General features: G+C 71.4%; 44 protein-coding genes. 19 read left to right on the forward strand and 25 right to left on the reverse strand.

Going from position 1 to position 49,331, the window contains the following annotated elements; genetic code table 11:
* The 5 genes from HF577_RS13675 to HF577_RS13695 all read left to right on the forward strand — a co-directional run.
* Positions 1 to 2,734, forward strand: a 2,734-nt coding sequence (locus HF577_RS13675) for an ATP-binding protein (protein ID WP_312859122.1), incomplete at its 5' end; no start/stop codon positions are given.
* Positions 2,735 to 3,348: 614 nt separating this feature from the next.
* A complete protein-coding gene (locus tag HF577_RS13680) occupies positions 3,349 to 4,896 on the forward strand; it encodes a long-chain-fatty-acid--CoA ligase (RefSeq protein ID WP_169396207.1) in 1,548 nt (515 codons plus the stop codon).
* A gap of 45 nt (positions 4,897 to 4,941) precedes the next feature.
* Positions 4,942 to 5,958, forward strand: a complete 1,017-nt coding sequence (locus tag HF577_RS13685) for an LLM class flavin-dependent oxidoreductase (protein WP_169396208.1) — start codon at positions 4,942 to 4,944, stop codon at positions 5,956 to 5,958.
* Positions 5,959 to 6,182: 224 nt separating this feature from the next.
* Positions 6,183 to 6,755, forward strand: a complete 573-nt coding sequence (locus HF577_RS13690) for a TetR/AcrR family transcriptional regulator (protein WP_211174235.1) — start codon at positions 6,183 to 6,185, stop codon at positions 6,753 to 6,755.
* Between the two features lie 136 nt (positions 6,756 to 6,891).
* Entirely contained in the window at positions 6,892 to 7,317 is a 426-nt protein-coding gene (locus HF577_RS13695) for a pyridoxamine 5'-phosphate oxidase family protein (protein ID WP_246266335.1), read from the forward strand.
* Between the two features lie 33 nt (positions 7,318 to 7,350).
* On the opposite strand, the gene HF577_RS13700 is transcribed toward HF577_RS13695, so the two are convergent.
* The 3 genes from HF577_RS13700 to HF577_RS13710 all read right to left on the reverse strand — a co-directional run bounded on the left by HF577_RS13700 (position 7,351) and on the right by HF577_RS13710 (position 9,387).
* Positions 7,351 to 8,061 (reverse strand): sulfite exporter TauE/SafE family protein, encoded by a 711-nt coding sequence (locus HF577_RS13700; protein WP_169396210.1) that lies wholly within the window; start codon positions 8,059 to 8,061, stop codon positions 7,351 to 7,353.
* A 372-nt stretch (positions 8,062 to 8,433) separates the two neighbouring features.
* The gene (locus HF577_RS13705) at positions 8,434 to 8,751 is read right to left on the reverse strand and encodes a S1 domain-containing protein (protein WP_169396211.1); all 318 of its coding nucleotides are present in this window, start codon (positions 8,749 to 8,751) and stop codon (positions 8,434 to 8,436) included.
* Between the two features lie 39 nt (positions 8,752 to 8,790).
* The gene (locus HF577_RS13710) at positions 8,791 to 9,387 is read right to left on the reverse strand and encodes a cadmium resistance transporter (protein WP_246266336.1); all 597 of its coding nucleotides are present in this window, start codon (positions 9,385 to 9,387) and stop codon (positions 8,791 to 8,793) included.
* A 148-nt stretch (positions 9,388 to 9,535) separates the two neighbouring features.
* On the opposite strand from HF577_RS13710, the gene HF577_RS13715 reads away from it, so the two are divergent.
* On the forward strand, positions 9,536 to 10,525 hold the full coding sequence (locus HF577_RS13715; protein ID WP_169396213.1) for a quinone oxidoreductase family protein: 990 nt from the start codon (positions 9,536 to 9,538) through the stop codon (positions 10,523 to 10,525).
* 75 nt (positions 10,526 to 10,600) lie between these two features.
* Positions 10,601 to 11,221, forward strand: a complete 621-nt coding sequence (locus tag HF577_RS13720) for a CGNR zinc finger domain-containing protein (RefSeq protein WP_169396214.1) — start codon at positions 10,601 to 10,603, stop codon at positions 11,219 to 11,221.
* Here HF577_RS13720 and HF577_RS13725 read toward each other — a convergent pair.
* Both HF577_RS13725 and HF577_RS13730 read right to left on the reverse strand, forming a co-directional pair.
* Positions 11,211 to 12,317, reverse strand: a complete 1,107-nt coding sequence (locus tag HF577_RS13725) for a zinc-binding dehydrogenase (RefSeq protein WP_211174237.1) — start codon at positions 12,315 to 12,317, stop codon at positions 11,211 to 11,213. The two genes, HF577_RS13720 and HF577_RS13725, sit on opposite strands and share 11 nt — an antisense overlap.
* 120 nt (positions 12,318 to 12,437) lie before the next feature.
* The gene (locus HF577_RS13730; protein WP_169396215.1) at positions 12,438 to 12,983 is read right to left on the reverse strand and encodes a sigma-70 family RNA polymerase sigma factor; all 546 of its coding nucleotides are present in this window, start codon (positions 12,981 to 12,983) and stop codon (positions 12,438 to 12,440) included.
* A gap of 839 nt (positions 12,984 to 13,822) precedes the next feature.
* On the opposite strand from HF577_RS13730, the gene abc-f reads away from it, so the two are divergent.
* The 3 genes from abc-f (at position 13,823) to HF577_RS13745 (ending at position 17,627) form a co-directional block, all read left to right on the forward strand.
* Positions 13,823 to 15,451: a ribosomal protection-like ABC-F family protein gene (gene abc-f, locus HF577_RS13735; RefSeq protein ID WP_169396216.1), complete on the forward strand. Its 1,629-nt coding sequence runs from the start codon at positions 13,823 to 13,825 to the stop codon at positions 15,449 to 15,451.
* A 72-nt stretch (positions 15,452 to 15,523) separates the two neighbouring features.
* Positions 15,524 to 16,558, forward strand: coding sequence for a helix-turn-helix domain-containing protein (locus HF577_RS39720; RefSeq protein WP_169396217.1), 1,035 nt, complete (start codon positions 15,524 to 15,526; stop codon positions 16,556 to 16,558).
* 97 nt (positions 16,559 to 16,655) lie between these two features.
* Positions 16,656 to 17,627, forward strand: a complete 972-nt coding sequence (locus tag HF577_RS13745) for an alpha/beta hydrolase (RefSeq protein WP_169396218.1) — start codon at positions 16,656 to 16,658, stop codon at positions 17,625 to 17,627.
* A 7-nt stretch (positions 17,628 to 17,634) separates the two neighbouring features.
* Here the strand turns inward: HF577_RS13745 and HF577_RS13750 are convergent, their stop codons facing one another.
* On the reverse strand, positions 17,635 to 19,008 hold the full coding sequence (locus HF577_RS13750) for an FAD-binding oxidoreductase (protein WP_169396219.1): 1,374 nt from the start codon (positions 19,006 to 19,008) through the stop codon (positions 17,635 to 17,637).
* 129 nt (positions 19,009 to 19,137) lie between these two features.
* Here HF577_RS13750 and HF577_RS13755 point away from each other — a divergent pair, with 129 nt between their 5' ends.
* Positions 19,138 to 19,782, forward strand: coding sequence for a TetR/AcrR family transcriptional regulator (locus HF577_RS13755; RefSeq protein WP_312859123.1), 645 nt, complete (start codon positions 19,138 to 19,140; stop codon positions 19,780 to 19,782).
* A 34-nt stretch (positions 19,783 to 19,816) separates the two neighbouring features.
* Here the strand turns inward: HF577_RS13755 and HF577_RS13760 are convergent, their stop codons facing one another.
* Positions 19,817 to 21,016, reverse strand: a complete 1,200-nt coding sequence (locus HF577_RS13760) for a saccharopine dehydrogenase family protein (protein ID WP_211174238.1) — start codon at positions 21,014 to 21,016, stop codon at positions 19,817 to 19,819.
* Between the two features lie 226 nt (positions 21,017 to 21,242).
* Between HF577_RS13760 and HF577_RS13765 the strand changes: the two genes are divergently transcribed.
* On the forward strand, positions 21,243 to 22,397 hold the full coding sequence (locus HF577_RS13765; RefSeq protein WP_169396220.1) for an MFS transporter: 1,155 nt from the start codon (positions 21,243 to 21,245) through the stop codon (positions 22,395 to 22,397).
* Positions 22,398 to 22,671: 274 nt separating this feature from the next.
* On the opposite strand, the gene HF577_RS13770 is transcribed toward HF577_RS13765, so the two are convergent.
* From HF577_RS13770 to HF577_RS13790, 5 genes are all read right to left on the reverse strand, one after another.
* The gene (locus HF577_RS13770) at positions 22,672 to 22,968 is read right to left on the reverse strand and encodes an AAA family ATPase (protein ID WP_169396221.1); all 297 of its coding nucleotides are present in this window, start codon (positions 22,966 to 22,968) and stop codon (positions 22,672 to 22,674) included.
* Between the two features lie 100 nt (positions 22,969 to 23,068).
* Positions 23,069 to 24,565 carry a CoA-acylating methylmalonate-semialdehyde dehydrogenase gene (locus tag HF577_RS13775; protein ID WP_169396222.1) on the reverse strand — a complete coding sequence of 499 codons (1,497 nt, stop codon included), beginning with the start codon at positions 24,563 to 24,565 and terminating at the stop codon, positions 23,069 to 23,071.
* Positions 24,562 to 25,941: an MFS transporter gene (locus tag HF577_RS13780; RefSeq protein ID WP_169396223.1), complete on the reverse strand. Its 1,380-nt coding sequence runs from the start codon at positions 25,939 to 25,941 to the stop codon at positions 24,562 to 24,564. The genes HF577_RS13775 and HF577_RS13780 overlap by 4 nt, the downstream gene beginning before the upstream one ends.
* Positions 25,942 to 25,968: 27 nt before the next feature.
* Positions 25,969 to 26,691: an enoyl-CoA hydratase/isomerase family protein gene (locus HF577_RS13785; RefSeq protein WP_211174239.1), complete on the reverse strand. Its 723-nt coding sequence runs from the start codon at positions 26,689 to 26,691 to the stop codon at positions 25,969 to 25,971.
* A complete protein-coding gene (locus HF577_RS13790; protein WP_169396224.1) occupies positions 26,691 to 28,226 on the reverse strand; it encodes an aldehyde dehydrogenase in 1,536 nt (511 codons plus the stop codon). The genes HF577_RS13785 and HF577_RS13790 overlap by 1 nt, the downstream gene beginning before the upstream one ends.
* Positions 28,227 to 28,381: 155 nt before the next feature.
* Here HF577_RS13790 and HF577_RS13795 point away from each other — a divergent pair, with 155 nt between their 5' ends.
* The gene (locus tag HF577_RS13795) at positions 28,382 to 29,044 is read left to right on the forward strand and encodes a GntR family transcriptional regulator (RefSeq protein ID WP_169396225.1); all 663 of its coding nucleotides are present in this window, start codon (positions 28,382 to 28,384) and stop codon (positions 29,042 to 29,044) included.
* Positions 29,045 to 29,086: 42 nt separating this feature from the next.
* On the opposite strand, the gene HF577_RS13800 is transcribed toward HF577_RS13795, so the two are convergent.
* The 8 genes from HF577_RS13800 to HF577_RS13835 form a co-directional block, all read right to left on the reverse strand.
* Positions 29,087 to 30,523, reverse strand: coding sequence for an FAD-dependent oxidoreductase (locus tag HF577_RS13800; protein WP_169396226.1), 1,437 nt, complete (start codon positions 30,521 to 30,523; stop codon positions 29,087 to 29,089).
* A gap of 113 nt (positions 30,524 to 30,636) precedes the next feature.
* On the reverse strand, positions 30,637 to 32,013 hold the full coding sequence (locus HF577_RS13805) for an APC family permease (RefSeq protein ID WP_169396227.1): 1,377 nt from the start codon (positions 32,011 to 32,013) through the stop codon (positions 30,637 to 30,639).
* Between the two features lie 48 nt (positions 32,014 to 32,061).
* Complete coding sequence (locus HF577_RS13810) at positions 32,062 to 32,946, reverse strand: carbon-nitrogen hydrolase family protein (RefSeq protein ID WP_169396228.1); 885 nt, start codon at positions 32,944 to 32,946, stop codon at positions 32,062 to 32,064.
* A 69-nt stretch (positions 32,947 to 33,015) separates the two neighbouring features.
* A complete protein-coding gene (locus HF577_RS13815) occupies positions 33,016 to 34,038 on the reverse strand; it encodes a zinc-dependent alcohol dehydrogenase family protein (protein ID WP_169396229.1) in 1,023 nt (340 codons plus the stop codon).
* Positions 34,039 to 34,067: 29 nt separating this feature from the next.
* A complete protein-coding gene (locus tag HF577_RS13820; protein WP_169396230.1) occupies positions 34,068 to 34,241 on the reverse strand; it encodes a hypothetical protein in 174 nt (57 codons plus the stop codon).
* Positions 34,242 to 34,407: 166 nt separating this feature from the next.
* A complete protein-coding gene (locus HF577_RS13825; RefSeq protein ID WP_169396231.1) occupies positions 34,408 to 35,157 on the reverse strand; it encodes an acetate uptake transporter in 750 nt (249 codons plus the stop codon).
* A gap of 491 nt (positions 35,158 to 35,648) precedes the next feature.
* Positions 35,649 to 35,819: a hypothetical protein gene (locus HF577_RS13830; protein WP_169396232.1), complete on the reverse strand. Its 171-nt coding sequence runs from the start codon at positions 35,817 to 35,819 to the stop codon at positions 35,649 to 35,651.
* A gap of 94 nt (positions 35,820 to 35,913) precedes the next feature.
* Complete coding sequence (locus tag HF577_RS13835; protein WP_312859124.1) at positions 35,914 to 37,977, reverse strand: ATP-dependent Clp protease ATP-binding subunit; 2,064 nt, start codon at positions 37,975 to 37,977, stop codon at positions 35,914 to 35,916.
* A gap of 107 nt (positions 37,978 to 38,084) precedes the next feature.
* On the opposite strand from HF577_RS13835, the gene HF577_RS13840 reads away from it, so the two are divergent.
* On the forward strand, positions 38,085 to 39,086 hold the full coding sequence (locus HF577_RS13840; protein WP_169396233.1) for an SDR family oxidoreductase: 1,002 nt from the start codon (positions 38,085 to 38,087) through the stop codon (positions 39,084 to 39,086).
* Between the two features lie 10 nt (positions 39,087 to 39,096).
* Here the strand turns inward: HF577_RS13840 and glgX are convergent, their stop codons facing one another.
* Positions 39,097 to 41,214, reverse strand: a complete 2,118-nt coding sequence (gene glgX, locus HF577_RS13845) for a glycogen debranching protein GlgX (RefSeq protein ID WP_169396234.1) — start codon at positions 41,212 to 41,214, stop codon at positions 39,097 to 39,099.
* Positions 41,215 to 41,279: 65 nt separating this feature from the next.
* Complete coding sequence (locus HF577_RS13850; protein ID WP_169396235.1) at positions 41,280 to 41,612, reverse strand: hypothetical protein; 333 nt, start codon at positions 41,610 to 41,612, stop codon at positions 41,280 to 41,282.
* 222 nt (positions 41,613 to 41,834) lie between these two features.
* Between HF577_RS13850 and HF577_RS13855 the strand changes: the two genes are divergently transcribed.
* Both HF577_RS13855 and HF577_RS13860 read left to right on the forward strand, forming a co-directional pair.
* On the forward strand, positions 41,835 to 43,067 hold the full coding sequence (locus HF577_RS13855) for a phosphodiester glycosidase family protein (RefSeq protein ID WP_211174241.1): 1,233 nt from the start codon (positions 41,835 to 41,837) through the stop codon (positions 43,065 to 43,067).
* A gap of 80 nt (positions 43,068 to 43,147) precedes the next feature.
* The gene (locus HF577_RS13860) at positions 43,148 to 43,672 is read left to right on the forward strand and encodes a mycothiol transferase (RefSeq protein ID WP_169396236.1); all 525 of its coding nucleotides are present in this window, start codon (positions 43,148 to 43,150) and stop codon (positions 43,670 to 43,672) included.
* A 28-nt stretch (positions 43,673 to 43,700) separates the two neighbouring features.
* Here HF577_RS13860 and HF577_RS13865 read toward each other — a convergent pair whose 3' ends face one another.
* On the reverse strand, positions 43,701 to 43,880 hold the full coding sequence (locus tag HF577_RS13865; protein WP_169396237.1) for a hypothetical protein: 180 nt from the start codon (positions 43,878 to 43,880) through the stop codon (positions 43,701 to 43,703).
* Between the two features lie 317 nt (positions 43,881 to 44,197).
* On the opposite strand from HF577_RS13865, the gene HF577_RS13870 reads away from it, so the two are divergent.
* The 3 genes from HF577_RS13870 (at position 44,198) to HF577_RS13880 (ending at position 45,747) form a co-directional block, all read left to right on the forward strand.
* Positions 44,198 to 44,758: an NADPH-dependent FMN reductase gene (locus tag HF577_RS13870; protein WP_169396238.1), complete on the forward strand. Its 561-nt coding sequence runs from the start codon at positions 44,198 to 44,200 to the stop codon at positions 44,756 to 44,758.
* Between the two features lie 111 nt (positions 44,759 to 44,869).
* Positions 44,870 to 45,334: a MarR family winged helix-turn-helix transcriptional regulator gene (locus HF577_RS13875; protein ID WP_169396239.1), complete on the forward strand. Its 465-nt coding sequence runs from the start codon at positions 44,870 to 44,872 to the stop codon at positions 45,332 to 45,334.
* A gap of 53 nt (positions 45,335 to 45,387) precedes the next feature.
* On the forward strand, positions 45,388 to 45,747 hold the full coding sequence (locus HF577_RS13880; RefSeq protein ID WP_169396240.1) for a tetratricopeptide repeat protein: 360 nt from the start codon (positions 45,388 to 45,390) through the stop codon (positions 45,745 to 45,747).
* Between the two features lie 3 nt (positions 45,748 to 45,750).
* Here HF577_RS13880 and paaK read toward each other — a convergent pair whose 3' ends face one another.
* Positions 45,751 to 47,088 carry a phenylacetate--CoA ligase PaaK gene (paaK, locus tag HF577_RS13885; RefSeq protein WP_169396241.1) on the reverse strand — a complete coding sequence of 446 codons (1,338 nt, stop codon included), beginning with the start codon at positions 47,086 to 47,088 and terminating at the stop codon, positions 45,751 to 45,753.
* Positions 47,088 to 49,130, reverse strand: a complete 2,043-nt coding sequence (gene paaZ / locus HF577_RS13890) for a phenylacetic acid degradation bifunctional protein PaaZ (RefSeq protein WP_169396242.1) — start codon at positions 49,128 to 49,130, stop codon at positions 47,088 to 47,090. Before paaZ ends, paaK begins: the two co-directional genes overlap by 1 nt.
* Positions 49,131 to 49,331 lie beyond the last annotated feature (201 nt).

Raw genomic sequence — 49,331 nt, forward strand, 5'->3', positions numbered from 1 at the left:
GGTGGGTGGTGTGAGCCTGATCGGCCGCGAGGAGGAGCTTCGCCGGCTCGGGGGGCTCCTGGAGGGGGTCGGCATCGGCGGCGGCGCCGTGCTGCTCCGGGGTGAGGCGGGCATCGGAAAGTCGGCGCTGCTCGCCGAGCTGGCCGAACGAGCATCCGACATGGGCCTGCGGGTGTTGACGACCGTCGGCATCGAGTCGGAGGCGCACCTGCACTTCGCCGGCCTCCACCAGTTGCTGCGGCCCGTCCGCCGGGACATCGACCTGCTCCCGCCGCGCCAGCGTGACGCGCTGCGCGCCGCACTCGGCCTCGACGAGGGCACCGTCGTGGACGTTTTCCTCGTCGCACTGGCCGCACTGGACCTGCTCTCCGAGATTGCCACCCGGAAACCGGTGCTCGTGATCGCCGAGGACGCTCACTGGCTCGACAGCTGCAGCGCAGACGTGATCGCCTTCCTCGGCCGCAGGCTGGCCTCCGAGCCGATCGTGCTGGCTGCGGCGGTGCGCGAGGACGTGCCGTCCCGATTCGACGACGCCGGGCTGCCGGAGCTCGTCGTCCCGCCGCTCTCGCGCGAGCACGCCGAGACCCTGCTGGACGCGCGCGCCGCCGGGCTCTCCGAGAGCCTGCGGCGACGAGTGCTCGGCGATGCGGCCGGCAACCCGCTCGCGCTGATCGAGCTCCCCGTCGCCGCGCAGGGGACCGACAGGAACGCCGCCCTGACCGAGCACTGGCTCCCGCTGACCGAACGGCTCGAACGGGCCTTCACCGCGCGCGTCGCATCGTTGCCCGAGCTGACCGCGACGGCGCTGCTGGTCGCCGCGCTCGACGATGGCGGCAGCGTGGCCGAGACCGCCCGCGCCGCCCAGGTGCTGACCGGACGAAAGACCGGTCGTGCGGACCTCGCACCTGCCGTCGTCGCGCGGTTGATCGAGATCGACGGCGACTCGCTCCGGTTCCGCCATCCGCTGATGCGCTCGGCGATTCACCAGCTCGCGACTGCTGAGCGGCGGCAGGCAGCGCACGCCGCCCTCGCCGAGGTCCTCGCCGACGCACCGGAGCGCAGCGTCTGGCACCGGGCCGCCGCCACGGACCCGCCGGACGAGGAGGTGGCCACCGAGCTCGAGACCGTCGCGCAGGAATCGCTGCGCCGCGGAGCCGTCACCGGCGCCGTCACCGCCCTCGAGCACGCCGCCCGGCTCAGCGCCGTCCCCGACCTCCGCGCGGACCGGCTGCTCCGCGCGGCAGACCTGGCGGTCGAACTCGGCAGTCAGAACCTCGTGGACCGGCTGCTGGGCGCCGCCTCCCGGCTGGACCTCTCGCCCCAACAGCGCGCCCGCCTGGCCTGGACGCGGGCCAGCCTGGAGGACGGTCTCCGCGACGGCACCACCGACGCACTCGCCCTCGTCCGGTTGGCCGAGTCCATGGTGACCGACGGCCACGTCGACACGGCAATCCGGATCCTGTGGAGCGCGGCGCTGCGCTGCTTCTGGACCGAGCCGGACAGCGAGGCCCGCGACCGCATTGTCGCCGTGGCCGAGCGGCTCCCCATCGACGAGCTCGATCCCCGGATCCTGGCGATCCTGGCTTACGCGGCGCCGATCGAGCGAGGCACGGTGGTCATCGACCGGTCTCGCCGCCTCGCCGCTGGGTCGATGCTCGACGCCCAGGCCGAACGCCTGCTCGGCAGCGCCGCGGTGCTGGTCGGCGCCTTCGACTTTGCGCAGGGCCGGTCCGCCGCCTCGGTCGCGGGCCTGCGCGCGGAAGGACGGCTGCAGCTGCTCGCCCGTGCACTCGCGGCCCAGGCCTGGAGCGCCGCGCACCTCGTCGACCTGAACACCGCGATTCCAGCTGCGGAGGAGGCGGGAGAGCTGGCCCGGGAGACGGGCCAGCCGTACCTGCACGCGCTCGTCCAGGCCACGCAGGCCAAGATCGCCGCTCTCCGAGGCGACGGGGACTCCGCGGAAGAGTTGGCGGCCGCCGCCGTCAGGACGGGGATCTCGGTCGGCGCCCGCCCGGTGCTGGCCACGGCGCAGAACGCCCGTGCGCTGGCAGCTCTGGCCGCTGGGGAGTTCAGTGAGGCCTTCGCCCGGTTCTCCCGCTTGTACGACGTCGCCGACCCCTCGTTTCAGCTCGCGCTGCGATGCTGCACCGTGGTCGAGCTCGCCGACGCAGCGGTGCGAAGCGGCGAGCAGGACGCCGCAGCCGGGATCGTGGCCGGTCTCGAACACGCGGCGACGGTGACCACCGCGCCGTCGCTGCATGCGGGACTGCGCCTGGCACGTGCACTGCTGGCCGATGGCGAGCAGGCCGAGTCCCGGTTCGCTCAGGCCCTCCAGGCGGTCCACGCCCAGCCATTCCTCCGCGCGTACACGGAACTCACGTTCGGCGAGTGGCTGCGCCGTCGACGCCGGGTGGCGGAGTCGCGGCCACCGCTGCGCTCGGCGCGTGACGCGTTCGACGCGCTGGGCGCCGTGCCGTGGGGCGAGCGGGCGCGACGCGAGCTGCGGGCCGCGGGCGAGCAGAGTGGAACACGCCGGAGCTCGGCGGTCGACCGGCTCACTCCGCAAGAGCTGCAGATCGCCCAGCTCGCCGCCACGGGGCTGACGAACCGGGAGATCGGGCAGCGGCTGTACGTCTCGCATCGAACCGTCGGTGCGCACCTCTCGCAGGTGTTCCCGAAGCTTCAGATCACCTCGCGGGCCCAGCTGCGCGGCATCCCCGGGCTCGTGGTCTGAGGCCGTCGGTCGGCTGACCCGTCGGCCGCCGTTACGGCAGGTATGCCCGATCTTCGTGGCCATACCTAGGTCGGTTGACCGATGGCGGCGACCGGGGCCCGCAATCAAGCTCTCCAGACGGCCCCAGCGACGGGTTTCGTGATTCGTCTGCGGAAGGAGGTGATGGTGGGGTGCAGGAGGATGCGGTGCCCACATGATCGACCCGGGACGGGAGATGTCTTCGCGGGCAGTCGCACGCTGTCGGAGGGGTCAGCGGTCAGTTGCCTGTGCTCAGTGAAGTTCGGTGTCAGGTCGTGGCGGGGCCGCGCTCCGCACCCGCAGGACGCCGTCGGCGATGTGTGGTCGACGGCCGGCATGCCGGCCGGTGCCGGGATCCCGGACGTGCCGGTGGTGACCGCACTTCCGGGACCTCGCCACCACCGCGCCCTCGACCGTGGAGGCGTCCGGTCCACTCGCCGCGGCTGCTCGCGCTCCCGCTGGACTCCGGCCGGCTCCGCGTGAGATGCACCACCCGTCGCCAGCGATCTTTAGATGTGGAAGATAATCTAAACTTGGGCCGCCTGAGGCGTCCACGAGCGTGCGCGCGCTTTCCGGGAACACATCGAGGGAGAGCCATGTATTTGACGCAAGGTCTTCACCGCGCTGTCCAACGGACTCCAGGGCGGCCGGCGACGATCTTCGGCGATCGGGTGCGGACCTGGGCCGAGTCGGGGGAGCGGGTGGCTCGTCTCGCTGCGGCACTCAAAGCCGTCGGAGTGCAGACCGATGACCGAGTGGGAATCCTCGCCCACAACTCGGACATCTACCATGAGTACTTACTGGCAGTGCCCTGGGCGGACGCGATCATGAACCCGGTGAACACCAGGTGGAGCGTGGCGGAGATCGGCTATTCGCTGCGTGACTGCGACACTCAGGTACTGCTGGTGGACGACGCGTTCACCTCGATCGTCCCTCAGCTCCACGACGTCGTACCGCTGCTGCGGACGGTCATCCACATCGGTTCCGGGCCGGTGCCCGAGGGCGCGTTGAGCATGGAAGCGCTCATCGCGAAGTACGATCCTGTTCCTGATGCGCGTCGTGGTGGCAATGCGTTGGCTGGAATCTTCTACACCGGCGGCACCACCGGACGTTCGAAAGGCGTGATGCTCAGTCACGCCAACATCCTCACGTCGGCATTCGGGATGGAGGCGACCCGGCAGCGGGTGCCGGGCGGCTCACTTTCCGGCGGGCGCGTCTTGCATGTCGCTCCGATGTTCCATATCGCCGGGTGCGCACCCTGGACGGAATCCATGACGTTGGGCCGGACACACGTGTACGTGCCCCGCTTCACTCCTGCCGGGGTGGCGAAAGCAATCGAACAGTACGATGTCACCGACACGCTGCTGGTGCCGACCATGATACAGCTGCTGGTTGATTCCGAGGCCGCCGCGGATGCGGACCTGTCGAGCTTGCAGAGACTGACCTACAGCGCGTCGCCGATATCCGAGTCGGTCCTGCAGCGGGCCATGGATCGGATGCCCACCACGGAGTTCACCCAGGTTTACGCGATGACCGAACTGGGGCCGGTGATCACGGTCCTCTCCCATGAGGACCATGCGGATGCCCGCCTGCGCCGTTCGGTCGGCCGGGCGGCACCCCATTGTGAGGTGCTCGTGGTCGACGAGCAGGACCGGGAACTGCCGCGAGGTGGTATCGGTCAGATCATCTGCCGTGGCGCAAGCGTGATGCGGGGATACTGGGACCTCCTCGCCATGACCGCCGATGTGCTGCGAAATGACTGGATGCACACCGGCGACGCCGGTTACATGGACGAGGAAGGATACGTGTTCATCGTCGACCGGATCAAGGACATGATAATTTCCGGAGGCGAGAACATCTACTCCGCAGAGGTGGAGAACGCGCTCAGCTCACACCCGGCGGTGAAGTCCTGCGCGGTGGTGGGCCTGCCCGACGAGGACTGGGGTGAGCGCGTGCACGCGGTTATCGTGCCGGCTGGTGATGATCGGCCCGATGTCGAGGTACTGCGCGAACACGTCAAGCAGTTCATCGCCGGCTACAAGGCGCCCCGCACTGTGGCATTCGTCGACACGCTGCCCCTGTCCGGCGCCGGCAAGGTCCTCAAGAACGAGCTGCGCGCGCGATACTCGCCACGGGAATCGTAGGAGCCCCCGGGACCCATCTTCCTGCTCTCGAAGTGGAGTTGTCCAGTGAAGCTCGGCACGTCTCTGCGTTTCCTCTTCCCCGTATCCTCGACCACCTTCGCCACATTCCGGGAGATGCTGGATGCGCTGCCTCCGGGCGGCTTCATCGAGCGGCCCATGGGGGCGATCTCGACCGAGACGCAGGCCGCCAACCTGGTCGATGTCGCTGCCGCTGTCCGCGACGCAGATCTCGATATGTTGATCGTCGGGGATCACCATGCCGTGCCACCGACCTATGCGAATTCCTTCTCGCCGATCCCGACCCTGGGACGTCTGATGGCGACGACGGGCTCGATGCCGCTGGGTGCGGTGTTCCTCGCCCCCTTTTATCACCCGATAGTGCTGGCCGAGCAGATCGGGACCTTGGCGGCCTTCGCCCAAGGACCATTGGTCGCGACGTTGGCGCTCGGTGAGAACGAGCGCCAGTTCGCGGCGTTCGGTATGGAAGAGCGCAGCCGTATTGTCCGCCTGGAGGAGACGGTGCGCGCTCTGCGTGGACTGCTTGCCGGGGAGACCACGACGATCGAGGGGCGCTACTGCCAGTTGGACGGCGTCCAGACCGGCCCCTCTCCTCGCGTACCGGTTTCGATCTGGCTGGCGGGTACCGTGCGCGCGGCTGCCGAGCGGGCCGGGCGGCTCGGGGACGGCTGGCTGACGGGACAGAACGTGACCCGCGGCGAGCTCGTGGAACAACTCGATACCTACCGGGAAGCGGCGGCCCGCCACGGTCGCCCGGCTCTCCCGGTTCTGCGCCGTGACATCTATGTGGGCGAATCCGATCGCGAGGCAGAGCGGGTGGTCTCCGAGATTCTTTCCGAAGGTTACCGTGGCGGCAGTCGGGACCAGCTGTTGGTGGGTTCTGCGAGTACGGTCACGGAACAGCTCGAGGACTATCGAGCACTCGGCTTCGACGACGTACTGGTGCGCCACATAGTCGGCGACCATGAGCAGATGATTCAGTCGTTCAAGCGCATCGGTGAGATGATCATGCCTCGTCTTCGCGCTCTCGCGCCTCTTGCGTGATCCTCGAGACTTCCCAGCCGTGCCGGACCAGTCGGGGACGGCGCCCCGGGTCTCGGGCCCACCGCCTGCCTGTGGCGCGGTGACGGCCGGGCGAATCGTGCATCTGGCTGATCCGGACGAGTATCGCCTGCGCCACACGATCACGACAGCGGACCAGGTAGATGATAATCATGATGTATAGCGACGCGAGGAGAGGGGTTCTGATGGGTCGGGTGTCACGGGCCGTGGCGGATCAGCACCGCGAGCAGGTGGTGGCGGCTGCCGCTCGACTGCTCAGGGAACGTGGGCTCGAAGGGGTGAGCGTTGCTGAGATCATGGCTGAGGTGGGACTGACGACTGGCGGCTTCTACCGTCAGTTCGATTCGAAGGACGCCCTGGCCGCCGAAGCCATCGGCGAGGCTTTCAACGAGACGCTGGGAACCATGGCCGGGTTCGTTGATCAGCATCGCGATGATCGCGAGCGTGCTCGCCAGGAGCTCGCCGATTTCTACCTATCGGCCGAGTCTCGGGATTTTCCCGGCTCGAGCTGCCCCTCCACCGCGTTCGGCAGTGATGTGGCCCGGGAGGAACCGACGAGCCCGCTGCGGGCGGCCTACGTGGAAGGGGTACGCCGGTTCATCGAGGTGCTCGCCGGGTTCGATGACGACAACGACGCCGCTGCCGCGCGCCGTGATCACATTCTGACGCTGTGCACTCTCGTCGGGGCCCTCCATCTGGCTCGCGGCACCGCGGGTGACCCGCTGTCCGACGAGATCCTGGACAGTGCACGCGCCTACCTGCTGCGGGCAGGACACTGACGGTCCGGGACGCCGTCGACCCACCCGCATGAGTCACGGCCGCCGCGGGCAGGTCGCCGGGCCAGCGGAATGAGCCGGACGCTGTGGACGTTGCCCCTGGGGTATTTGTCCTCCGAGTCCTGTTCGAGGGGTAGCGATGTCGTTCGCCATGACCGCCCAGGAGCGCCAGGAGTTCCTGGCCGGAGTGCACGTCGGCGTGGTGGCGGTGAACCGCCCCGAGCGGGCCCCGCTCGCCGTGCCGGTCTGGTACGACTACGAACCCGGCGGTGACCTGCTGATCTGGATCGATCGCGGATCGGTGAAGGAACGCCTGTTCCGGGAGGCGGGCCGCTTCAGCATCTGCGCCCAGGTCGAAACGCCGCCCTACAAGTACGTCACGGCCGAGGGTCCGATCGTCGCGCTCGACCAGGCCCCCACCGAGGAGCAGGCTCTCGGCATCGCGAGCCGCTACCTGCCCGGGGACGAGGCTGTGCGCTGGGTGAAGGACAACCTCGGCGCGAGTTCGCTGCTCGTCCGGATGCGCCCCGAGAAGTGGCTGAGCACGGACTACGGCAAGGCCTGAGCGCCACTCGCGCGCCGAAGGTCGATCGAGAGGTCAGCCCGTCACGAGCAAGAGGATGCCGGAGATGATCGCGAACCCGAGCACGAGCGTGCGCATGAGCGGCCCGTCGACACGGCGGTGAACGGTGCGGCTGAGCAGGGCGCCGACGGCGAGGGCGGGCAGGAGCAGGAGCGCCGTTCGGATCTGGTGTGCGTTCACCTTGCTGGTGGCGGCGAGCAGCCCGAGCGAGAGGACTTCGCCGATGACGAAGCAGACCGCGACGGTGGACCGCAGTACCGGCGCCGGCCGGTGCTGATGGACCAGCGCCAGCGGCGGCCCGCCGACACCGGTGGCCGTCTCGGTCACGCCGGTGACCGCACCCACGGCGACCAGCGCCCCCCGGCCCGGCACGAACGACGGAGCGAGTAGCGACACCAGCGCGGCGAGCACGGTGGACCCGCCGATGAGCAGGCTCAGGCCGCCGGTCGACACCGCCGCCAGGACCCACAGGCCGACCGCCGTCCCGGCGACGCGTCCCGCGGTGATCCACCCCGCGCCGCGGAAGTCGATGGCGTGCCGTTCGCGGCAGGCGACGTACACGTTGAGCGGGATCATGAGAACGAGGAGCACCACCGGGAGCAGGTGCGGCTCGATCAGGCCGATCACCGGCGCGACGATCAGCGCGAAACCGAACCCGGTGGCGCCCTGGACGAAGGCGGCGAGGACGACCAGGAACGCCGTGGCCACGAGAAGGTTCGTGGTCACCCGGCGCCCCTCGCTCGGTGTGGCGCACGGCGGCGCCGGCCGGTCGTCATGACGGTGATCCGGACCGGCCGGTGAGGTGGACCGGCTCCCACGCGGGATCCCACGGCGGCACAGGCACACCGACCAGTATGGCTCCGACGTCACCCAGCAGGCACGATGCCGCGATCCCGCCCACCGACCCGTCCCCGCGAGTCGCCCACTTCCCCCGCGCGAGTCGCCCGTTTTGCGTGGCCGAGTCGCCCGCCTGGGTCTCGTGACTGCCGCGAGATCCGGGTTTCGGCCCTTCGCAGGGCGAAGAACCGGATCTCACAACGATCACCGGCTCCGCCTGCGCGGTGTCGTCGGCCGCCGTCGCCTGAGCGCGGGTCGGTGTCAGTCGGGCGGATGCCCGTCCGGCGTGATGGTCACGGCGCTTCGGTAGGCGCTCCCGTCATCCGCGGTGCTGTGGTCAGCGGGAGGTTCGTCGGGCTGTCGGCCCCGCGGGCGGACGCGGACGGCACGGAAGGCGTAGCCGTCCTGCTGCGCGGGCTCCCATTCCAGATCGACGAGCTGCCCCGGCTCGAGGTTGCGGAACCCCGGGACAGCGATGTGGCTGAAATGCGTCCAACACCCGCCGGGGGTCGAAGCGGAGTCGACGATCCCCCACCCCGCCCCGGTGTCCCAGGCCCGGACCGTCCCTTCGGTCGCCATGCCCGTCATCATGGGTGAGCTCCGACTCCTCCCGGAAGCTCAGAGCCCGAACGCCCCGCCCTCGACGAGGATCACGAGTCCGATCCCGATCAGGACGACGGGGAGCAGGATGTGCCCCCACCTGCTCAGGGCGCGAGCGACGAGCGGCCGGGTCGCGAAGAACCGGCCCAGGGCGCACCAGACCGCCACCAGGACGAGGAAGACGACGCCGTAGACGACGAGGCCGCCGTTGCCGGTGGCGGTGAGGACGGGGACGTAGACCCCCATGTTGTCGCCGCCGTTCGCCAGCGTGACCGCGGCGACGGTGAGGATCGACGGGCCGCCCGTGCCGTCGGATGCCGGTTCGTCCTCGGGGTCGTCGCGGTGCCGCCAGGCCTGCCAGGCGGCGCGCATGCCGAACAGGAGTGGCAGCAGACCCAGGTAGGGGATGACCGCGTCCGGAAGCAGGCCGGCCCCGAGGGCTCCCACGATCGACACCGCCAGGATCGCGGCGAAACCGAGGTACTGGCCGATCACCACACGGGTCGCACCCCCGCGGTGGCCTGCGGCGCGCCCGAAGAAGAGCGCCAGGACGAGGACGTCGTCGATGTTGGTGACCGCGAACATCCCTGCTGCCTGGCCGACCAGACCCAGCATCACGCGCTCCTCCGGCTCCTGACGACCCTGCGCACGGTAGCTGCGGGGGTGAGACGTGATGAGTAGCATGCTGGCAGACAGAGATAAAAGCGATACGGTTCTGTCGAATCGATCGCGTGAGCCACCGATGAACGAAGGAGACCAGACGATGCGTGCCGTCCAGTACGACCGTTTCGGTAGCTACGACGTCCTCGAACTCGTGGAGGTGCCTGAGCCGGTCGCCTCCCCCGGGCGGGTGGTCGTCCGCATGACCGTCGCGGGGGTCAACCCGCTGGACGAGACCGTGCGGTCGGGCAAGCTGGCCCCGGCCCTGCACAAGCCGCTGCCGATCCGGCCAGGCGGCTTCGGGGTGGGGGTCGTGCAGGAGCCGGGCGTCGCCGGGCTCGCCGCGGGGACCCGGGTGGTGCTGAGCGGTGGCCGTTACGGCGTGAGCGACGACGGCACCTGGGCCGACCTCGTCGCCGTCGACCCGGCCCACCTGGTCACGGTCCCGGATGCGATCGACGACGTGACGGCCGCGGCGCTCACCACCGGCGCCGGCTATCTCACCGCCTACCTGGCCCTGACCGAGCTGGCCGGTTTCCGGGCGGGCCGGAGCGTCCTCGCTCCCGGGGTGGGAGGCGCGGTCGGCCAGGGTGGGGTCGAGGTCGCCCGCGAACTCGGCGCCTCGCTCGCCATCACCACCGCCACCAGCACGGAGAAGGCCGAACAGGGGCGGGCCGCGGGGTACGAGGTCATCGACCTCACCCGGGAGTCGCTGCGCGACGGCGTCGCCCGGCTCACCGGCGGCACGGGTGTGGACGTGGTCCTGGACGGTGTCGGGGGAGCGGTCACCGGGGAGGCTCTGGGCTCACTGGCCGTCGGCGGCACACTGATCAGCATCGGCTACGCCGGCGGCATGCAGGCCACCGTGAACGTCACCGACCTGATCTGGAAGAACGCCCACATCCACGGGTTCCGCTTCGCCCTCTTCACTGCCGAGCAGGTCACCGCGGCCGACACCACGCTGCTCGACATGCTCGCCCGGGGCGCTCTCCACCCGGTGGTCGCGCGCGTCTTCCCGCTGGAGGAGGCGGCCGCGGCGCAGCGCGACCTTGCCGAAGGCGGACCGTTCGGCCGGGTCCTGCTCGCACTCTGACGCCCCGAATCGGAGAAGAGTCATAATGGTTATGGCTCTGTTCTGGTCTGGCATCGATCTACGAGGGGTGTCCGCATGACGTGGTCGGCAACGGACCGCTACGGGATGGACGCGGCGCCCGGCGGCCTGGCGTTCGTCCAGGACCTGCTCAACACGTTCTCCGCAGGAAAACCGCGGAAGCCGGACTGGCTGGAGGACCTCGGTGCCGCCCAGGTGTGGCTGGACGCCGCACTGTCCGGATGGAGTCGGGCCACCGGGCGACGAGCGCCGGTGGTGGAACTGGACGACCGGGACCGCGAGTCGCTGCACGACTTCCGCGGGAGCCTGCGCCGCATGCTCGCCAGGCAGGGCGACGGAGCATCACCCGGCCCGGGATCGCCGGCGTTCCCCTCCATGGCCGCGTCCATGCGGGTCGACGAGAGCGGCACGATCACCACCGAGGCGGCCGGCACGGGCTGGAGGCGGGTGGCCTCGCTGGCCTTGATCGAGTGCTTCGAGGCGCAGCAGACCGACGCCCTGCGGCGTCTGAAGATCTGCCGCAACGAACGCTGCGCGTGCGCCTTCTTCGACCGTTCCCGCAACAAGACCGGCGTCTGGCACGACGTGCGGGTCTGCGGCAACGCGACGAACCTCCGCGCCTATCGTGCTCGGCAGCGGGCGCAGACCGCCGACCGGCCCGCGCCGGTCACGGAATGATGAGCGCCTTCACCACGCGCTGTGCGGCGACGTCCTCGAGCGCGGTCTGGGCGTCGTCGAGGGCGTACTCCCGGCTGATGAGCTCGGTCCAGGGGAACTGCTGCGCGTAGCGCGCCATCACCCGAACCGCGCGATGGACGTGCCCCACATCGCTGCCCCAGCATCCGCGGATGTCCAGGTGCTTCTGGTTGAGGTCCAGGTGGGGGTTGAAGCCGGCGTCACCGGCGTCGGTGTACTGCCCGACGACGACGTAGCGTCCGGCGTCGCGGGTGAGCCGCATCCCTTCGGGCACCGCCGTCGGCGCTCCCGTCGCCTCGATCGTGACATCCGCTCCGCGTCCCCCGGTCATCTCCCGGATCGTCGCGAGCCGCTCCTGCGGGGTGGTCGAGCCGATGTCGATCACGGCGTCGGCTCCGAATCGGGTCGCCGCGTCCAACCTGAGCTCGGGACCTCCGACGACGATCACCGACCCGGCGCCCCGAAGTTGGGCGAGGACGGCGGCGCACAGACCGACGGGTCCGGCGCCCTGGACGACGACGGTGTCACCGAACGCGATCTCGCCGAGAGTCACCGCGTGCAGCGCGGTGGGCATTCCGCAGCCACCTGCCAGGAAAGCGCGCCAGTGCAACTCGGCAGGCAGGGGGACCACATGCACGCCAGGCCGCAGGTAGATGTACTCCGACCAGCCCCCGAGCAGGCCGTCGTCCGCGGAGAGGGTCACGCCGTAGACCTTCCTTGCCGGGCACCGCGTCGTGGCGTGCCCGACGGTGCAGTACCAGCACCGGCCGCACGTGCCGTACACGTCGAGGAACGTCACGATCTGGCCCACCACCAGCGGCGCCCCTGACACGTCCGTCGGGGGCGGCGCCGATGCGTCCGCCGGACCGATCTCGGCGATCTGACCGACACTGACGTGCCCCGGGATGATCGGGTACGGCACACCGGCGAGCTGGCCCTTCCACAGGTGCGCATCCGTTCCGCAGACCTCGCTGCCGAGCGTCCTCAGCAGTACCCCGCCCGGTTCGGGATCGGGCCGGTCGAACTCACGCAACTCGAGCGGCGCCCCGGGTCCGGGCATCACGACTGCGGAGATCACGATGGTTCCTCTTCACGTCAGGCCCGGCGCCGGGGATATCGGGGTCGCTTCATGCTAGGTCGAGGATCTCGGCGTGCTCGGGATCGGCCCGCCCCGCGGCGTCCAACCAGCCGTGCCGCGTCACGCCACCTTCGCGTCCTGCAGTACGAGCCGTAGGGCGCGGAGCGCGTGGTGGGTACGTGATTTCACGGTGCCGGGGGGAACGCCGAGCCGTCGCGCGGTCTCGGCGATCGAACTGTCCTGGTAGTAGATCGCCACGAGTACGTCGCGGTGTTTGCTGGTGAGTCTGTTGAGGGCGTCGAGCAGCACCCAGCGCTGCAGGATCTGTTCGATCTCGTCGTCCGCGGGGATCGCCTGTAGTACGTGGTCGTTGGATGTGAGCACTGGGCGGCTGGCGTAGGCGCGCCAGGTGTCCGTGACGATGTTGCGGGCGACCGTGAACAGCCAGGCACGCAGGTTGTCCGGGCCGAGATCGATGCGGTCGGCTCGGCGCCAGGCGCGTACCAGTGTTTCTTGCACGACGTCCTCGGCGAGCGCGTGGTCTCGGGTCAGGCGCAGGACGAACGTGAACAAGGGGCCGGCCACGCAGTCGTAGAGCGCTCGGGCGAAGACATCCGCCTCCTTCGGGCCGAGCACTGGTTGTGCCGGGTCCTGGTCGCGACTCATGTTGCGGTGCTCTCCCTTGGTGGTGGTCGAGGTTCGGCCGCGAGGCGAGGCGGTATCGCGGTCCGAGCTCGTCGGATTGCGGATGTGTCGGCGCATGCGTGCGCGGCCGGCTGGACGAGGCCGTTCCGCGGTTGCCCGGAGCAGCGAGTCGGGTCGGGCGGGCGACCCGGTTGCCGGCTCAGGCTCGCCCGGCGGGACTATCGGCGGTATTCGCCTGCTCGTTCGGATTGTGAGCCCCGGATGGTTTCACGGCCCCGGTTCCTCGAGAGCAGATCTGCCCCTTGTGACCGTGGAGCCGTTATTTCCATATGGGCATCGTACGATTCGGATCGTATGGTGCAAAGGTGGTGCTGCCGCTAGTAGTAGCGCTGCCAGGAGACCTTGCACCCGCGACTGCAACACTGCCGCGGAGAAGTGAATTGCGCACCTTCGCCTCCCCCTTCGGTCAGGACCGCCTTCTACTGTCGGCGGGACTGCTCCAGTTCGAAGAGAACGGCGCCCGCGATATCGAACGCAACTGTGCGAGTCCGGGTAGCGCTGATCCCCGGCGGCCTGGGACTCGCTCCTGTGGCACACGTCCGACCGCGCACTGCACCCGGCCTGGTAGCCTCCGGGCAGGTTCAGGTGGACCTGTGCATCGGGCCACACATGATCGTGAAGCGGAGTTCGGCATGACAGGCGGAGAAGGCGACGACATCTCCGGGTGAGCCCGGAGTGTGAGGCCATCGGCACCCGCGCACTGCGCTGTTGGTGTCGGCGGCTTGCCCCTTTTGTCGAGCCTTCCTGCCCGCCGCCAGGTGTGCCTTCTGCGTACCTGCGCCGAACCCGAAAGTCTTTTCATGTCCGACGTCATCGTCTGTTCGAACGTCACCTTCTCCTGGCCTGACGACACCCCGGTCTTCGACAACCTCTCCTTCAGTGTGGGCAGTGGCCGCACCGGTCTGGTCGCACCCAACGGTGCGGGCAAGAGCACGCTGCTCAAGCTGATCGCCGGCGAATACCGGCCCCTCGGCGGATCCGTCTCCGTCGAGGGCGTGCTCGGTTACCTTCCGCAGACGCTTCCGCTGACCGGCGACCTCAGCGTGGCCGAGGTGCTGGGCATCGCCCCGGTGCTGGACGCCCTGCGCGCGATCGAGTCCGGCGACGCCGCCGAGGAGCACTTCACCACTGTCGGCGCCGACTGGGACATCGAGGAACGTGCTCTCGCCGAACTCGACCGGCTCGGTCTCGGCCATGTGGTGCTCGACCGCCGCCTGCGGACGCTCAGCGGCGGGCAGGCCATGTCCCTCGGCCTGGCGGCGCAACTGCTCCACCGGCCCGACGTCCTGCTCCTCGACGAGCCCACGAACAACCTCGACCTCGACGCGCGCCGCAAGCTCTACGGCGTCCTCGAGGACTGGAAAGGCCTGCTGTTCCTGGTCAGCCACGACCGCGCGCTGCTGGACCGGATGGACCGCATCGCCGAGCTCGACCGGGGGGAGATCCGTTTCCACGGCGGGAACTACACCGACTACGAGGAGGCGGTGCGCTCCGCCCGGGAGGTCGCGGAGAGGAACATCCGCACCGCCGAACAGGGTCTGAAGCGGGAGAAGCGGGAGCTGCAGACCGCGCGCGAACGTGCCGCCCGGCGGGCCGGCAACGCGTCGCGCACCATCAAGTCCGCCGGCCTCGCCCGGATCCACGCCGGGAACCACCAGCGCCGGGCGCAGGAGTCGGCCGGAAAGGCCAACGACCTGCACTCGCAGCGGGTCAGCGACGCGAGGGCGAAGCTCGACGAGGCGGGCCTCGCCCTGCGCGACGAGCAGAAGATCGCGCTGGCACTGCCCGGCACCCGGGTTCCCGCCGGGCGGACGGTGTTCGAGGGCAGGGGGATGGAGGTCCGCTACGGCGACCGGGCGATCTTCACGGGGGCCGACCTGACGATCCGGGGCCCGGAGCGGATCGGGCTGCTCGGTCCGAACGGCTCCGGCAAGTCCACGCTGCTCCGTGTCGTCGGCGGTGACCTGGAGCCGGAGAGCGGTGCCGTGCGGCGTGCGGAGGGGCGGGTCGCCCACCTGTCGCAACGGCTGGACCTGCTCGACCCCGACCGCACGGTGGCGGAGAACCTGCGCGCCTTCGCGCCGGAGATGCCGGACGCGGAGCTGATGCACCTGCTGGCCCGGTTCCTGTTCCGGGGATCGCGGATCCGCCTCCCGGCCCGGGTCCTCTCCGGTGGCGAGCGGCTGCGGGCGACGCTCGCCTGCATCCTCTACTCCGAGCCCGCGCCACAACTGCTGCTGCTGGACGAGCCGACCAACAACCTCGACCTGCTCAGCGTGGGACAGTTGGAGAGCGCGCTTGACGGCTACGAGGGCGCACTCGTGGTGGTCAGCCACGACGAACGGTTCCTCTCGCAGATCAGGGTCGACCGCTGGCTCCGGCTGTCCGGGGGGCGGTTGGCCGAGACCGGCGCCCCCGCAGGCGAGTGAGCCGGGCGAGCACCGAGGCCGCACCGGCCGGTGGCCGACCGGCCCGGTGCAGATGTGACGGGAGGAGCCGGAGTGCGTGAGCTCGCCGGGCGGTTGCGTTCCGTGGATCCCGACGCCGGGGCAGCGCTCCAGGTGATCGCTCACTTCGACGCGCTCGTCGACGCGCGCGCCGGTCTGGAGGCGACCGTCCGGGCCGCGGCGGTGCTCGCCGGCTGTCCGGCCGGCATGGCCGATCGCGCACGCCGCCTGCGGATCCGGGTCCTTCCCGACGGGCGGCGGGCCGACGGCGAGCCCACCGGTGCCACCGTGCCGGTGTCGTCCGGCCGCGAGGACGCCGTCGTCTGGCTGGAGCGGTCCGGCGACGGAACCGGCACGGCCCGGATGGAGCTCGACGCGATCCTCGTCGAGCGCCTCGCCACCACGGTCCGGATCGTGCTGGACCGCACCTGGTCGGACGCGCCGGTGGCCGACCCGGCCTCCGTCGAGCTGCTGGTGGACGCCGCCGTCGACGAGAGCGCCCGCGCCCTCGCTGCCCGGCGCCTCGGGCTGCCGGTGGACGGAGTGTTCGTGGTGACGGTCGGCATCGGGGCCGCGCCGGGGCACCGCCGGGCGCTCACGGCGCGGCTCGGCGAGCTCGACGTCACGATCGAACCGGCAGGCCGGCGCGGCGCACCCCACCCGCGATGCTCCGCCGCCGGTCCGCCCGTCGAGCTCCGGGACCTGCCGACGTCCTACCAGCAGGCCCGGCTCGCCCTGCGGTTCACCTGCGCCGCGGACGAACCCGGGCCCGCACATGTCGATGCCGCTGCCCTGGGCGGGATGCTGGCGCTCGCGGAGGGTTGTGACTCACCGGCCGCGGTCGCCGAGACGGCCCTGCTCGACCGCGTCATCTCGGCCCACCCGTGGGCGCTCGACACCCTCACCGCCGTGACGGCCGAGGCCAGCCTCCGAGGTGCGGCGGCCGCCCTCCACGTGCATCACTCCACGGTCCAGGGGCGGGTGGAGCTGCTCGACCGGGCACTGGGTTACCCGGTCGCCACCGCGCTCGGCCGGACCCGGCTCACGGTGGCCCTGGCGCTTCGGCGGCTGCGGAGAAACCGCTGGTAGGGCCGGCAGTCCGCCAGGCGGCGGGGAACAGCCGCCGCGCGACGGCTACGGGCCACGTCGTCCGACCGCCTAGCGTCCGGACGATGAGGAGCAGGACATGACGAAGGTGCACCCGCCGTTCGATCCGGAGGTGGCCGCGGCGCTGGTGGCGGTCAACGGGGCACTACCGTCGTCCATCACCCCGGACCTGATCGGCTTGCTGCGCGAGATGACCGATGCCGGCTACACGATGGGCCTGGACGAGATCCGGCGGCACGTGCATGCCGAAGAGCTGACGGTGCCCGGGCGCGCAGGTGACCCCGACGTGGCGCTGCTCGTCCTGCGCCCGACGGACCGCGACCCGGCGGTGGCTCTCCCCGGCCTGTACTTCATCCACGGTGGCGGGATGGTGGCCGGCAACCACCGCACCGGTATCGACGGGGTGCTGGAGTGGATGGCGGCGATCCCGATGGTGGCGGTCAGCGTCGAGTACCGCCTCGCGCCGGAACACCCGCACCCGGCGCCCGTCGAGGACTGCTACGCCGGCCTGGCGTGGCTCGGCGAGCACGCCGCCGGGCTGGGGATCGACCCCGACCGGATGGTGATCGCCGGGGGCAGCGCCGGAGCGGGCCTTGCCGCCGCCACCGCCCTGGCCGCCCGGGACCGTGGCGGCCCGCGGGTGCGGGGGCAGCTGCTGATGTGCCCGATGATCGACGACCGCGCCCTCACCCCGTCGAGCACCGAGCTCGTCGGCGAAGGCGTCTGGGACAGCGTCTCCAACGCCACCGGATGGTCGTCGCTGCTCGGCCCGGCCGCGGGCGGACCGGACGTCTCGCCGTACGCCGCACCGGCCCGCGCCACCGACCTCTCCGGGCTGCCGTCGGCGTTCATCGAGGCCGGCTCCGTCGAGACCTTCCGCGACGAGTCCGTCGACTACGCGTCCCGCATCTGGCAGGCGGGCGGCCAGGCCGAGCTGCACGTCTGGCCCGGTGGTTGCCACGGCTTCGACGGCGTGGTCCCCGCGGCCCCGATGTCGCGCGAGGCGCGCGCTGCCCGGGTGAACTGGCTACGTCGCGTACTGGCCGAATGAGTGGCCCTCAGCCGCCCGACGCGGGCGGGAGGGGGATGGCGGCGAAGATCCCGTCCGGGTCGAAGCGGGCCTTGGCCGCGCGCAGCCGCGCAGCGTTGGAGCCGTAGGCGTGCGCGATCTGCTCGTCGGCGTCGGAGGCGAGCAGGCCCGCGTAGCCGCCGGGGAGAGCGTGCGGCGCCAGCGCGGCGGAGACCGAGTCGGCCCATGCCACGTGGCGGTGGGCGTCGGCGTCGTCCGGCGCCCACGACGCGATGATCTCGGTCATGAGGTGGTTGCGGCGGATGCCGAACGCGGTGCTGTCGAGGGGCACGCGCGCCGCTGCTCCGTGGAAATGGTGGAGCAGGATGGCGGACATCGGCGAGGTCCGGGCCGCACCGGTCTCGAGGAGTGCCGAGATGACGTCCGGGCTGTAGCCGGCGACGGTGCGCGTGCGGATCGCGTAGTGGCTGCCGGGGATGATGAAGGGCTCCTGCAGCCCCAGGACTTCGCCGTAGGTCAAGGGTGCGACCTGCGACATCAGGGGAGTGCCCAGCCGTTCCAGCTCGGCGATGACGTTCGCGCCCTGCGCCAGGTCGCCGCTCCAGGTCGGGGACAACAGAGCCGTGGGGTTGCCGTCCGGGCCCGACAGGATCCCGCCCTGCACCGTGAGCTCGTCCGTGTCCGTGGCGAGCACCTCGTTCAGGCCGCGCAGCACGCTGTCGGCCTGTTCCCAGGGAAACACGATGAACCCCGCCAGCACCCGGTCGAGCGGGTGCAGCCGCACGCGCAGCGACGTCACGACGCCGAAGTTGCCCCCACCGCCGCGGAGCGCCCAGAACAGCTCCGGCTCGTGCTCGGCATCGGTGGTGACCAACCGCCCGTCGGCGAGGACCACGTCCGCACCGAGCAGGTTGTCCAGCGCCAGGCCGGCCCGGCCGCACAACGGACCGTAGCCGCCCCCGAGCGTCAGGCCGGCCATGCCGACCGCGCCGATACACGCGCCGGTGACGGCCGCCAGGCCGAAGGGGGTGGCGGCACTGGTGACGTCGCGTGCGTTGGCGCCGCCCGCCACGGTGGCGACCCGCGCGTCGGCGTCGATCGTGACGTCCCGCATGAGCGACAGGTCGATGACGAGGCCGTCGGGCCGCAGCGCCCGGCCGGCCCAGTCGTAGCCACCGCTGCGCACCGACAGCGGCAGGCCGTGATCTTGTGCGGACCGGACCGCGGCCTGTACCTCGGCGGGAGTCTCGGGCCGCGCGATCAACGCCGGTTCAGCCGTCACGGCGAAGTTCCAGATCTCCCGGGCCTGGTCGTACGCGGGACCCGAGACGAGGACCCGGTCCGAGCCGAGCTGCCCTGACAGGTCCTTCACGACGGACGTCGCCGACTCGTTCGTGCTCATCGTTCCCCCTTGTGCCGCCGCAGCGGTGTGCCGACGTGACGGCTCCGCCACGTTCACAGTCTTCTTATTGGACTGATCCTATATCAATCAGAGTCAGACTCTGATGAGAAGAGCGGTAAGGTACGGCCCGTGACGCAGTCGACCGGCAGTGCCCGCCCCGGCCGGGTGACTCGCCGGGCGGAGTACGCCGAGACGACCAGACGCGCGATCGTCGCTGCGGCGCGCACGCTCTTCAGCGAGAAGGGCTACTTCGCGACGAAGGTGGACGAGATCGCGGCCACCGCCCGCGTCGCGCCTGCCACGGTCTACGCCGTCACCGGCGGCAAGCAGGGGTTGCTCAGGACGCTCGTCGACGAGTGGTCCGACGCGCCTGTGGTCGCCGAGGCCCGCGCGGAGATCGCGAAGCTCGACGACGCGGAGGAGCTCCTGAGTTTCCTCGCCGCGCTGACCAGGAGCATGCGCCAGGACTACGGCGACATCATGCGCCTCGTCATTGCGGCAGCCCCCCATGACGCCACGGCGGCGGAAGGCCTCGCCACGGGCACGGCCCGCTACCGCGACGGCACCTTGCTCGCGGCACAGCGCCTCGCCGACCTCGGCGCCCTCCGCGACGGGCTGACCGTCGAGGAGGCGTTGGACATCCTGTGGTTCTACTTCGGGTACGCCGGGTTCTTCACCCTGGTCGACGACAACGGGTGGTCCTATCCCAAGGCCGAGGAATGGCTGCGCGACGCCGCCCGTCGAGCGCTCCTCGCCGAGGCCGCCTCGGAATGAGGCGCTCGGCCCGGCGCAGCGGCGGTGACGTTCCTCAGCGGGCGAACGCGGAGAAGGTCAGCACGTCGTTCTCGATCAGCCGGGCGGCGATCTGGACCGGGGCGAGTGCTCCGGGGGTCCACAGTCCACCCGGTGCGTCGGGGAGGTCGTGGAGCACGCAGCGGGCGGCTTCGAGGGCCATCGCGGCGGCCGCGTCGGAGCAAGGGTTGCCCTCCCCGGAGACGGTGGCCGTCATCCGGTGCCCGTCGGCGTCAGTGCCGAGCACCAGGATCTTGAAGGAGGGCGCTCCGCCGACCACCGGACCGGCCTGGTCGATCGCAGGCGCGCCGGCCACCCGAGGTGCCACGATCGCCGCCATCACCGCCGTGATCCCCTCGGCGATCTCCCGTCCCGCGTCTCCCGGACCGGCGAGCATCATCTCGTCGTAGGTGAAGTCCTCGCCCCAGGCGTGCCCCTGCAACGCGTTCGAGCGGTGCAGGTTGGCCTCGTTGATCGGGGCCATCACCCAGGGTGCCGCCCACATCCCCAGCCGGTCGTCGAACTCGGGCCCGGTCGGCCGCGGCTGCTGCGGCCCCCGGAAGCCGCCTGTCAGCAGGAACGGGTCGGCCGCCAGCGCGCCGGTCACGTGGTCGGCCCGCGCCGCATCGGCGGACGCGACGAGGGTGGAGATGGTACCTGCGGTGAACCCGCCGACGTCGGTGAAGGCGATCCGGCCGCTCACCCGGGGGAGCGGGGCGTCCCACCGCTTCCGCGCCTGCGTCTCCAGCACGTGCACGCCCAGTTCGAAGGGCAGTGAGTCGAACCCGCAGGAGAAGACGATCCGGGCGCCGGTACGGCGGGCGTCGGACTCGAAGCGGTCGATCATGTCGCGGACCCAGAGTGGCTCGCCGTTGATGTCGACGTAGTCGGTGCCGCTCGCCGCGCACAGTTCGACCAGCAGCGAGCCGTGCCGGAGGAAGGGGCCGACGGTGCTGAGCACCACGCGGGTGCGCGACACGAGGGCGCGCAGGGACTCGGCGTCGTGGGCGTCGGCGACGAGGAGCGGGGTGTCCGCAGGAGCACCGATCTTCTCGCGCAGGCGGTGCAACGCCTCCAGGTCCCGCCCGGCGAGCGCCCACCGGAGATCCTGGCCGTGGCTCACCAGGCGTTCGGCGACGAGCCGGCCCGTGAACCCGGTGGCTCCCCAGACGACGAGGTCGAGGTCGGCCTGACTGGACGCACCGGCAGCAATCACGCCGAAGAGACTAGTAGTCGCAGGGGGCGCGAATCGGTCAGCGCCTCGGTGGGGAGGGCCCGGAACGGGCGACTCGCGGGTCCGGAGCGGGCGACTCGCGGGTCGGGAACGGGCGACTCGCGCGCGCGAAGCGGGCGACTCGCGGGGCCGAAGCGGGCGACTCGCGGGTGAGGGCCGGGGTACCGCCCCGCTCCGACGGCGAGTGCTGATCACTATCGTTTCACCGGTGACAGCCGAACCGCGCCGGGCTCGGGTCGGCGTCTCGGTGGTCTTCGCCGCCTGTGGTGCCGCCTTCGCGACGTGGGCGGCCCGCGTGCCGGCCGTGCAGGCGGACCTCGGGCTGGGTCCCGGGGGGCTCGCGGTGGGCCTCTTCGGGCTGGCCGCCGGTTCCGTCGTCACCCTGCTCGCTGCCGGACCGCTGATCACCATGATCGGCAGCCGCGCGGGAGCCCTCGTCGGAGCGACGATCCTGTGCGTCGGCCTGCCGCTCGTCGCCTTCGCCCCGAACCTGGAGGGGTTCGTCGCGGCGCTGGTGGTGCTGGGGATCGGCAACAGCCTGCTCGACGTCTCGATGAACGCCCACGCGGCCCGGGTGGAGCAGGCCTATGGACGGCCGATCTTCGCGAGTTTTCACGCGTTCTGGAACATCGGGGGGCTCGTGGGCTCCGGGGCCGCGGCAGTACTGGCCGCCCAGCGGGTGCCGGTGGCTGCGCACTTCCCCGTCGCGGGCGCGGTCCTGCTGCTGGTCGCGCTGGCCGCCACCACCCGGGGATTCCTGGCGGGACCGGACCAGGGTCAGGGGGAGTCGCCCTTCGCGCTGCCGGGCAGGGGCCTGATCCCGGTGGGGGTCATCGTGTTCTGCGGGTTCCTCGCCGAAGGCACCGTCAACGACTGGAGCGCGGTCTACCTCACCACCGTCACCGACGCGTCGCACGCCGTTGCGTCCCTCGGCTTCTTCGCCTTCTCGATCGCCATGATCGCGGTCCGGCTCGTGGCCGACCGGCTCAGCGGGCGGATCGGGATCGTCGTCGTCATGCGCGGGGCGACGCTCGTCGCCCTGCTGGGCTTCGGGCTGGTCATCGCGGTCCCGGTGGCCGGGGTGGGTGTCCTCGGGTTCGGCGTGGTCGGGCTCGGCCTCGCCGCGATCGTTCCCCTGGCCTGGAGCAGCGCCGCGCGGAAGCAGCCGGACAACCCGGGCCGCGCCGTCTCGGCCATCGCCACCTGCGGCTATCTCGGGTTCCTCGTCGGGCCGGTTCTCGTCGGCCCGCTCGCCGCGGCGTTCGGGTACCGGCTCGCCCTGGCCTGCGCCGGTGCCCTCGTCGTCGCTGTCCTCTTCCTGGCCCCGGCGCTGGACGACGCGGCCGCCGGCCGGCGGCGGTGACGCCGACCCGGAGGACCACTCGGCGAGGAACGTCGCCAGCAGTTCGGCCACGCGCTTGTCCGCCTCGACGATGAGCATGTGCGAGCCGCCGTCGGCGCCCTCGACGAGCTCCAGCCGAGCCCCCGGGATGTGGTCGGCGACCCAGCGGGAACCGGCCCACGGCAGGGGGCTCTCGCGGCTGGCGATGACGAGGGTGGGCAGGGTGATCCGCCGGATCTCGCGACGCCAGTCCTGCCGGCCGAAGTCCGCGACGAGCGCTGCGGAGAAGGCCGCGTCAGGACGGCCGGCCTGGTCGAGCGGCCTGGTGCCGCAGTGCCTGCGAGGCGGCCCCGGCGAGGGGACGGTAGGCCTGCGCCCCACCGCCGGGGACGGCGCGCCCGCGCAGTACAGCCACGCCGCGCTCCGCGGCCCGCTCCGCCAGGTCGGCGGCCAGCCGGGACTTGCCGATCCCGGCCTCCCCGGCCAGCACCAGCAGGCCGCCCTGCCCCTGCGCCAGGTGTGCGAGCGCGGCCAGCCCCGACTGCCACTCCGCGTCGCGCCCGACCAGCTCAGCGGAACGCAGGACGCTCACGGTGCGGTCGCGGCGGTCGGGTCGAGGTGGTGGCCCGGGAGTCGAACAGGGAGTCCTGCCATCCCCCGGCAGAGCAGTCCGCCACCGGGACGGGCTCCGTTCAGCTGGAGGTGGGGAAGCTGTAGCTCGCGCCCCTGCTCGTGTCGGCCTGCGGCCAGCGGGACGTGACGACCTTGGCCCGGGTGTAGAACCGGACGCCCTCCGCGCCGTGCACGTGCATGTCGCCGAACAGCGAGTCCTTCCAGCCCCCGAACGAGTAGTAGGCCATGGGCACGGGGATCGGCACGTTGATCCCGATCATGCCGACGGTCACCTCACGCTGGAACCGGCGCGCGGCCTGCCCGCTGCCGGTGAAGACGGAGGTGCCGTTGCCGAAGGGGTTGGCGTTGATCAGCGCGATCGCCTCGTCGAGGGTCTCGGCGCGCAGCACCACCAGCACCGGGCCGAAGACCTCGTTGCGGTAGACGTCCATCTCGGGCGTCACGTGGTCGACCACGGTGGGCCCGACGAAGTAGCCGTCCTGCAGGGCGTCGCCCTCGATCGCCCGGCCGTCGACCACGAGGGTGGCGCCCTGGCTCTCCGCCGACGTCACGTACCCGATGATGCGGTCCTTGGCCTCCTGGGTGATCACCGGACCCATCTCGCTGGACGGTTCGACGCCCGGACCCACCTGCACCGCGGTGGCTTTCGCCCGCAGCGCCTCGATGAGGGCGTCGGCCGCGCTGCCGACGGCCACCGCCGCCGAGATCGCCATGCAGCGCTGGCCCGCGGAGCCGAAGCCCGCCGCGGACAGGTGCTCGGCGGCGAAGTCGATGTCGGCGTCCGGGAGCACCACGGCGTGGTTCTTCGCCCCGCCGAGAGCCTGCACGCGCTTGCCGGCGCGGGTCGCCCGCTCGTGCACGTAGCGGGCGATGGGGGTGGAGCCGACGAAGGACACCGCAGCGACGTCCGGGTGGTCGAGCAGCGCGTCGACCGCCACCTTGTCGCCGTGCACCACGTTGAAGACGCCGTCGGGGAGCCCGGCCTCGGCCCACAGCTCGGCGAGGAGCACGGACGCCGACGGCACCCGCTCGCTCGGCTTGAGCACGAACGTGTTGCCGCAGGCGATGGCGATGGGGTTCATCCACATCGGGACCATCACCGGGAAGTTGAACGGCGTGATCCCCGCGACCACCCCGAGCGGCTGGCGGAACGAGAAGCTGTCGATGCCGGTGGAGACCTGGTCGGAGAACTCGCCCTTGAGCAGCTGCGGGATCCCGCACGCGAACTCGACGACCTCGAGGCCCCGCTGTACCTCGCCACGGGCGTCGGAGAGCACCTTGCCGTGCTCCGCGGTGATGAGCTCGGCGAGCTCGTCGGTGTGGGCGCGGACCAGCTCGCGGAAGGCGAACAGGATGGCGGTCCGCTTGCTCAGCGAGGTCTGCGACCACGAGACGAACGCCTCGGACGCCGCCTGCACGGCGAGGTCGACGTCGCTGCCGTCGGCGAGTGCGACCTCGGCCTGCTGGCGTCCCGTTGCCGGGTTGAACACGGCGCCGGTGCGCTGCGCGGTGCCTGCGGTCGGCTTGCCGCCTATCCAGTGATCGATGGTCTTCATGGTCGTATTCCTTCGTTGACGATGTTCGCGGCGACCCGCCCGTCGACCGAGGTCGTGGGGTCGTCGTTGTAGAGGAACCGGCCGTGAGTCTCGGGCGTGAACGCCAGGCCGATGAACGAGATGACGATCAGCCCGGACACCGCGGTGGTGGCCAGGGCCAGGCTGCCGTGGAACCACTGCGTCGCGATGACGCCGGCGAGCAGTGGGCCCGCCGCGGTGAACAGCCGGCCGATGCTGTTGGTGACGGCGAGCGCCGAGGCCCGCACCGACGCCCCGAACAGCTCGGGGAAGAACACGGCGCTGCCCGAGAGGACACCGAAGACCCCGAAGCCGACGAAGGGCAGCAGCCACATGTAGGTCGTGAAGGTCGTGCCGAACGGGTAGAGCACGCCGACCGCGACGATGCCGATCACCAGGCTCATCGCGAACGTGGGCTTGCGCCCGATCTTGTCGGCGATGAAGCCCCAGCTGGCGTACCCGAGCAGGCCGCCGAGGTTGAGCATGGCCACGGCCCACGACACGTAGCTCACCGCGGCGTTCCCGGTGACGCCGTGCTCGCCCACCACGACCCGGACGATCTGCGGGGTCCACGTGGTGACGCCCCAGAAGGCGAACAACGCGCCAATGCAGATGATCGTGCAGGGCAACGTGCGCCGCAGCATCGGCGGCGTGAACAGCTGGGTGAGGACGAACCGGTCGGCCGCGATCTTGTGCGCGCCCGCCGCCCGCTCCTGCTTGCGCACCGCGCGGGCGGCCTTCACCTGCGCTGTCGAGTCGGGCTCGTGCACGTGGCTGCGGATGAACAGCACCAGCAGCGCCGGGACGATGCCGAAGGCCAGCGTGATCCGCCAGCCGAAGCCGCCGACGAAGTTGTAGACGATCGCGGCGAGGAACGAGCCGATCGCCAGTCCGGACATCATGATCCCGCTGGCCTTGGCGCGGTGGCGGTTGTTCCACGCCTCGGCGACGAGCGCGGCGCCGATCGGCAGCTCCACCCCGGAACCGATCCCGGCGACGAAGCGCAGCACCGCGAACTGCCAGAACTCTCCGGACAGCGTCGCCAGCGCGGTGAACACGGAGTACGTCAGTACGCCGATCATCAGCACCCGGACGCGCCCGACGTAGTCGGCCAGCGCGCCGAACGCCACCGCGCCCACCGCCCAGCCGAACAGGAACACGGTGACAGCCACGCCGCTGTAGAACGAGGACGCATGACCGAGCAGGTCGGTGGTCGCCGGCCCGGCGACCTGGGTGAAGAGGCTGGAATCGAAGCCGTCCAGCGCCCACCCCATGGTGGTGGCGACCAGGACGGCCCACTGGTAACGGCTGATCTCATGACGCCAGGTGCGCGCGCCGTGGTCAACTACTCGCAACATCGGCTCCTTTGCCAAGCCCTACGGGGGTCAGGTGGTGCCGGGGAGCTGGCCGAGGCGGCGCAGCGAGCCGACGACCAACCGGTCGACGCTCAGTTCGAGGGCCTGGTCCTCGTCGAGGCCCCGGCCGGCCTGCAACATCTCCCGGATCTCGGTGTGCAGGCGGGGATCGCGTTCGCGCAGTGCGGCCACGCGCTCGTCGACGTCCTTCGACAGGTCGTCGGGGCCGCTGACCACGGCGTTGAGCAGGCCGAGCTCGGCGGCGCGCGCGGCGGTGATCTTCTCGCCGGTGGCGGTGAGCCAGAACGCCTGCCGCTCACCGACGACCTTGGGCAGCCAGGCCAGCACCAGGGCAGGCGCCAGTCCGATGCCGATCTCGGGGAACCAGAACCGCGCCTCCGCCGCCGCGACCGCGACGTCGCACGCCGCGAGGAGGCCGACGCCGAAACCGGCGGCGTCCCCCTGCACCTCGGCGACGGTCACCAGCGGGGTCCTGCGCAGCGCGCGCTGCAGACCCACCAGTACCTGCGTCTCGGCGTGCAGGGCGGCAGGCGTGGTGCCGGCCCGCTCGCGCCCGAGACAGAACGCCGGGCCGTTGGCCCACAGCCGGAGCACGTGCGCCCCAGCCGGGGGGTGCAGCAGAAGCTCGGTGAGCTCCTCGCACATCGCGATGGTCAGGAGGTTGTCGGTGCCGTTGTCCAGCTCCACCTCCACGACGCCTTCGGCCGGGGAGGAGATGGTGAGACCGGACATCAGTTGAGCCTTTCCGTGGCGACGCCGCCGTACCAGTCGACGTCGTCCGGGGCCGTCCGCACGGTGATCGCGCGGACATGGGTGAAGTCGTTGAAGGACTCCCACCCGCCCTCGCGGCCGACCCCACTCTCGCGCAGGCCGCCCCACGGGGAGGACGGGTCGAGGCGGTGGTGGTCGTTGATCCAGACCATGCCCATCTCGAGCCGTCCGGCCACCCGGTGGGCCCGCGCGACGTCCCGCGTCCACACCGAGGAACCCAGCCCGAACGGCGAGTCGTTGGCCAGGGTGACGGCGTGCTCCTCGTCGTCGAAGGGGATGGCCACGACGACCGGCCCGAAGATCTCCTCGCGGGCCACCCGCATGTCGTTGGTGACGTCGGCGAGCACGGTGGGCTCGATGAAGAACCCGCCGGGCAGGCCGGGCACCTCGGCGGCGCGGCCACCCGCGGCCACCCTGGCGCCCTCGGAGCGGCCGATCTCGACGTAGTTGAGGATCCGGTCCTGCGCCCGCTTCGAGATGACCGGCCCGAGCTGGGTGCTCTCCAGGGCGGGGTCGCCGATGCGGATCGACCGGGCGACCTGCGACAGCGCCTCCACGACCTGGTCGTAGATGCTGCGCTGGATCAGCAGCCTGCTGCCGGCGATGCAGGTCTGGCCGGCCCCGATGAAGCCACCGAACGCTGCTCCGCGGGCCGCCACGTCGATGGGCGTGTCGTCGAAGATCAGGACGGGGGACTTGCCGCCGAGCTCCAGCGTCGCCTTGGCGAACCGCTTGGCCGTGGCGAGCGCGATCGCCCGGCCGGGCTCGGTGCCGCCGGTGAAGACGGCCTTCTTGACCAGCGGGTGCTCGGTCAGTGCCGCACCGGCGGTCGGGCCGAGCCCGGGCGCCACGTTGAGGACGCCGTCGGGGATCCCGGCCTCCTGGGCGATCTGGCCCAGCAGCAGTGCGGTGAGCGGCGTCTGCTCGGACGGCTTGAGGACCACGGTGTTGCCGGTGGCGAGCGCGGGAGCGAGGCTCTTCGACGCGATCATCATCGGGTGGTTGAAGGAGGACAGGATCCCGACCACGCCGAGCGGGAACCGGCTGGTGTACGCGTGGTAGTCACCGCGCAGCGGGACCACCGAGCCGCGGTCGGCCAGCAGCAGGGCCGCGTTGTACCGGTACCACTCCGCGAGCCGTGTGATCTGGGCCTTGGTCTCCGTGATGGGCCGGCCGTTGTTCATCGTCTCGAGCCGGTAGAGCTCGGTCATCCGGGCCTCGATGCCGTCGGCGAACCGGTTGACCAGGCGGGCGCGCTCCTGGATCGGCAGATCGCGCCACACGCCGGAGCGGAAGGTCCGGTCCGCGACGCGGACGGCGTCGTCGATGTCCTCTTCGCTGGCGCCCGCCACGTGGGCGAAGACCTCGCCGGTGGCCGGGTTCGTGACGGGGATCGGTGCGGCGCGCCCGTCCACGACGCGGCCTCCGATGCGTAACCCGGTCGGCAGACCCCCGAGCGGGTCCGTGTCCGCGGTAGACGGAGCGGTGATGGTCATCGTCGAACTCCTCAACTCGTATACGCCTTGCCGTTATCGGTATACGGGTTGACGCTAGCTCGGTGCCGACGGGGTGACAAGGGGCACAGGAGCACGCGGATCTTGAGGATTTGCGCCCGAAGTGCATACTGGCCGCGGGACGGCAGGAGGGTCATATGGCGGCCGAGTCGGCTGCAGGGCGGATCACGCGCGATCTGCGTCGCCGGGTTCTGAGCGGTGACCTGAAGCCAGGCACCGTGCTGTCGCAGGCCCGGCTCGCGGCGGAGTACGACGTCAGCCGGATGCCGGCCCGCGACGCGCTGCAGGTGCTGGCGAGCGAGGGACTGGTCGATCTCGGCCCGACCACGTCCGTCGTGCGGGAGCTGTCGATCGCGGAGCTGCAGGAGCTCTACGAGCTGCGGGAGGCCGTCGAGCCGGTGCTCACCCGGCTGGCCGTGCCCAACGTCGGCCGGGCCCAGATCGCGCAGATGGCGGCGCTGGTCGAGGTGATGGAGGCCGACCCGTCACCGGCAGAGTGGCTCGACGCCAACGCCCGGTTCCACGAGCACGTCTACACCTGCGCCGACCGGCCGCGGATGATCGAGCTGACCGAGCACCTCAGGCGGCTCACCGACCGCTACCTGTACCTCCACGTCGGCGTGATCGGCAAGGTCGACCATCTGCACGACGAGCACCGGCAGATCCTCGACGCGGTCCGGGTGGGCGACGCCGCCGCGGCCGCCGAGCTGACCCGCATGCACCTCGCGACGTCACACGAGTTCATCCTGCGCCACCTGCTGGAACACGAGCTGCTCGTGCCGTTCGCCCAGGGCAGCTGAACCGCTGCCCCGGGCGACGGCGGGTGCCGTCGGCCGTGACCGCTACGCCGGGGCGCTCTGCGCGGGCCGCCCGGCGACGGCGGCCAGCAGCTGAGTTCGGGTCGGGCCGCCCGGCGGGTAGACGGGCCGGTCGACCTCGAGCTCCTCGATCTTGGCGCGCAGCGTGTCCGGCAGGGTGCCGGTGTCGAAAGCCTCGATGCGGTGGGCCGCCCGGAAGAGGGCGCGCAGCGCGTCAGGGTCCTGCGAGAACATCATCTGGAGAGCCCGCTGGAGTCGCCAGCCCGCGCCGGCGGGCGGGTAGGGCCTGCCGGCGATCTCCGCCTGGACCTCGGCCATCCGGTGCTGATCCTGGTCGAGCGTGAACCGGTACATCGGGCCGACGGTCGCATCAACCGCCTCCCCGAAGCGGAGCGCCAGAACGTCGGGCCGATCGGGTGCCACCTCCCGGAGCACGTCGCGCAGCGTGCGCGCCTGCACGAGGCCCGTCGACGCGCCGCGCCCCAGCAGGGGGTTGGTCCTGACGGCGGAGTCGCCCACGGCGACCAGCCCGGTCACCACCGGTGCGCCGTCTACGAGGAGGGACCGGCGCCGGTCGCCGCCACCGTTCATCACCTGGATGTCGGTGATCGGTGTGGACACCGCACGCACCGGCGAGAAGTTCGGGAAGAGGGCCAGCGCGCGTTCCCAGGCGTCGATCTCCCGCAGGTCGCGCATCTCGTGGTCGTTGCTCGCCACCGAGAAGACCAGGCAGTAGGTGTCGGCGTCGGCGGGGATGACGAGCAGCGTCATGCCCTCGTAGGGGATGACCGCGCCCACCACGGGCATCGTCCGAGGCTCGTTGTTACGGAAGTGCCGACAGTAGTAGACGAAACCGAGGTCTTCCGCCTGCACCTCGGGTCCCGTCGCTCCGATCGCGTCGAGCATCCGGTCGAGTGTGGTGTTACGACCCATCGCGTCGACCACGAGGTCGGCCGTCAGCACCTCGCCGTCCTGGGTCACCACGCCCCCGACCTGCGGAACTCCGTCGGCTCCCGCGGTGGCCACGAGCGATTCGGCCTTCGTCCCGCGCCGGATCGTCACGCCCGGCGTGCGCGCCGCGACCGTCGCCAGCGCCGCCTCCACGACCGGGCGGCGACCTATCAGGTTGCGCAGCTCCTCGTCACCCGGGCGGGTGCCGCCGGTGAGGGTGTCCGGCTGTGTCGCGATCGTGTTGACGTGGCTGCAGCCCAGCCGCACCACCTCGTCGAGGACCTCGGGGAGATCCTCTTCCATCACCTTGTTCCAGGCGCCCAGCATGATGTGGGGAAGCCGGAACTGGCTGACGCCCGGCCGCTCCCACGTGCGCCACAGCTCGTCCGCATCACCCTTCGGCTCCGCCACGTCGCGCTCCAGCACCGTGACGTCGTGCCCGTCGCGGCCGAGCAGCGCTGCAGTGGCGAGGCCGGTCATTGCCCCGCCCAGTACGACAATCCGAGCCATGTCCACCTCTCCCGTCGGCGGACATCACAATCCGCCCACAGGAGGAGACTCCGTGATCTTCCGTCCGGTTCATGACCGGCACGTGACCCGCGTCACCACGCGGATGCTCGCGGTCAGCGGGAGGTGCGGGCCGGGGAATCGGTGTCCACGTCCTCGGTGAACTCCACCTCGGGGGGAGCCACCCGGAAGCCCTTCGTGAGCACGGCGAGGTAGACCACGCCCAGCGCCAGCCAGGCCAGCCCGAGCTCGATGGCGGTGCTGTCGAGCCGGGTCAGCAGGTAGAGGTCCACCAGCGCCCCGAGGACGGGCAGCACGACGTACGTGGCCGGGTTGAGCGTGACGCCCTGCCTGCGCTGCCGGAGGTAGTACGCCACCACGGAGACGTTCACCATCGTGAAAGCTGTGAACGCCCCGAAGTTGATGAACGACGTGGAGGTGGCGACGTCGATCGTGAGGGCGATCAGCCCGACCAGCGCGGTGAGGGCGATGCACAGCGCCGGGGTGCGGAACCGGGGCTGCAGGTAGCCGAAGACGCGGTGGGGCAGCACCGAGTCGCGGCCCATCGCGTACATCAGGCGGGACGCCCCGGCCTGCGCGGCGAGGCCGGACGCGAACTGGGCGAGCACCAGGCCGGCGAGGAAGATCGAGGAGAACAGCGTCCCGCCGATGTCGCGGGCGAGGGTGAACGCCGCGGAGGACTCGGCGTCGGGGGTGTCGAACACCCCTCCCGGCCGCACCAGTTGCGCCGCGTAGCTGACGACGATGAAGACCACGCCGCCGATGAGCGCGACGAGCAGGATGGCCCGCGGGATGGTTCTGCGGGGGTCGACCGTCTCCTCGGTGAGGGTGGTGACCGCGTCGAAGCCCAGGAACGAGTACGCGGCGATCGCGGCGCCGCCCGCGATCCCGGCGACCGAGGCGGAGTCGTTCCAGAACGGCCCCGCGTCGAACACCGCCGGCGCCCCGCCCAGCCCGGCGACGTGCGCGATCGACAGGGCCACGAAGATCACCACGACCAGCACCTGGAACGCCATCAGCAGGTAGTTGGCCTTCTCGGCAACCCGCACGCCGACCACGTTGAGCACGGTGGTGATCGCGATGAACGCGATGATCCACACCCAGAACGGCACCGCCGGGAACTGGGCCTGCAGGTACGACCCGCCGATCAGCCAGATCACCATCGGCAGGAAGAGGTAGTCCAGCAGGACCGCCCACCCGACGAGGAACCCGACCCGCGAGTCGACGGTGCGGCGCACGTAGGTGTAGGCCGAGCCGGCGACCGGGAAGGCGGCGGCCATCTTCCCGTAGCTCAGCGCCGTGAAGATCATGGCGACGAGCGCGAGCAGGTACGCCGACGCCGAGGCGCCACCGGTCGCGGACGCGATCACGCCGAAGATCCCCAGCACGATCAGCGGGGTCATGTAGGCGAGGCCGAAGAGCACGACCGACCGCAACGTCAGTGCCCGCACGAGCGTTGGTGACGAGGCCATGCCTGATCCTCCGGGGGTTGTCGGCCGTCTCGGGAGAGCGGGTGGGTGTCAGCCGGGCCGGTCGTCGGGGCCCGTGCCCCACCTGGCCGGGTCGATCCGGCCCTCGTACAGCGGCAGCGCCACCGGCTCGTCGCCGGGACGGAACTGGTCCCACATCCGGTTCAGCCCGGCCGTCCCGAACTGCCGGGCGCGCGCGACGTGGTCGAGGTCCAGCACGTCGGTCAGGACCGTGGGCGCCTCGCTCGGCGCGGCCACCCGTACCAGGCCCTCGGGGTCGACCACCAGGCTCTGCCCGACGCCCACCGGGGCCGCGGCGTTGACGCTGACCATGAAGACCTGGTTGACGATCGCGTTGGCGCGGGCCAGCACGAGCTCCTGCGCCCGGTCGGCGGTGGTGGTCTTCACGACGTTGACGACGACCTCGGCGCCCATCCACGCCAGGTGCCGGGTGAGTTCGGGGAACCACGCGTCGTAACAGATGGACAGCCCGACCCGGCCGAGGTCGTCGAGCTCGAAGGTCACGAACCGGTCGCCGGGGTGGTAGGGCTCGTAGGGCCGCCACGGAAAGATCTTGCGGTAGTGCGCCACGAGCTCCCCGGCGGGCGAGAGGACCACGACGGTGTTGTAGAGGTTCCCGTCGGCACCGCGTTCGCACAGGCTCCCCGGAACCAGCCAGATGCCCAGGTCCCCGGCGAGCTCACCGAGCTCCTTCAGGCGGGGGTCGTCGAGGCGGACGGCGGCGTCGGCGAGTCGCCGGTTCCGCTCCTCGACCGGCCCGTCCGCACCGTGCAGGTGCAGCTCCGGGTAGACCACCAGCCGGGTCGCCGGCAGGTCGGCGACCAGCTCCGACACCTCGGTGCCGAACGCACCCCACGGCTCGTCGATCCGGTGGGGAGAGGCCTGGACCAGCGCGACGGGAAGCGGTCGAGACATCGTCCCTCCTGACCCGGGGCCTGCCGCCCGGTGGTACCGGACAGCGTCGCCGATGCCGGGCCGCCGTGCTCAGCGAGAGGGGCGTTGGAGCCGGATGACCGGTTTGCCCGGGCCACGCTCGGGCGAGTCGACGTAGCGGTGCGCGGCGGCGACGTCGTCGAAGTCGAAGATGCGGTCGACGACGGGCGCGAACGCTCCCGTGGCGAGGCCCGAGCGGATGAAATGTTCGGCGCGGCGCAGCGCGGCCGGGTCGGCGGTGATCTCGAAGACGCGGTACCGGCGCAGCCACACCGGCGCGTACCCGCCGCCCGGCAGGGGCGTCGGCTGCCCGGACAGGCCGCCGTGCACGATCACCGTGGCGCCGGGAGCGCACGCGGCCACGAGCTGCGCCACCTGCGGTCCGCCGACCGCGTCGAGCACCAGGTCGGCGCCGCGGCCGCCGGTAGTGGCGCGGACGGCCGCCGGGATGTCGGCGGCGCCATCGGGGTCGTCGTGGGCGCCGGTGACGACGACCGTGGCGGCTCCGGCGTCGAGCAGGGCGGCCCGCTGGTCGCCGCGCGGGGTGGTGGCGATCGGGATCGCGCCGAGATGGCGCACGACCTGCAGCGCGGCCATGCCGATGCTGTTGGCAGCGGCCGTGACGAGCACGTGGTCTCCCGGCCGGACCCGGACGATCTCCTGCACCATCCCGTAGACGGTGACGTAGGGCATCCAGATCGCGGCGCCGGTGACCGCGTCCATGCCCTCGGGGCGGGCGACGAGCGCCGCCGCCGGCACGATCGCCTCCTCGGCGTACACCGGGTAGTCGTTCTGGGAGAACGCCGGCACCACGCTCACGGCGTCCCCGGCCGCCCAGCGCTCCACGCCGGGCCCGACCTCCAGCACCTCGCCGGAGGCCTCGGTGCCCAGGCCGGCCGGGAGCACGGGCCGTTCGAGGTAGGTCCCGCGCCGGAAGTTGACCTCAGCGCGGTTGAGCCCGATCGCGTCGACCCGGATCCGCACCTCACCCGGACCGGGGGCACGGACCGGGAGGTCCTCGTAGCGCAGCACCTCGGGCCCGCCGGTCTCGTGGAACCGGATCGTCTGCACCATGCCGTGGAATCTACGGTTCCCGGCGGCGCTCAGGTCTTGTTGTGCACCACACCGGCGTTGGGGATCAGGTCCCGTTCCAGGAGCGCGTAGGCCTCGGCGAGGTCGCGGATGCCTGCCGGGCTGTTGCCCACCGACGGAGCGGACTTGATGATCGCCCTGAGCACGGCCTCACGGGCCTGCTCGCTCGGACTTTGATCGGCCATACCGGACGACGCTACGCGCGAAAGCGGCTACGGGCGTCGACGATCGGCAGGCGTGCTGCGCAGCACCGCCACCACGCACCCGGGTGGGGTGCGCGATGGCGGTTTCTCAGTGCTTGCTGTGTCTCAGTTCTTGCGGCGTCTCAGGGCGCTGGGTGGTCCGGCCCGGTCACTGCCCGGCCTTGACGCCCGGCTCGCCCGCCTCGTACTGGATCAGGTTGTTCGGGAGGGCGCCGGAGTCCGCCGCCGCCGCGGTGCGCTTGCCGACCGGCAGGACGGCCCGCTTGAAGGTGGCCTCGAACATCAGCGCGCTGCCGACGTACCAGGCGAGGAGGGCGGAGACGAGGAGCACGTAGGCGGCGATGGTCTGCACCACCGGCAGGGCGCCCAGCAGGGAGACGGCGAGCAGGGCGGCGCCGATGGCCAAGGTACCCAGCACCGCGGTCAGCGCGGCGTTCTCCCGGCTCGCGGCGATCGCGCCCGTCACGGTGATCGCGGCCAGCACCACGAACCAGAAGCCGAAGGCGCTCGCGGCTGTGGCGTTGGTGGCTGCGGGGGGCAGCACGCCCAGTGCGATGAGCAGGTTGTAGATGCCGTAGCCGATCCAGAACGAGCCCCAGATGCCGTGCATGGCGGTGGCGACCGCGTCCCGCGCCCGGTAGGACCACATGCCGGCGAGCAGTTGCGCGACCCCGCCCGCGGCCAGCGCGAACGGGAACAGGACCAAGGGCGTCTGCGCGTTGCCGTACCAGCCCGCCAGGTTGGCCGCGACCATGAAGGTGGCCGCGGCGAAGCCGAACAGCCCGAGGATGGACGGTGCGGCCACCGGCGAGAGCGCGATCGTGGTGTGCTCGCGCCAGAAGCTGTAGTCCGGCGCTTCGACGCCGGTGGTCGAACGGCTGTTGGTGTCGATGCTCATTCTTGCCTCCCAGGTCTCGCCGGGCCGCTCCGCCCGGCGGCCGTCCGGGTGCGAATCCCGAGGCGACTCCGGTGAACTTCTCCCTCGTCCGTGAGGGAGACAACTTCCAGTGAACGCCGTAATGGCTGGTCGGTGGGCCGACTCGCCTGTCTATCCCCTCACAAAACAGTGACGTGACGGCAGAGATGACCTTCCCGAACCTGTCCAAATGGGACGTACTCCGGCTCCGCGTGCGGGAGGTGATTCTGCGGTCGCGGTGAGTGGCGGCGCCGGTCCGTCGGGCGGCCCTGGACCGCTGATCGCCACGAGATCCCCGGATCGGCCCCGGCGGGGGCGAACAGGCGCATCTGGGAACGATCAGCGCGGGCGTGGGCCCGTAGCTCGTCGGCCATCGGGTGGCCGGGGTGCGCCGCGCAGCCGGCCGACCGGCACGGTGGCAGGGGGGCGGGCATGCGGAAGTAGGGCACTCACGTGCCCGGGTGATGTGGAGGTCAGCGGGTGATGCGCCGTTTGAGCCGGGAGGCGAACCTGTCGTCCCCGTTCGTCCTGCGTAGTCGGCGGGTGAGCTTGCGGATCCGCTTGGGTTTGAGGTCCTGCAGCGCGCGCTCGAGGTCGTCCTGTCGCTTCTTCAGGGTCTTGAGCTGCTTCTTCACCGACGTCATGCGACGTCCTCCCGCTCTGGTCCGGATTCGTGCTCTCGTGACTAGGTCCCCTACCGTCCCCCGCCGAAAACGTCGGCGCGGGGGCCTGTGCAGGTCAGTCCGTTCGTGGCTGCAGTACCAGGGCGCCGTCCACCACGTCGACGACGATCCGCTGCCCCGGCCCGAGGTCGCCCGCGATGATCATGCGGGAGAGCTTGCGGTCGAGCTCGCGTGCGATGGTGCGCCGCAGCGGCCGGGCACCGAGCTCGGGCTGGTAGCCGCGTTCGGCGAGCCAGTCGACCGCGCCCTCCGTGAGGTCCAGGGTGATGCCCTGCGCGTGCAGCCGCTCCCCGGTCTCGGCGAGCAGCAGGTGGGTGATGCGGCGCAGCTCGGCGCGGTCGAGGGCGTGGAACAGCACGATGTCGTCGATCCGGTTGAGGAACTCCGGACGGAAGTGGGCGCGCATCGCGGCGAGCACCGGGTCGCGCACCTCCTCCGCCGGGCGTCCCGCCTGCGCCGCGGCGAGGAGCCGGTCGGCACCGAGGTTGCTGGTCATGATCACGACCGTGCTCGTGAAGTCGACGGTGCGGCCGTGGGCGTCGGTCAGCCGCCCCGCGTCGAGCACCTGGAGCAGGGTGGCGGTGACGTCCGGGTGGGCCTTCTCGATCTCGTCGAGGAGCAGCACCGCGTAGCGCGTGCGCCGGACGGCCTCGGTGAGCTGGCCCGCGTCGTCGTACCCGATGTGCCCCGGCGGGGCCCCCACGAGCCGCATCGCGCTGCTGCGGTCGGCGTACTCGCTCATGTCGAAGCGCAGCAGCGCGTCCGCCGAGCCGAACAGGGCCTCCGCCAGCGCCCTGGCCAGCTCCGTCTTGCCGACACCGGTGGGGCCGAGGAACAGGAAGGACCCGATCGGCCGGTCGGGGTGCGCCAGCCCGGCCCGGCCCGCGCGCACCGCGTCGGCCACGGCCTCCACGGCGTCGTCCTGCCCGACGACGCGGCGGTGCAGCAGCGTCTCCAGGTCGAGCAGCCGGTCCCGTTCGGTGGTGGTGAGCCGGGCGACCGGGATGCCGGTGCTCTGCGCGAGGACCGTCGCGACGTCGTCGGCGGTGATCTCGACGGTGCCGGCCGTGGCACCGGTCGCGGTCTCCGCGGCGTCGATCTCGCGGGTGAGCGCGTGGGCGCGCTCGAACTCCTCGGCGTCGACGGCGATGTCGCGGGCCCGGCGCAGCTGCTCGACCCGCTCGTCCACCGGCGGGTCGGTGTTCGGACGGCCGGCCCGGATGCGGGCGCGTGCGCTCGCCCGGTCGACGAGGTCGATGGCCTTGTCGGGCAGGAACCGGTCGGTGACGTAGCGGTGCGACAGCTCGGCGGCGGCCACCACCGCGGCATCGCTGATCCGGACGTCGTGGTGTTCCTCGTAGCGCTGCCGCAGCCCGCGCAGGATCGCGATCGTCGTGGCGACGGTGGGCTCGGCGATCCGGACCGGCTCGAAGCGCCGTTCCAGCGCGGCGTCCTTCTCGATGTGCTTGCGGTACTCCTGCAGCGTCGTGGCGCCGATGAGCTGCAGCTCGCCGCGGGCGAGCGCCGGTTTGAGCAGGGTGCCGGCGTCCATCGCCCCGCCCTCGGCCGCCCCCGCACCCACGACGGCGTGCAACTCGTCGACGAACAGCACGATCGACCGCTCGGCCGCCACGACCTCGTCGATGACGCCGGTGAGCCGCTGCTCGAAGTCGCCGCGGTACCGGGTGCCAGCCACCATGCCCGCCAGGTCCAGCGAGACCACGCGCACGTCCTTCAGCGTCTCGGGCACCTCGCCGTCGGCCACCCGCTGGGCGATGCCCTCGACGATCGCCGTCTTGCCGACGCCGGGGTCGCCGACCAGCACCGGGTTGTTCTTGGTGCGGCGGGCCAGCACCTCGAGCACCTCTTCGACCTCCGCGTCCCGGCCGATGACCGGGTCGAGGCGCCCCTGCGCGGCCGCTGCGGTGAGATCCCGCCCGAACCGGTCGAGCCGCGGGGTGCGGGCGTGGGTGCCCGGCGGCCTCGGACCGGCGTCGGGACGGGGCATGGCGCTGCCGAGAGTGGTCTCCAGGTTGCCGATCAGGCGTTCGAACAGGTCGTCGAAAGGTCCGGATCCGGGGCGGTCCTGCGGCACGTCCACCTCCACGGGGGTCGTCACGGCCCATCGTCCTCCGTCCCGGGCCCGTTCGCCGGAAATGACCGTGGCGAGGTTGCAGCGGGAGGGTGGGGGTAGTCCGTCGCCGCGACGGACGGGAGGAATGCGACATGCCGAGACCGGTGTCGGACCAGGTGGTCGTCATCGTGGGCGCCTCGAGCGGAATCGGGCGGGCGAGCGCGCTCGCGTTCGCCGCGCGCGGGGCGAAGGTCGTCTGTGCTGCCCGCGGGGTCTCGGCCCTCGAGAGCCTCGTGGAGCAGATCACGAGCGCAGGGGGGACGGCCGTCGCGGTGCCGACCGACATCGCCGAGCCGGAGGCGGTGCGGGCCCTCGCCGCGGCCGCCGAGGAGCGCTTCGGCCGTATCGACACGTGGGTCACCACGGCCGCCGTGGGGGTGTGGGGCCGCGTCGAGGACATCAGCTCCGAGGAGTTCGACCGGGTCATGCGGGTCAACGTCCTCGGTCACGTGCACGGCATGCACGCGGCGCTGCCGGCCCTGCGCCGGGCGGGTGGCGGCGGGATCATCGGGGTCTCGTCGCTGGAGGGCGTGCGGTCGGTGCCGATGCAGAGCCCCTACGCGGCGAGCAAGTGGGCGGTGCGCGCGCTCTACGACACGCTGCGGATGGAGCTGGCGGCGGAGGGCGCCCCGATCGCCGTGACCACGATCCTCCCCGCGGCGATCGACACGCCGTTCTTCGAACACTCCCGCAGCAAGGTCGGGGCGATGCCGAAGCCCCCACCACCGGTCTACGCGCCGGAGATCGTGGCCGACACGATCGTCCACGCGGCCGAGCATCCCCGGCGCGAGGTGGCGGTCGGAGGCGTGGCCGTCGGCTTCGTCGCCGGGCAGCGGCTCTCTCCGGCGCTGCTGGACGCCGTGATGTCGATCCCGCGCCTCGGTGTGGAGGAGATGACGGCCGACCGGCCCGACAACGGGACGGACAACCTCGACGCGCCGCTCGACGAGCCGGGTCAGGTGCACGGCAGCTACTCCGGACAGGTGCTCCGCCGCAGCGTGGTCACCGATCTCCTCAAGCACGTGCCCCGGCCCGGTGACCTCCTCACCGGTGCCCTGTCCACCATCCGGCGCGCCCGGTCGGGAACGGGCTGAGCGGTACCGCTCAGGCGGTGCGCATCAGCAACTGCTGCGAGTGGGCCGTGACGTGGAGCGTGGCCCGGGCGCGAGCGGCGGGCGGCACGACCGGTCCCGGCGTGCCACGCTGCGGGTCGGCCGTGTCGAGGACGGAAGTCCACCCGGCTCCGTAGGCGGGACCGGGCAGCGTGAACGCCACGACGTCCGAGGTCGCGTTCACCAGCAGCAGGAACGAGTCGTCGCGCAGCTTGCGGCCGTGGCGGTCCGGCTCGGGGATCCCGTCGCCGTTGTAGAAGATGGCCAGCGCGTGCGTGCCGCCGTTGGTCCAGTGCCCCTCGTTCATCGGCAGACCGGCCGGGGTGAGCCAGGCGAGGTCCTCGAGGCTCGTGCCCCGTACCGGCCTGCCCTGGAAGAACCGACGCCGCCGGAAGACCGGGTGTTCGCGGCGCAGCCGCACGAGCCGGGCGGTGAAGTCGGTGAGCGACCCGAACGTGGCCGCCCGTTTCCAGTCGACCCAGGAGATCCCGTTGTCCTGGCAGTAGGCGTTGTTGTTGCCGCCCTGCGTTCGGCCCAGCTCGTCGCCGTGCAGGAGCATCGGGACACCCTGGGACAGGAACAGGGTGGTCAGCAGGTTGCGCTTCTGCCGTTCGCGCAGCTCCTGGACCGCCGGGTCGTCGGTGGGGCCCTCCGCGCCGCAGTTCCACGACCGGTTGTCGTCGGTGCCGTCGCGGTTGTCCTCGCCGTTGGCGGCGTTCTGCTTGCCGTTGTAGGAGACCAGGTCGTGCAGCGTGAACCCGTCGTGCGCGGTGACGAAGTTGATCGAGGCGTACGGACGCCGCCCGCTGGACTCGTACATGTCCGACGACCCGGTGAGCCGGGAGGCGAACTCCCCGACGGTGCCGGGGGTGCCCCGCCAGAAGTCCCGCACCGCGTCGCGGTAGCGCCCGTTCCACTCCGTCCACAGTGGAGGGAAGTTGCCGACCTGGTAGCCCCCCTCGCCGAGGTCCCACGGCTCGGCGATGAGCTTGACCTGCGACACGACCGGGTCCTGCTGGACGAGGTCGAAGAAGGCGGCGAGCCGGTCGACCTCGTAGAACTCTCGGGCGAGCGCGGCGGCCAGGTCGAACCGGAACCCGTCGACGTGCATGTCCAGCACCCAGTACCGCAGCGAGTCCATGATCATCTGCAGGGTGTGCGGGTGGCGCACGTTGAGGGTGTTCCCGGTGCCGGTGTAGTCGGCGTAGTAGCGCCGGTCGTCGGCCAGCCGGTAGTAGGAGTGGTTGTCGATCCCGCGGAACGCGAGCGTCGGACCGAGGTGGTTGCCCTCCGCCGTGTGGTTGTAGACGACGTCGAGGATCACCTCGATGCCGGCCTCGTGGAGCGTCCGGACCATCGCCTTGAACTCGGTGACCTGGTTGCCGCGCCCGCCCCTGGCCGCGTAGCGGTGGTGCGGGGCGAAGTAGCCGACCGTGTTGTAGCCCCAGTAGTTCGCCCGACCGGCCTGGACGAGGTGGTGGTCGTCGAAGAACTGGTGCACCGGCATCAGTTCGACGGCGGTCACCCCGAGGCGCTGCAGGTGCTCGACGACGGCGGGGTGGGCGAGGCCCGCGTAGGTGCCCCGCAGCGCGGGCGGCACCTCCGGGTGCAGCACCGTCAGGCCGCGCACGTGTGCCTCGTAGATCACCGACTCGCTGTAGCGCGTGCGCGGCGGCCGATCGTTGCCCCAGTCGAAGAAGGGGCTGATCACCACCGCCCTGGTCTGGTGGGGCGCGGAGTCGTCGTCGTTGCGGTGCCACGGCTCGGCCCACCGGTAGTCGAAGAGCGACTCGTCCCAGTCGACCGGACCGTCGAACGCCTTGCCGTAGGGGTCGAGCAGGAGCTTCGCCGGGTTGCACCGCAGACCGGCGGCGGGATCGTGCGGGCCGTGCACCCGGAAGCCGTACCGCTGCCCCGACCCGGCACCTGGCAGGTAGCAGTGCCAGATGGAACCGTCGACCTCCGTCAGATCCACCCGCTGCTCGACGTCCTCGTCGTCGAACAGGCACAGCTCGACCCGGTGGGCGAGTTCGGAGAAGAGTGCGAAGTTGGTGCCCGCGCCGTTGAAGGTGGCTCCCAGGGGATACGCGTCCCCCGGCCAGACCTCCACCCCGTCATCCTGCCCCGGACCGGACGGCAGCGCTGCCGTCCAGTCCGGTGATCGTCAGGAGTGGGCTAGGGGGTGTGCGCCTGTTGAGCACGGACGGCGATGGGCGCGCCCGCGAGGTCCTCCTCGTTGCAGAGGAGCTTCACGTCGTAGTACGGCCCGGCGTCACTGTCGTCGTAGTCCAGGTGCACGGCGATGACGTCGAGGGGCTCGCCCAGCCAGTCCTGGGCACGGCGCAGCCAGGCTGCTGACCGTTCCAGCGCGGTGGGAAGGTCGTCATCGCGGAACTGCACGGGCCGGTAGGGAACCTGCTGGACCCCGTCCCGCGAATGCACGGGTTGCGGAAGGTCGGTTGCCACGCCGGTCTCGTCGAGATCGAGTTCGATCGCCTGCTCGGTCACGCCCCCAAGGGTGGCCCGCGCAGCCGGAACGGGCAAGCGGACGCCGTGCGACACGCCCATTCCTGCACCGCGGCGCACCCCCCTCACCGTGTCCAGAGGCGTCACCGGGCTGGGCGGTGCCTCGGTCTCCGCCGGGTGAAGCTGCGTCCGATGTGCTGCCCGCGGTGCACGCCGCGTGATCAGATCGCCCTCCGCGATCGTGATCACGCCACGGGAGGGCCGATGCGGGCACCACGGATCGGCCGGGCGCGCGAGGTGTTCGCCCTGCTCGCGACGGCCGTGCTGATGTTCGTACCCGCAGCAGAGGTGCCGACGCCGCCCAGTCCGACGCCCGAGGGCGGTCCCGACCGCGTCCTCGGCGAGGTCGGTCCGATGTCGCCCGTCGCTCTCGGGGTGACGCACCGGGACTTCGTCACCACCGCGGCGGGCGGCCGGGTCATGGGTGACGTCGTCGACGTCGACCTGACCCATCCCGAGGTCCGCACCGACCTGCTCACGCCCGGCGCGGTGGCCGCGCGGGCTCCGGTCGCCGCGATGGCGAACGGCAGCGGTGCCGTCGCGGGGATCAACGGCGACTTCTTCGACATCGGCCGCACGAACGCGCCCGCGGGACCGGCCGTGACCAGGGGTCAGCCGCTCAAGGCCGCGGTGCCCCACGGCAGGCGGATGGGACCGGCCGTGCCCGGCGCGGAGATCGACTACGTCTTCGCCGTGGGCGTCGACCGCGTCGGCCGGATCGACCGGCTGCGCCTGGAGGGCCAGGTGACCGGGAAGGGCGGGACGTTCCCGGTGCGGGCGCTCAACCAGTACGCGGTCCCCGTGGGCGGGGTGGGGGTCTTCACCCCGGACTGGGGTGTGGTCGACCGCGCGCGGACGCTGTGCGGGACGGACGTCGATCGCGACGCGCCGTGCGCGGCGGAGCAGGCGGAGGTGCTGGTCCACGACGGTGCGGTGGCGATGGCCGGCCCACCGGTGGGCGGCCGGATCCCGGACGGCGACGTCGTACTGACCGGCCGCGACGAGGGCGCCGCCGCCGTGCGCTCACTCCGGGTCGGTGATCCCGTGACGGTCGCGTACTCGCTGGTGCCCGCCAGCGGGGTGCAGCCGCAGTTCGCCATCGGGGGAACCCCTGTGCTCGTCGACTCGAGGCTCGTGGCCGGGCTCGACGATCGCGCCCGCGCCCCGCGCAGCGCCGTGGGGATGAGCCGCGACGGTCGGCACATCGCCCTGGTCACGCTCGACGGCCGCCAGTCCGACAGCGTCGGTGCGACGCTCGCGGAGCTGGCCACGCTCCTGCGGGAGATGGGGCTCGACGACGCCGTCAACCTCGACGGCGGCGGCTCGTCCACGCTGGTGCACCGCGCTCCGGGCGCGCCGGAGGTCGCCGTCGTCAACGACCCGTCGGACCCGTCCGCGCGCCTGGTGCCCAACGGCATCGGCGTGTTCGCCGGCTGATCCGCCGACCCCCGCCGTGCACGCGCTCGGCCGGGCGGGCAGCGTGGGAGCCTCACGACCACGTCCCGGAGGAGAGACCTGTGACGAGTGCCGAGCTGCTGACCGATGCCTTCGGCAGGATCCGTGAGGAGGTCCACGGCGCGGCCACCGGGCTGACCGCCGAACAGCTGGCGTACCGCATCGACGGCAGTGCCAACTCGATCGGCTGGCTCGTGTGGCACCTGAGCCGCGTGCAGGACGACCACATCGCCGACGTGGCGGGCGTCGAGCAGGTCTACACGGCGCAGGGCTGGGCGGAGCGGTTCGGGTTCCCGTTCTCCGCGACGGGGATCGGGTACGGCCACCGCTCGGCGGACGTCGACAGCGTGCGGGTGGACTCCGCGGAGCTGCTTCTCGGCTACCACGACGCCGTGCACGCGCAGACCCTCCGGTTCCTGGAGAGCCTCGAGGAGGCCGAGCTCGCGCGGGTGGTCGACGCGAACTGGGATCCGCCGGTGACGCTCGCGGTGCGGCTGGTCAGCGTCGTGAGCGACGACCTGCAGCATGCCGGGCAGGCCGCGTACGTCCGCGGTGTGGTGCAGCGCCGCGAACCGGGTGGGCTCTAGGGAGGGCCCGACTCCTGGGAGCCGACGCTCACGCGGCCCGGTGCTCCGGGCGTCCGGCACCGGCGAACGGGCTCGCGCCGCCGATGTGCACGGGCTCCGGGGTGAGCTCCCGGGTGGCCGCGTCGGGTTCGGTGGGTTCGGGCGCCGCCTCGAGCCCACCGGACAGGGCGGGGTCAGGCGTGCCGGCCGGTCGGACGCCGCTGATCACGCGATCCTCCAGGTGTGCGAGCCAGAGTGGCGCTGCTAGCAACACGAGTGGGACGACGATGGCGGCTATCCACATCTCATCGGGTACCCCGTCGGCGCGCTCGCCCAACGGCAACCACCCTGTCGGGCCCTTTCCTCGGCGATCGGATGGCGGCAGGCGGTGGCGGGCTGCGGAGCGTCACCGGATGTGGGGCGGGGGTCGTCCGAGCGGTGAGCGCGGGCGCATGTTGTTGACATGACATCATCCCCGGCATACTTTGTTGATGCGTCATCAGAGTCCCGATCGGGGCTGAGTCCAGCACAGGAGCAGTAACCGTCATGACCAAGATCGCGATCATCCTCGGCAGCACACGTCCCGGCCGGAACGGTGAGGCCGTCGCCCGCTGGGTCCTGGACATCGCCAACCAGCGCAGCGACGCCGAGTACGAGCTCGTCGACCTTCTCGACTACAAGCTCCCCCACCTCGACGAGGCGATCCCGCCGTCGATGGGCCAGTACAGCCAGCCGCACACGAAGGTCTGGGCGGAGAAGATCCGCTCCTTCGACGGCTTCGTGTTCGTCACCCCCGAGTACAACCACTCCACCTCCGGCGCGCTCAAGAACGCGATCGACTTCCTCTTCGCCGAGTGGAACAACAAGGCGGCGGGCTTCGTGAGCTACGGCGCCGTCGGTGGCGCCCGCGCGGTGGAGCACCTGCGCCTGGTGATGGGGGAGCTGCAGGTGGCCGACGTGCGCGCCCAGGTCACCCTGTCCCTGCACACCGACTTCACCAACTTCAGTCAGTTCACCCCCGGTGCTCACCAGGCCGAGCAGGTCTCCGCGGTGCTCGACCAGGTCGTCGCCTGGAGCGCCGCCCTCGCCCCCCTTCGCGCAGCCTGATCTCCGCGTCGATCCAGGGCTCGACGCGAACGTCCCGCATCCGTATCGGGTGCGGGACGTTTGCGACTCGTAACCGTTAATGATGTGTCAACATCCCGGTAAGCTGGGCTCGTGACGGAAGCGCGATGGCTCGACGAGCGGGAAGCGCGTCTCTGGCGGAGCTATCGCGGCCTCCGGGTACGGCTGGACGGGGCGCTGTGGCGCAGGCTCGTCCGTGACAGCGGGCTGTCCGGCCCCGAGTTCGAACTGCTGGTGCCACTGTCGGAGGCCCCCGGTGGCCTGCTGCGGGCGCGCGATCTCGGCCGGCTGGTGGGCTGGGAGCGCAGCCGGATCTCCCACCAGGTCGGACGCATGGAGAAGCGTGGTCTCGTCGTGCGCGAGGAGTGCTTCGAGGACGCCAGGGGATCGATGGTGCGTCTCACCGAAGCGGGCCGGGCGGCCATCGTCGCGGCCGCACCGTCGCACGTCGAGTCCGTGCGGAGCCTCTTCTTCGACGCCCTCACCGACGACGAGCTGACCGTCCTCACCGCCGCCTTCGAGCGCGTGCTCGCCGGGCTGCCGAAACCCGAGGACTGATCTCCGGAATACCGGCCAGGGGTATGCGGTTCCTCTCGCCGGAGGTGGTTGCGATGCTGGAGAACGAGCGGTACCGGCTGGCCGGGGCGTACCTGGATGCCGGAAAGCCACTGGAGGCGCTGAACCTGCTGGAGCCACTGGCGGAGGAACTGCGCGGGCAGGCGGCAGGGCAACTGCTGCTGGGGCGCGCGTACTACCACTCCGCCCAGCTCGGCAAGGCCCAGGAGGCGCTGGAGAGCGCTGTGGCACTGGCGCCGACCGACCCCTACGCCCGGTTCGCGCTGGGGCGCACGTTGCAGCGGCGCAGCCGCCACCGGGAGGCGGGCGTCCACTTCCGCATCGCTGCGGCCATGGACGACCGCCCGGAGTTCCGTGAGCACCGCGATGCTCACGAGCAGGCGATGGCCTCCTGAGCGCTACCGGTTGCGCTGGTCCTTGAGGCGCTGGAGCTTGCCGACCGAGCGCTCCAGCGTCTCGGGGTCGACCACGTCGCAGCCGACCGTGACGCCGACGGTCTCCTTGACCGCGGTCATGAGCTCGCGCGCCGCGCCGAGCCTGCGCTCGGCCGGGGTGTCGGGCCGGGCCTCGACGCGCACGGTGAGGGCGTCCATCCGGCCCTCGGTGCTCAGCACGAGCTGGAAGTGCGGCGACAGGCCCGCGGTGCGGAGCACGATCTCCTCGACCTGGGTGGGGAAGAGGTTCACCCCGCGCAGAATGATCATGTCGTCGCTGCGCCCGGTGATCTTCTGCATCCGGCGCATCCCCGGCCGGGCGGTGCCCGGCAGGAGCCGGGTGAGGTCACGGGTGCGGTACCGGATGATCGGCAGCGCCTCCTTGGTGAGCGAGGTGAACAGCAGCTCGCCCTCCTCGCCGTCGGGCAGCGGTGCGCCCTCGCCCGGCTCGAAGGGGTCGACCACCTCGGGATAGAAGTGGTCCTCCCAGATGTGCAGCCCGTCCTTCGTCTCCACGCACTCCTGCGACACACCGGGGCCCATCACCTCGGACAGGCCGTAGATGTCGACCGCGTGGATGTCCATGCGCTCCTCGATCTCGGCGCGCATCTGCTCGGTCCACGGCTCCGCGCCGAAGATCCCGACCTGCAGCGACGAGGACCGCGGATCGATTCCCTGCTTCTCGAACTCGTCGACGATCGTGAGCATGTAGCTGGGCGTCAGCATGATGATCTCGGGCCGGAAGTCCTGGATGAGCTGGACCTGCCGGGGTGTCATGCCGCCCGACACCGGGATGGCCGTGGCCCCGAGCTTCTCGATGCCGTAGTGCGCGCCCAGACCGCCGGTGAACAGCCCGTACCCGTAGGCGTTGTGCACCTTGTGCCCCGGGCGCCCGCCCGCCGCGCGGATCGAGCGGGCCATCACGGTGGCCCACGTGTCGATGTCGCGCTCGGTGTAGCCGACGACCGTGGGCCTGCCCGTGGTGCCGGACGAGGCGTGGATCCGCCGGACCCGTTCCTGGGGCACCGCGAACATCCCGAACGGGTAGTTCTCGCGCAGGTCCGCCTTCGACGTCGTCGGGAACCTCGCGAGGTCCGAGAGCTCGCGGCAGTCCTCGGGACGCACGCCGGCCGCGTCGAAGCTCGCCCGGTAGTGCGGGACGTTCTCGTAGGCGTGCCGCAACGTCCACTGCAGACGCTCGAGCTGCAGGGCGCGCAGCTCGTCCACCGACATACGCTCGGCGGGGTCGAGCAGCTCGGCAGGCGGCGCGGTGCCGAACCTGCGGGTGACGGGCGCGGCCATCACGCCGACTTCGTGTTCTTCTTCGCCACGAGCGTGAGCACGTCGTACCGGGCCACGGACTCGCCGTCCTGACGCGTCACGTCCGCATCCCAGCGCACCTCGCCGTAGTCCGCGGAGTCGCGTGGCGTCACCTGCTTGCAGGTCAGCGTCACCGTCAGGGCGTCGCTGAACCGCACCGGGGTGAGGAAGCGCAGGCGGTCGACCCCGAAGTTGGCGAGCACCGGACCAGGGTCGGGATCGACGAACAGGCCGGCGGCGAGCGAGACCACCAGGTAGCCGTGGGCCACGCGCTCGCCGAAGAGCGGGTTGGCCGCGGCGGCATCGGCGTCCATGTGCGCGTAGAAGGTGTCGCCCGTGAACTCCGCGAAGTGCTCCACGTCCTCCTGCGTGACGATGCGCGGGCCCGCGACGATCGCGTCGCCGATGCGCAGCTCCTCGAGGTGCTTGCGGAAGGGGTGCACGTCGGTCTCGGTGCGCCGCGAGCCCGCCACCCAGCGGCCGGTGATGGCCGTGAGCGTGTCGGGGTCGGCCTGCACGGCGGTGCGCTGCATGTGGTGCAGCACCCCGCGGATGCCGCCCATCTCCTCGCCGCCACCGGCCCGGCCGGGACCGCCGTGCACGAGCTGCGGCATCGGCGAGCCGTGGCCCGTCGACTCCTTCGCGTCGGCCTGGGTCAGCACCAGCAGCCGCCCGTGCCAGGGTGCGACGCCGAGGACGACGTCCCGCGCGAAGCCGGTGTCGCCGGTGACGACCGAGCCCACGAGGCTGCCCTGCCCGCGGGCGGCGTAGCCGATCAGCTGCTCGGTGGAGGAGTAGGGGAGCACGGTCGAGACCGGGCCGAACGCCTCCACCTCGTGCGGCTCGGCGCGGTCCGGGTCGCCCGTGAGCAGGATCGGGGAGATGAACGCGCCGCGCTCGGCGTCGGCGTCGACGACGTCGACCTTCTCCGGGTCGCCGAACACGATGCGGCCGGAGTCGGCGAGGGCCTTGACGCTGCGGCGCACCTCCTCGCGCTGTTCGAGGCTCGCGAGGGCTCCCATGCGGACGCCCTCGGAACCCGGGTTGCCGACCACGGTGGACGCCAGCCGGGCCGACACCGCCTCGACCACGGCGTCGACGTGCTCGGCCGGCACGAACGCGCGGCGGACGGCCGTGCACTTCTGCCCGGCCTTGACCGTCATCTCCTGCACCAGCTGCTTCACGTACAGGTCGAACTCGGGCGTGCCCGGCCCGGCGTCCGGGCCCAGCACGGAGAGGTTCAGCGAGTCGGCCTCGGCGGAGAACCGCACGCTGCGCCCGACGATGCCCGGGTGGGTGCGCAGCTTCGCGGCGGTGGACGCCGAGCCGGTGAAGGCGACGAGATCCTGCTCGGTGAGGTGGTCGAACATGTCGCCCACCGAACCGGCGACGAACTGCAGCGAGCCCTCGGGCAGCAGGTCGGAGCCGACGATCAGCTCCACGAGTTTCGCCGTGAGGAACGCCGTCGGGCTCGCCGGCTTGACCACCGACGGGACACCCGCGAGGAAGGCTGGGGCGAACTTCTCCAGCGGCCCCCACACCGGGAAGTTGAACGCGTTGACCTGCACCGCCACGCCGTGCAGCGATGTGGCGATGTGCTGGCCGACGAACGTGCCGCCGCGGGAGAGCGGTTCGACGTCGCCCTCGACGTAGATCGTGTCGTTCGGCAGCTCGCGGCGGCCCTTGCTCGCATAGGCCTGCAGCACGCCGATGCCGCCGTCGATGTCGAACTTCGCGTCGAACGGCGTGCCGCCGGTGCGGGCGGAGACCGCGTAGAGCTCCTCGCGGTGCTCGCGCAGATGGCCGGCGAGGGCCTTCAGCAGCCCGGCGCGCTGGTGGAAGGTCAGCTCCCGCAGAGCCGGCCCACCCACCCGCCTGCCGTGGTCGAGCACGGCCGCCATGTCGAGCCCCGCGGAGGAGACGCGGGCGACCTCCTCACCGGTGACGGCGTCGAACAGCGGACGTCCCTCATGGGGCGGGACATGCCATCCGCCGCGGACGTAGCTGCCCAGCACCGGTGCCATCGCAAGCCTCCCCGAAACGCTCTACCGACCGTTCGTTCGGGACGCTAGCACGGGGCCCGATCGAGGGAACAGCACCAACATCCACCAGCCCCGGAACGCGACTGCCCCCACCTGCTCTGCGTTCAGGAGCCCAGCACTACGGCTCCGGGGTGTGCGGGCTGGGTGAGGGGATGGGGTCGGTGGTCAGGGATAGGGCGGGGA

Origin of the sequence: Pseudonocardia xinjiangensis (assembly GCF_012911925.1) — a bacterium.
GTDB classification, from domain to species: Bacteria; Actinomycetota; Actinomycetes; order Mycobacteriales; family Pseudonocardiaceae; genus Pseudonocardia; species Pseudonocardia xinjiangensis.

What these genes read in the sequence shown, in the direction of transcription:
- HF577_RS13745 (WP_169396218.1), top strand. Translation starts at nt 16,656, where the DNA reads ATGACGAAGGTGCACCCGCCGTTCGATCCGGAGGTGGCCGCGGCGCTG.
- HF577_RS13820 (WP_169396230.1), bottom strand. Translation starts at nt 34,241, where the DNA reads ATGGCCGATCAAAGTCCGAGCGAGCAGGCCCGTGAGGCCGTGCTCAGG.
- HF577_RS13715 (WP_169396213.1), top strand. Translation starts at nt 9,536, where the DNA reads ATGCGTGCCGTCCAGTACGACCGTTTCGGTAGCTACGACGTCCTCGAA.
- HF577_RS13855 (WP_211174241.1), top strand. Translation starts at nt 41,835, where the DNA reads ATGCGGGCACCACGGATCGGCCGGGCGCGCGAGGTGTTCGCCCTGCTC.
- HF577_RS13880 (WP_169396240.1), top strand. Translation starts at nt 45,388, where the DNA reads ATGCTGGAGAACGAGCGGTACCGGCTGGCCGGGGCGTACCTGGATGCC.
- HF577_RS13805 (WP_169396227.1), bottom strand. Translation starts at nt 32,013, where the DNA reads ATGGCCTCGTCACCAACGCTCGTGCGGGCACTGACGTTGCGGTCGGTC.
- paaK (WP_169396241.1), bottom strand. Translation starts at nt 47,088, where the DNA reads ATGGCCGCGCCCGTCACCCGCAGGTTCGGCACCGCGCCGCCTGCCGAG.
- abc-f (WP_169396216.1), top strand. Translation starts at nt 13,823, where the DNA reads ATGTCCGACGTCATCGTCTGTTCGAACGTCACCTTCTCCTGGCCTGAC.
- HF577_RS13750 (WP_169396219.1), bottom strand. Translation starts at nt 19,008, where the DNA reads ATGAGCACGAACGAGTCGGCGACGTCCGTCGTGAAGGACCTGTCAGGG.
- HF577_RS13710 (WP_246266336.1), bottom strand. Translation starts at nt 9,387, where the DNA reads ATGCTGGGTCTGGTCGGCCAGGCAGCAGGGATGTTCGCGGTCACCAAC.
- HF577_RS13810 (WP_169396228.1), bottom strand. Translation starts at nt 32,946, where the DNA reads ATGTCTCGACCGCTTCCCGTCGCGCTGGTCCAGGCCTCTCCCCACCGG.
- HF577_RS13680 (WP_169396207.1), top strand. Translation starts at nt 3,349, where the DNA reads ATGTATTTGACGCAAGGTCTTCACCGCGCTGTCCAACGGACTCCAGGG.
- HF577_RS13790 (WP_169396224.1), bottom strand. Translation starts at nt 28,226, where the DNA reads ATGACCATCACCGCTCCGTCTACCGCGGACACGGACCCGCTCGGGGGT.
- HF577_RS13780 (WP_169396223.1), bottom strand. Translation starts at nt 25,941, where the DNA reads ATGTTGCGAGTAGTTGACCACGGCGCGCGCACCTGGCGTCATGAGATC.
- HF577_RS13730 (WP_169396215.1), bottom strand. Translation starts at nt 12,983, where the DNA reads ATGAGTCGCGACCAGGACCCGGCACAACCAGTGCTCGGCCCGAAGGAG.
- HF577_RS13775 (WP_169396222.1), bottom strand. Translation starts at nt 24,565, where the DNA reads ATGAAGACCATCGATCACTGGATAGGCGGCAAGCCGACCGCAGGCACC.
- paaZ (WP_169396242.1), bottom strand. Translation starts at nt 49,130, where the DNA reads ATGGCACCGGTGCTGGGCAGCTACGTCCGCGGCGGATGGCATGTCCCG.
- HF577_RS13840 (WP_169396233.1), top strand. Translation starts at nt 38,085, where the DNA reads ATGCCGAGACCGGTGTCGGACCAGGTGGTCGTCATCGTGGGCGCCTCG.
- HF577_RS13795 (WP_169396225.1), top strand. Translation starts at nt 28,382, where the DNA reads ATGGCGGCCGAGTCGGCTGCAGGGCGGATCACGCGCGATCTGCGTCGC.
- HF577_RS13720 (WP_169396214.1), top strand. Translation starts at nt 10,601, where the DNA reads ATGACGTGGTCGGCAACGGACCGCTACGGGATGGACGCGGCGCCCGGC.
- HF577_RS13870 (WP_169396238.1), top strand. Translation starts at nt 44,198, where the DNA reads ATGACCAAGATCGCGATCATCCTCGGCAGCACACGTCCCGGCCGGAAC.
- HF577_RS13815 (WP_169396229.1), bottom strand. Translation starts at nt 34,038, where the DNA reads ATGGTGCAGACGATCCGGTTCCACGAGACCGGCGGGCCCGAGGTGCTG.
- HF577_RS13830 (WP_169396232.1), bottom strand. Translation starts at nt 35,819, where the DNA reads ATGACGTCGGTGAAGAAGCAGCTCAAGACCCTGAAGAAGCGACAGGAC.
- HF577_RS13695 (WP_246266335.1), top strand. Translation starts at nt 6,892, where the DNA reads ATGTCGTTCGCCATGACCGCCCAGGAGCGCCAGGAGTTCCTGGCCGGA.
- HF577_RS13785 (WP_211174239.1), bottom strand. Translation starts at nt 26,691, where the DNA reads ATGTCCGGTCTCACCATCTCCTCCCCGGCCGAAGGCGTCGTGGAGGTG.
- HF577_RS13705 (WP_169396211.1), bottom strand. Translation starts at nt 8,751, where the DNA reads ATGGCGACCGAAGGGACGGTCCGGGCCTGGGACACCGGGGCGGGGTGG.
- HF577_RS13825 (WP_169396231.1), bottom strand. Translation starts at nt 35,157, where the DNA reads ATGAGCATCGACACCAACAGCCGTTCGACCACCGGCGTCGAAGCGCCG.
- HF577_RS13800 (WP_169396226.1), bottom strand. Translation starts at nt 30,523, where the DNA reads ATGGCTCGGATTGTCGTACTGGGCGGGGCAATGACCGGCCTCGCCACT.